The organism is Streptomyces sp. NPDC055013, from assembly GCF_053608645.1.
Map to the genome: position 1 here is coordinate 1 of NZ_JBSGVW010000050.1, position 57,203 is coordinate 57,203.

General features: G+C 71.7%; 45 protein-coding genes. 24 read left to right on the top strand and 21 right to left on the bottom strand.

The features are described 5' to 3' along the window. Nucleotides 1-61: 61 nt before the first annotated feature. Complete coding sequence (locus ACWGDB_RS38200; protein ID WP_453826661.1) at nt 62-544, bottom strand: ATP-binding protein; 483 nt, start codon at nt 542-544, stop codon at nt 62-64. A 591-nt stretch (nt 545-1,135) separates the two neighbouring features. Further along, nucleotides 1,136-1,753, bottom strand: a complete 618-nt coding sequence (locus tag ACWGDB_RS38205; RefSeq protein WP_453826662.1) for a hypothetical protein — start codon at nt 1,751-1,753, stop codon at nt 1,136-1,138. A gap of 237 nt (nt 1,754-1,990) precedes the next feature. Here ACWGDB_RS38205 and ACWGDB_RS38210 point away from each other — a divergent pair, with 237 nt between their 5' ends. Continuing rightward, on the top strand, nt 1,991-3,304 hold the full coding sequence (locus ACWGDB_RS38210; protein ID WP_453826663.1) for a helix-turn-helix domain-containing protein: 1,314 nt from the start codon (nt 1,991-1,993) through the stop codon (nt 3,302-3,304). A 12-nt stretch (nt 3,305-3,316) separates the two neighbouring features. On the opposite strand, the gene ACWGDB_RS38215 is transcribed toward ACWGDB_RS38210, so the two are convergent. Continuing rightward, nucleotides 3,317-4,621: a PP2C family serine/threonine-protein phosphatase gene (locus ACWGDB_RS38215; protein WP_453826664.1), complete on the bottom strand. Its 1,305-nt coding sequence runs from the start codon at nt 4,619-4,621 to the stop codon at nt 3,317-3,319. A gap of 221 nt (nt 4,622-4,842) precedes the next feature. Beyond that, on the bottom strand, nt 4,843-8,583 hold the full coding sequence (locus tag ACWGDB_RS38220; protein WP_453826665.1) for a S8 family serine peptidase: 3,741 nt from the start codon (nt 8,581-8,583) through the stop codon (nt 4,843-4,845). Between the two features lie 240 nt (nt 8,584-8,823). Between ACWGDB_RS38220 and ACWGDB_RS38225 the strand changes: the two genes are divergently transcribed. The 4 genes from ACWGDB_RS38225 (at nt 8,824) to ACWGDB_RS38240 (ending at nt 13,298) form a co-directional block, all read left to right on the top strand. Further along, nucleotides 8,824-9,813, top strand: coding sequence for a helix-turn-helix domain-containing protein (locus tag ACWGDB_RS38225; RefSeq protein WP_453826666.1), 990 nt, complete (start codon nt 8,824-8,826; stop codon nt 9,811-9,813). Nucleotides 9,814-9,931: 118 nt separating this feature from the next. Beyond that, nucleotides 9,932-10,414 (top strand): DUF456 domain-containing protein, encoded by a 483-nt coding sequence (locus ACWGDB_RS38230; RefSeq protein ID WP_453826667.1) that lies wholly within the window; start codon nt 9,932-9,934, stop codon nt 10,412-10,414. A gap of 114 nt (nt 10,415-10,528) precedes the next feature. Continuing rightward, nucleotides 10,529-12,844: a glycosyl hydrolase family 95 catalytic domain-containing protein gene (locus ACWGDB_RS38235; RefSeq protein WP_453826668.1), complete on the top strand. Its 2,316-nt coding sequence runs from the start codon at nt 10,529-10,531 to the stop codon at nt 12,842-12,844. 82 nt (nt 12,845-12,926) lie between these two features. Further along, the gene (locus tag ACWGDB_RS38240) at nt 12,927-13,298 is read left to right on the top strand and encodes a PPOX class F420-dependent oxidoreductase (RefSeq protein WP_453826669.1); all 372 of its coding nucleotides are present in this window, start codon (nt 12,927-12,929) and stop codon (nt 13,296-13,298) included. Here the strand turns inward: ACWGDB_RS38240 and ACWGDB_RS38245 are convergent. The 5 genes from ACWGDB_RS38245 to ACWGDB_RS38265 form a co-directional block, all read right to left on the bottom strand. Next, nucleotides 13,295-13,786 (bottom strand): methylated-DNA--[protein]-cysteine S-methyltransferase, encoded by a 492-nt coding sequence (locus ACWGDB_RS38245; RefSeq protein WP_453826670.1) that lies wholly within the window; start codon nt 13,784-13,786, stop codon nt 13,295-13,297. The genes ACWGDB_RS38240 and ACWGDB_RS38245 overlap by 4 nt on opposite strands. Nucleotides 13,787-13,788: 2 nt before the next feature. Beyond that, the gene (locus ACWGDB_RS38250) at nt 13,789-15,234 is read right to left on the bottom strand and encodes a DNA-3-methyladenine glycosylase 2 family protein (RefSeq protein WP_453826704.1); all 1,446 of its coding nucleotides are present in this window, start codon (nt 15,232-15,234) and stop codon (nt 13,789-13,791) included. A 181-nt stretch (nt 15,235-15,415) separates the two neighbouring features. Then, nucleotides 15,416-16,510, bottom strand: a complete 1,095-nt coding sequence (rsgA, locus tag ACWGDB_RS38255; protein ID WP_453826671.1) for a ribosome small subunit-dependent GTPase A — start codon at nt 16,508-16,510, stop codon at nt 15,416-15,418. Nucleotides 16,511-16,750: 240 nt separating this feature from the next. Continuing rightward, the gene (locus tag ACWGDB_RS38260; protein WP_453826672.1) at nt 16,751-18,244 is read right to left on the bottom strand and encodes a cellulose binding domain-containing protein; all 1,494 of its coding nucleotides are present in this window, start codon (nt 18,242-18,244) and stop codon (nt 16,751-16,753) included. Nucleotides 18,245-18,434: 190 nt separating this feature from the next. Further along, nucleotides 18,435-19,754 (bottom strand): radical SAM protein, encoded by a 1,320-nt coding sequence (locus ACWGDB_RS38265; RefSeq protein ID WP_453826673.1) that lies wholly within the window; start codon nt 19,752-19,754, stop codon nt 18,435-18,437. Nucleotides 19,755-19,899: 145 nt separating this feature from the next. On the opposite strand from ACWGDB_RS38265, the gene ACWGDB_RS38270 reads away from it, so the two are divergent. From ACWGDB_RS38270 to ACWGDB_RS38295, 6 genes are all read left to right on the top strand, one after another. After that, nucleotides 19,900-21,153 carry a D-arabinono-1,4-lactone oxidase gene (locus ACWGDB_RS38270; RefSeq protein ID WP_453826674.1) on the top strand — a complete coding sequence of 418 codons (1,254 nt, stop codon included), beginning with the start codon at nt 19,900-19,902 and terminating at the stop codon, nt 21,151-21,153. A gap of 117 nt (nt 21,154-21,270) precedes the next feature. Next, nucleotides 21,271-22,521 carry an ROK family transcriptional regulator gene (locus tag ACWGDB_RS38275; protein ID WP_453826675.1) on the top strand — a complete coding sequence of 417 codons (1,251 nt, stop codon included), beginning with the start codon at nt 21,271-21,273 and terminating at the stop codon, nt 22,519-22,521. Between the two features lie 212 nt (nt 22,522-22,733). Further along, nucleotides 22,734-23,999 (top strand): ABC transporter substrate-binding protein, encoded by a 1,266-nt coding sequence (locus tag ACWGDB_RS38280; protein ID WP_453826676.1) that lies wholly within the window; start codon nt 22,734-22,736, stop codon nt 23,997-23,999. A 20-nt stretch (nt 24,000-24,019) separates the two neighbouring features. Further along, nucleotides 24,020-24,985, top strand: coding sequence for a carbohydrate ABC transporter permease (locus ACWGDB_RS38285; protein WP_453826677.1), 966 nt, complete (start codon nt 24,020-24,022; stop codon nt 24,983-24,985). A gap of 8 nt (nt 24,986-24,993) precedes the next feature. Then, entirely contained in the window at nt 24,994-25,878 is an 885-nt protein-coding gene (locus ACWGDB_RS38290) for a carbohydrate ABC transporter permease (RefSeq protein ID WP_453826705.1), read from the top strand. Nucleotides 25,879-25,906: 28 nt separating this feature from the next. Beyond that, complete coding sequence (locus ACWGDB_RS38295; RefSeq protein WP_453826678.1) at nt 25,907-28,786, top strand: glycoside hydrolase family 2 TIM barrel-domain containing protein; 2,880 nt, start codon at nt 25,907-25,909, stop codon at nt 28,784-28,786. Nucleotides 28,787-28,795: 9 nt separating this feature from the next. On the opposite strand, the gene ACWGDB_RS38300 is transcribed toward ACWGDB_RS38295, so the two are convergent. After that, nucleotides 28,796-29,287, bottom strand: coding sequence for a hypothetical protein (locus tag ACWGDB_RS38300; protein WP_453826679.1), 492 nt, complete (start codon nt 29,285-29,287; stop codon nt 28,796-28,798). 17 nt (nt 29,288-29,304) lie between these two features. Beyond that, complete coding sequence (locus ACWGDB_RS38305) at nt 29,305-31,029, bottom strand: PHP domain-containing protein (RefSeq protein ID WP_453826680.1); 1,725 nt, start codon at nt 31,027-31,029, stop codon at nt 29,305-29,307. A gap of 234 nt (nt 31,030-31,263) precedes the next feature. On the opposite strand from ACWGDB_RS38305, the gene ACWGDB_RS38310 reads away from it, so the two are divergent. Both ACWGDB_RS38310 and ACWGDB_RS38315 read left to right on the top strand, forming a co-directional pair. Beyond that, the gene (locus ACWGDB_RS38310) at nt 31,264-32,583 is read left to right on the top strand and encodes a jacalin-like lectin (RefSeq protein ID WP_453826681.1); all 1,320 of its coding nucleotides are present in this window, start codon (nt 31,264-31,266) and stop codon (nt 32,581-32,583) included. An 84-nt stretch (nt 32,584-32,667) separates the two neighbouring features. After that, nucleotides 32,668-33,258 carry a GNAT family N-acetyltransferase gene (locus ACWGDB_RS38315; RefSeq protein ID WP_453826682.1) on the top strand — a complete coding sequence of 197 codons (591 nt, stop codon included), beginning with the start codon at nt 32,668-32,670 and terminating at the stop codon, nt 33,256-33,258. 48 nt (nt 33,259-33,306) lie between these two features. Here the strand turns inward: ACWGDB_RS38315 and ACWGDB_RS38320 are convergent, their stop codons facing one another. Further along, nucleotides 33,307-35,622: an ABC transporter permease gene (locus ACWGDB_RS38320; protein ID WP_453826683.1), complete on the bottom strand. Its 2,316-nt coding sequence runs from the start codon at nt 35,620-35,622 to the stop codon at nt 33,307-33,309. Continuing rightward, a complete protein-coding gene (locus ACWGDB_RS38325; RefSeq protein ID WP_453826684.1) occupies nt 35,619-36,326 on the bottom strand; it encodes an ABC transporter ATP-binding protein in 708 nt (235 codons plus the stop codon). The genes ACWGDB_RS38320 and ACWGDB_RS38325 overlap by 4 nt, the downstream gene beginning before the upstream one ends. Before the next feature lie 139 nt (nt 36,327-36,465). On the opposite strand from ACWGDB_RS38325, the gene ACWGDB_RS38330 reads away from it, so the two are divergent. The 5 genes from ACWGDB_RS38330 to ACWGDB_RS38350 are packed head-to-tail and all read left to right on the top strand — an operon-like array spanning nt 36,466 to nt 40,973. Further along, a complete protein-coding gene (locus ACWGDB_RS38330; RefSeq protein WP_453826685.1) occupies nt 36,466-37,362 on the top strand; it encodes a sensor histidine kinase in 897 nt (298 codons plus the stop codon). Continuing rightward, nucleotides 37,359-38,042: a response regulator gene (locus tag ACWGDB_RS38335; protein ID WP_453826686.1), complete on the top strand. Its 684-nt coding sequence runs from the start codon at nt 37,359-37,361 to the stop codon at nt 38,040-38,042. The genes ACWGDB_RS38330 and ACWGDB_RS38335 overlap by 4 nt, the downstream gene beginning before the upstream one ends. A 54-nt stretch (nt 38,043-38,096) precedes the next feature. Next, a complete protein-coding gene (locus ACWGDB_RS38340; protein WP_453826687.1) occupies nt 38,097-38,699 on the top strand; it encodes a TetR-like C-terminal domain-containing protein in 603 nt (200 codons plus the stop codon). 59 nt (nt 38,700-38,758) lie between these two features. Further along, nucleotides 38,759-40,192: a hypothetical protein gene (locus ACWGDB_RS38345; protein WP_453826688.1), complete on the top strand. Its 1,434-nt coding sequence runs from the start codon at nt 38,759-38,761 to the stop codon at nt 40,190-40,192. 52 nt (nt 40,193-40,244) lie between these two features. Further along, on the top strand, nt 40,245-40,973 hold the full coding sequence (locus tag ACWGDB_RS38350; RefSeq protein ID WP_453826689.1) for a hypothetical protein: 729 nt from the start codon (nt 40,245-40,247) through the stop codon (nt 40,971-40,973). On the opposite strand, the gene ACWGDB_RS38355 is transcribed toward ACWGDB_RS38350, so the two are convergent. The 3 genes from ACWGDB_RS38355 to ACWGDB_RS38365 all read right to left on the bottom strand — a co-directional run bounded on the left by ACWGDB_RS38355 (nt 40,960) and on the right by ACWGDB_RS38365 (nt 42,738). Beyond that, complete coding sequence (locus tag ACWGDB_RS38355; RefSeq protein WP_453826690.1) at nt 40,960-41,385, bottom strand: NUDIX hydrolase; 426 nt, start codon at nt 41,383-41,385, stop codon at nt 40,960-40,962. The two genes, ACWGDB_RS38350 and ACWGDB_RS38355, sit on opposite strands and share 14 nt — an antisense overlap. 116 nt (nt 41,386-41,501) lie before the next feature. Beyond that, complete coding sequence (locus ACWGDB_RS38360; RefSeq protein WP_453826691.1) at nt 41,502-42,254, bottom strand: isocitrate lyase/PEP mutase family protein; 753 nt, start codon at nt 42,252-42,254, stop codon at nt 41,502-41,504. Between the two features lie 25 nt (nt 42,255-42,279). Then, entirely contained in the window at nt 42,280-42,738 is a 459-nt protein-coding gene (locus ACWGDB_RS38365; RefSeq protein WP_453826692.1) for a hypothetical protein, read from the bottom strand. Nucleotides 42,739-42,855: 117 nt separating this feature from the next. Here ACWGDB_RS38365 and ACWGDB_RS38370 point away from each other — a divergent pair, with 117 nt between their 5' ends. Beyond that, entirely contained in the window at nt 42,856-43,518 is a 663-nt protein-coding gene (locus ACWGDB_RS38370) for a hypothetical protein (RefSeq protein ID WP_453826693.1), read from the top strand. Here ACWGDB_RS38370 and ACWGDB_RS38375 read toward each other — a convergent pair. The 4 genes from ACWGDB_RS38375 to ACWGDB_RS38390 all read right to left on the bottom strand — a co-directional run bounded on the left by ACWGDB_RS38375 (nt 43,508) and on the right by ACWGDB_RS38390 (nt 48,960). Next, nucleotides 43,508-45,202, bottom strand: coding sequence for a DUF2264 domain-containing protein (locus ACWGDB_RS38375; RefSeq protein WP_453826694.1), 1,695 nt, complete (start codon nt 45,200-45,202; stop codon nt 43,508-43,510). The two genes, ACWGDB_RS38370 and ACWGDB_RS38375, sit on opposite strands and share 11 nt — an antisense overlap. Nucleotides 45,203-45,271: 69 nt before the next feature. Then, nucleotides 45,272-46,300, bottom strand: a complete 1,029-nt coding sequence (locus ACWGDB_RS38380; protein ID WP_453826695.1) for a rhamnogalacturonan acetylesterase — start codon at nt 46,298-46,300, stop codon at nt 45,272-45,274. Nucleotides 46,301-46,427: 127 nt separating this feature from the next. Continuing rightward, nucleotides 46,428-47,840 carry an RICIN domain-containing protein gene (locus ACWGDB_RS38385; RefSeq protein ID WP_453826696.1) on the bottom strand — a complete coding sequence of 471 codons (1,413 nt, stop codon included), beginning with the start codon at nt 47,838-47,840 and terminating at the stop codon, nt 46,428-46,430. 1 nt (nt 47,841) lies between these two features. After that, nucleotides 47,842-48,960, bottom strand: a complete 1,119-nt coding sequence (locus ACWGDB_RS38390) for a glycoside hydrolase family 43 protein (protein ID WP_453826697.1) — start codon at nt 48,958-48,960, stop codon at nt 47,842-47,844. A gap of 576 nt (nt 48,961-49,536) precedes the next feature. Here ACWGDB_RS38390 and mmuM point away from each other — a divergent pair. Further along, entirely contained in the window at nt 49,537-50,460 is a 924-nt protein-coding gene (gene mmuM / locus ACWGDB_RS38395) for a homocysteine S-methyltransferase (RefSeq protein WP_453826698.1), read from the top strand. A 201-nt stretch (nt 50,461-50,661) separates the two neighbouring features. Here the strand turns inward: mmuM and ACWGDB_RS38400 are convergent, their stop codons facing one another. Then, nucleotides 50,662-52,242, bottom strand: coding sequence for a carboxylesterase/lipase family protein (locus ACWGDB_RS38400; RefSeq protein WP_453826699.1), 1,581 nt, complete (start codon nt 52,240-52,242; stop codon nt 50,662-50,664). 505 nt (nt 52,243-52,747) lie between these two features. Between ACWGDB_RS38400 and ACWGDB_RS38405 the strand changes: the two genes are divergently transcribed. The 4 genes from ACWGDB_RS38405 (at nt 52,748) to ACWGDB_RS38420 (ending at nt 57,150) form a co-directional block, all read left to right on the top strand. Further along, nucleotides 52,748-53,761 carry a hydroxyacid dehydrogenase gene (locus tag ACWGDB_RS38405; RefSeq protein WP_453826700.1) on the top strand — a complete coding sequence of 338 codons (1,014 nt, stop codon included), beginning with the start codon at nt 52,748-52,750 and terminating at the stop codon, nt 53,759-53,761. A gap of 397 nt (nt 53,762-54,158) precedes the next feature. Further along, nucleotides 54,159-55,211, top strand: a complete 1,053-nt coding sequence (locus tag ACWGDB_RS38410; RefSeq protein ID WP_453826701.1) for a LacI family DNA-binding transcriptional regulator — start codon at nt 54,159-54,161, stop codon at nt 55,209-55,211. A 118-nt stretch (nt 55,212-55,329) separates the two neighbouring features. Continuing rightward, the gene (locus ACWGDB_RS38415; RefSeq protein ID WP_453826702.1) at nt 55,330-55,794 is read left to right on the top strand and encodes an SRPBCC family protein; all 465 of its coding nucleotides are present in this window, start codon (nt 55,330-55,332) and stop codon (nt 55,792-55,794) included. Between the two features lie 198 nt (nt 55,795-55,992). Beyond that, nucleotides 55,993-57,150, top strand: a complete 1,158-nt coding sequence (locus tag ACWGDB_RS38420) for a ferritin-like domain-containing protein (protein WP_453826703.1) — start codon at nt 55,993-55,995, stop codon at nt 57,148-57,150. Nucleotides 57,151-57,203 lie beyond the last annotated feature (53 nt).

Consider the following 57,203-nt stretch of genomic DNA (forward strand, 5'->3'; position numbering starts at 1 on the left):
ACCCGGGACTCGGGTCGCGCCCCTTCCCGTCGTCGTACGGCATGCGTCGCGGCGGCACCCATCAGGCGGCATCCGCGTCGAGTTCGAACCACACCGCCTTCCCCACCCCGTGCGTCCGCACGCCCCAGTCGTCCGCGAGGGACTGGACCAGCACCAGGCCTCTGCCGTTCGTACAGTTGTCGGCGTTCGGTACACGCAGTCTGGGCCGGCGGGCCACGAAGTCCCTCACCTCCACCCTGAGTCCGTGCGGTCCGACGATCGCCGTCAGGACGGCGTCATGGTCGGTGTGGACGATTGCATTGGTGACGAGCTCGCTGGTGAGCAGTTCGGCTATGTCCGATCGTCCGGGCCTCCCCCAGTGCCGCAACAGCTCGCGCAGGGCCCTGCGTGCCTCCGGTACGGCCCGCAGGTCCGCCCGTCCGAGTCTGCGCCTGAGCTGAGGCGACTGCGTGTGTTCCCCGGCGCTCGCGGCCTTGTCCTCCACTGTCTGTGCCGAGGAGGCCCCGATGGTGATGGGACCGCCTCCTCGTGCCTGCCTTTTCATGACCCCCGCCCGCGTGCCGATGTCGGTTCCCCTCCTGCTCGAACACGTTCACGGGAACCATTTCCCAGTCGGACGGGCGGCAGTCATGTCGAATCGTCAACGACCAGGTGTTCGGCCACGGTTGCGGCAGGCCGTGCCGGTGGATGAAACCCGGAACGTCACCCATCGGCCGCCCGGAGGCCGCCGCGGAAGACGACCGGATCGAGTCGGCCACCGGCCACGGCCTCGGGCTGCGGGCCGCGGTTGTGATTCCGGCGAGGGGAGGCAAGGCGGTGCAATCCGCCCCGGCGGAGGCGGCCGACCAGGGCAGTCCTGCACGGCATCGTGCCGATGCCGTCGAGGGACTGCGGACCGCTGCGGATCGGACAGTTCGACGATCCCGCTCTGCGGATCCGGCCGTACACGACCCGGACGACCGGCGGGCGCGCCTCGACCTCGAGGCGCCGTCCGAGCCGATGCCCGAAGTCTGTGAATCTGGCCGGAATTCGCTACTGCAGCTGCCCTGGTGGCGCCGTGTGGTGGCGGGGCCGCCCGCCCGACCCCCGTCCGGGAGGGCGGCCCCGCTGGTGAGGTGGTCCTGTGGTGCGCCGGTCAGTAGAGCTTGTTGACCGCGGTGGTGGTGGTCTTCTTGAAGGCCTTCACCGGCGCGTCCGTGAAGTCGCCCATCTGCCCCCACTGCACGACGGTGACGGTGCCGCCGTCCCGGCCGACGGAGACGAGATGGATGTCCATGGCACCCCACGCGGCACGCGTCGCGAAGCCGTGGACGCGGGCGCCCTCCTCGACCGGCAGGCTGCCGTAGCCCTTGTGGTCGGCCTCGATCTCCGGGTCGGCGTCCATGCGCGTGACGCAGCGCTTGATCTCCTTGTCGAGGCGCGTGGCGAGGGCCTTGGCCTTGGCGTTGTCACCGACGACGACGTTGAGCTGTTCGGCACCGGTGTCGAGGTCGGTGCGGAAGGTGCGGTGGCGGGAGTCGTAGGCGAGCAGCGCCTCGCCGAAGCAGTACTGCATCTCCTCCGGCACCCCGTCGGCGACCGGCGCGGCGGTCCAGCCGGAGGAGGGGTGCGGCGGGAGTTCGGTCGCCGACAGGAACTTCGGCGCGGGCGCCTTCGTCGCGGCGCCGGCGGGTGCGGCGGTGAGTGCGGCGCCCGCGGCGAGGCCCGCGACGGCGAGTGCGGCGAGCGTGCCGGTGCGAGTGCGCTTGGACATGGGTGTCCCCCCGTGAATGACATGGCAGCGTGAACGATCGGAAGTGAGCCGGCACCGACGGCGGATGGTCCGTCCGGCCCTGGTCGGTGCGACACCAAGAGCATCAGCCGTCACAGCGGGCGACCGCAAGCGCCGACACCGGATCCGCAACGGTGGAACCATCCCAGCCCTTGTGACGTGCAGGTATATGGAGTGCCTGGGATGCCGTCCCGGGACGGCGGAGGACACGGGGGAACGGTGTCGGCAGCACAGGACGACGTCCAGGAGTTCGCGGCGTTGCTCAGACGCCTGAAGGACCGCACCGACCGCAGCTACGGTCAGCTGGCCCGCCGCCTGAACATGAACACCTCCACGCTGCACCGCTACTGCGCCGGAGACGCGGTCCCCGTCGACTTCGCCCCCGTGGAACGCTTCGCCGCGCTGTGCGAGGCGACGCCGCAGGAGCGACTGGAGCTGCACCGGCTGTGGATCCTGGCGGTGGCGGCACGGCAGCGGTCCCGTTCGGCGGCTTCCGCCACGGCGGACGGCAGCCCTTCCGCAGCGGACGGCTCCCCGGTGGACGCGGCCGAGGAGCCCACGGGACTCGTGACCGCGGACCCGACACCTGCCGGCACCCCTCCCCGCCACCCCTGGTACCGCCGTCGGCGCCTGCTGGTGTCGGCGGCCGTGGCGACGGCGCTGCTCGCCACGCTGGGCAGCCTCTCCGCCCTGCCGGACGACGACCGTCCCCGCGCGAGCGACTCCGTCCAGGGCTCCGATCCGACCCGTACGACGCCGACGAGCACTCCCCGCCCGACGTCGACGGGCTCGCCGAGCCCCTCCCCCACCACCCCGTCACCGTCGGCCGGCGCCTCGAAGAAGCCCTCGCCGAAGTCCGCTCCGTCAGGCGGCAGCCCCTCGAAGGAAGCCGGCCGACAGCAGCCCCCGGCCGGGGTGCCGCTCACCTGGAGCGCCAACTCCCATGTGTGGCAGGCCGGCTGCGGCCACAACTACGTCGTCGCCAGGCCGCCCGGCCAGGTACCGCCGCCTCCCCCGCCGCAGGACGCCGAGGCGTGGGCGGGCTCGCAGAGCGCGGTGCACGGGAAGCAGACGCTGATCGAGATCTCCGTGCAGGGCAAGACCTCCACGGCCGTCGTCCTGAAGGCCCTGAGGGTGCGCGTCGTCGGCCGCTCGGCGCCTTCCAAGGGCACCGTCTACACCATGGACCAGGGCTGCGGCGGAGCGCTGACGCCTCGCTACTTCGACGTCGACCTGGACAAGGACCGCCCCATCGCCCGCCCGGCCGACGGCAACGACTCGGGCGTCACGATCCCGGCCATGCGCCTGCCGTACCGCGTGTCCGCCGAGGACCCGGAGGTGCTGCTGGTCGACGCGCGGACGGAGAGCTGCGACTGCAGCTGGTACCTGGAGCTGGACTGGTCCTCCCAGGGCCGCACCGGCACGGTCCGCGTCGACGACCACGGCCGCCCCTTCCGCACGACCGGCATCAAGGGGCTGCCCATGTACGTGTACGACACCTCGGCCCGCTCGTGGGTGACGTACCGGCCGTAGCCGAAGCCGCCGTCAGGCCTCCCAGACGGCGGCCGCCGTACGGTCGTCCGCGTACCCCTTCACCCGCACCTGGGTGTCGGCGAGGAACTCGGCGAGGCCGGGCGGTTCGGGAGCGGACCACCGTCCGGTGAGGTGGGCGGCGAGTTCGGGCTCGCCGCGCAGCGGGTCGGCGAGGCCGCCGGTGCACATGAGGAGGGTGTCGCCGGGGCGGGCCACGGACGCGCGGAAGCGGAAGGGTTCGCGGGGCGGCTCGGGGGCGGGGTCGTAGGGGCTCGGGGGTGTGGGGATGCCGAGGTCCATGGTGAGGCGGTCGCCCTCGGGGGTCTCGGCGGGGAGCGAGCCGAAGCCGACGACGGGTTCGCCGGTGATGTCCGTGACGCGGGGTTCGATGTCCTGCCATTCGCCGCCCCGCAGACGGAACAGTCCGCCCGCGCCGACTCCGAAGAAGACCCGGGTCCGGCACTCGGGGTCGGCGGGGAGAAGGAGGCAGCGCAGGGTCGCCGCGTACTCCTCGGGTTCGATGCCCTGTTCGGCGGCGCTGGCGCGGAGCTTGCCGAGGCTGCGGTCGGTGAGGCGGTGCAGGCCGGACTTGAGGTCGCCGCGCCTGGCGGCCCTTATGTCGTCCGCGAGCCGCCCGTGACTTCGGCCGACGGCCCGGCCGATCCAGTGGCATGCCTCGGCGGCGGCGCGGTGCGCGCCCGGGGTGGCTCGGGCGCCGGTGGCCATCGCCACCAGGATCAGGGCGTTCTCTCCGGTGCCGAAGCGGGCGGTGAGAAGGGAGTCGCGGCGGGGTTCGCCCCGGTAGCGGGCTGAGTCGCCGCGCAGGGACACGGCCCGCAGGGTGGAGGCGCCGTAGCGGGCGCCGTCGAGGACGGTGTCGGCGACCAGATCGTCGAGGTCGTCGGGGTCCGCGGGTGGCAGGGCGGTGGGTTCGGGGGCGTAGGTGGGAGGGCCGTCGCCCACGTAGTCGAGGGGTGTCGGGGGGTGGGTGGTGAGGTCCACCTGGGTAGCTGTGCGGGGCTCGTCGTCGGTCGCCGGCGCCGCCCGCCCCCGGGGCTCCTCCACGGTGAATCCCGGCGGTTTCGGCAAGCCCGCGGGGAAGGTCGACGGACCGGGACCCGGACCCGCCACGGCCTCCGTGCCGGCCCGCGAAGCCGGAACCGGGGCGCCGGTTCCTGACACCCCCGCCGCCGAGGCGAAGCGGTCGTCCAGTGTGTCGGGCGCCTTGGTCGGGCCCGTGTCATCGGTGAAGTCACCGTACAGCTGCCCCCACCAGTCGTCCTCGTGACCGGTGGCCTTTCCCCCCTGCTGGCTCATGCCCCCAATTGTCCACCGCACGGCCCGTATGAAAACGGGGCATCCGGAAAATCCGACCCGGGGAAGCACCTCGAAAGGCATGGTCGAGTGAGGTGGTGAACAGTCGTGCGAGGCAAGTGACGGAACAGGACGTGAAACAGGTCGCCGGGAGGCCCCACCCCCCACGGGAGGACCGCCCGGCGACTGTCGGGTGACCCGGGCCCGGATCCCCTTCGCGCGCCTCAGCGCACGTCGTAGGCCCGGGTCACGATCTGGGTGACCGAGGTGCCGTTCGCGTCGGTCAGGACGGTTCTGAGTGTGACCTGCTTTCCTGTCGCTCCGCTGTGGTGCACCTTCGCGGTCCAGGTCCCGTCGTCCTGCTGTGCCGTTTGTGCCTCGGTCCAGGTACCGCCTTCGTCGTAGGAGTAGGCGAGTTGGGCCTGTGTCAGCTCACCTGGCCGGTAGCCCGCGTGGCCGGTCGCCGTGAGTGTGATCTCCTGTCCGTCGTCGGCGGGGAGCGTCTTCAGGCCGTCCTCCGGCAGCGCGTACCGCGGGAAGAGCATCGGTATGCCTTGCGAGTAGGCGTCCTCGTCCAGTGCCGAGCGGAAGGCCCACGTCGTCGTCGTGCTCGTGGAGCGTTTCCAGGCCGCGGCCGGAGGGCCGATCTTCGCGGTGTTCAGGGTGAGTTCGTACCCCGACTCGGTGGCTGGGACGGTGAACACCCCGAACGGGTAGGGACTTTCCCCGATCGTCTCGCCGTCCCGCCGCAGCGTCATGCCGCCGATGTCGCCGAAGCTGCCCTGCACGCCCTGGTGGTGGCCGTCGCCCCAGAAGCCGGGTGCCACGCCGATCAGGTTGCCCTGCCGTTCGGCGGCGAGGGCGGGCCGGCCGCTGTCGTCGAGCGGGGTGGCGGGGGCGAGGACACCGCCGTACCACTCCTCGGTTCGCCGCTCCCCCTTCCGGTACGTGCGCATGGGGTCGATCATGAACTCGCCCCACGGGAAGCTGCTGGACACCTCGTGCTCCCAGCCGGTCGTGCCCGGCGAGTGGTACTCGGTGCGGGTGAACGGCGCGGGGACCGTCTCCAACCCGGCGAAGTAGCCGCTCAGTCCGTTCGGGCGGGTCATGGCCGTCAGGTCGACGTGGTCGGTGGTGGCGGACGCCATCGAGTTGTACGCCGCCGTCGTCGCCGCCAGGTCCCGGTCCCGGACGCGGTAGGTGCGGTCGCCACCGATCGGGCCCTGCTCCGGGAAGGCGAGGTTGTAGACGTACGGGCTCTTGGCGGTGGCCTGCCAGCGCAGGGTCACGTCCCCCGCCGCGAGCAGCGCCTTCGCCTCCTCGGCCGGGACGGCGAGGACCGGCAGCGCGCCGCCGGTGAAGCCTGCCGACGGGTACCAGCGGCCGGGGGCGTCACGGTGGACGAGGACCGCCACCGCACCGGCCTCCTTCGCGCGCCTCGCGACCTCGTAGGCGCTCCCGCCGTCCGGGACTCCGACGAGCGCGATCTTTCCCGCCGCTCCCGAAAGCTCCTCCTGCGTACCGGACCTGGCATCGAAGAGCGGCGCCCGGCCCGTGCCGTCGAGGTTGGCCGAGTTGAACGACGCGGTCGTCGGATGCAGCGACCGGCCGCCCACCACGGCGAGTTCGGTGATCTGCGGGGCCGCCGCGCGCCAGAAGCTGTCGAACTCGAAGTCCCCGTCGGCCGCCCTGCCCGTGACGGAGGCGTAGTAGCCGCGCAGTTCGCGCCCACCGGCCGCCGTGCCCGCGTGCAGCCAGGTGTCGTCCCAACTGCGCGCGAACCCCAGTGTGGCGCCGCGGAGTTCGGTCGGCCCGTCGGTCCTGATGTTCAGCCGGTGGGCCTTGCGGGCGTCGAGGACGACGGTCGTGTCGTCGCGGATCTCCAGCTGCGGACGGCCGAGGTAGGTGAGGGAGTCGAGGAGCGTGCCCCCGGTCTCGGGGGTCGTGACGAAACCGGAGAGGAAGTAGGCGCCCGGACGGATCCGGTACGTCTGGTCCGCGGCGCCCTCGTTGAAGCGGCGCTCGCCGGCCGCGTCGTCGGTGCCGACCAGGTCGACGGAGGAGGCGCCGTCGGCGGGCTTGCCGAGGCGGTCTATCAGCTTGACGCGCAGGGTGACGGTCTCCGGCTGGACGTGCAGCGCGAAGGGGGTCGAGACCGTGCGGCCGTCCTTGGCCGTGGCGAGGACGCGGCCCGTGACGTCGCCGTACTGGGCCCGATGGAGCGTCGCCGCCGGGTCGATCCGCAGTGGGACCTCGACCGTCCCGCCCGCCGGAACGGTGACCGAGCGGGCGTCGAGGCGGGCGATCGACGAGCGGACGGTGGAGCCGTCGTTGCCGGTTACGGCGGGCACCGACAGCTTCAGCTCCACCGCCCTGTCCGTGGTGTTGGTGTAGGGCACGGCGACCGTCGTACGGTCGCTCGCGTCCTGGGGCCAGTTGAACGTGCCGGCCTGCAGCGCGGGTGCGCCCAGCACCTGCTGCCCGATCGCGGCGCGGACGTCGAGGCGTCCACCGCCCGTCGCACGGGTGTCGCCGGGGATGTCCGTGTCGGCGGAGGAGACGAGCGCCGCCTTGATCTGCCGGGCACTCCACTGCGGGTGGCGTTGCTTGACGATGGCGGCCGCGCCCGCGACGTGCGGGGTCGCCATCGACGTACCGCTCATGGCCTGGTAGGCGTACACGCCACGCCCGCCGGCCTGCGCGGCGGAGATGCCGACGCCCGGGGCGGCGATCTCCGGCTTGAGGGTGTGCGAGCCGTACACCGGGCCGCGGCTGGAGAAGGAGGCCGTGGAGTCGTCACGGTCGACGGCGCCGACGGTGAGGACGCTCGGGGCGCAACCCGGGGACGAGACCGTGTTGTTGCCGGGCCCGGTGTTGCCCGCGGCGACGACGAACAGGGTGTTCCCGCTCGACCGCGCGAGCTCCTCCGTCGCCTGGGCCATCGGGTCGGTGCAGTCGGTGCGGGCCGGATTGCCGAGGCTCATCGAGACGACGTCGGCGCCCTGGTCGACGGCCCACTGCATGCCGGCGATGATCCACGAGGTCTCGCCCTGGCCGTAGTCGTTGAGGACCTTGCCGTGGAGGAGGCCGGCGCCGGGCGCGACACCCTTGTTCCTGCCGTCGCTCGCGGCGCCGGTGCCGCCGACGGTGGAGGTGGTGTGGGTGCCGTGGCCGTCGTGGTCGTCGGCGTCCGGGGAGTCGGTGAAGTTCTTCGAGGCGGTGATACGGCCCTTGAGGTCGGGGTGTTCCGCATCGGCACCGGTGTCCAGGACGGCGACCTTGGTGCCCTTGCCGTCGTAACCGGCGGCCCAGGCCTCGGGGGCGTGCACCTGGCGGGTCGAACGGTCCAGGGTGGCCCGGACCTTGGCGTCGAGCCACAGCTTCTTCAGGTCGCCGGACGCGCGGGAGCGGGGGCTCGTGACGTCGGCCCAGAAGTCGGCGGCCTTCTTCTTGTCGGCCTCCAGCGCCACACCGTCGATCGCGTCGAGGACGAGACCGCGTTCGGCTCCGCGCGGGGCGGGCGGGACGGCTCGGGCGACGGAGCGGTCGTACGTGGCGATCAGCGGGAGCGTCCTGCGGTGGGCGTCGTCGTAGCCCTGGCGGATCAGGCCCGTGACGTTGAAGAGCTCCTCGTCGACGCGGCCGGCGGCGATCGCCTCGACCGCGCCCGCGGGGTAGACGTACAGATCGTCGCCGGAGCGGCGGGTCTGCGTGAAGGACGTCGTGCCGTCCTCGCCGGGCAGCGCGACGGCCCCGTCGCGGGTGACGAGGACGCGGTCGCCGGTGACGAGGGTGACGACGGAGCCGGCGCCGGGGGTGGCCCGGTCGCCGGTCAGCCGCCTCGGGCCGTCGGTCGCCGGGTGCGCGGTCACGGCGGTGGCCGCATGCGTGGGTACGGCTGTCGTCACGGCCAGGATCGCGGCGGTCGCCGCACCCGCGGCCGTACGCGATATCGCTCTCCCCAAGATCGCCCTCTTCCCTTGCTGCCGCCTGCCGACGGGCGCGAATGCGCAGGCCAGGAAGACCCAAGTCGGGCAAAGCGGGCGGTGGTTGATGCTGCGGTGGCGTCACCTTGGCAGAGTGGCGGGTGGTACGGCGATGATGTGCGGAGGCGGTTTTGCGCCGTGGCCGTTTTCCGCCACGGCCCGAACGCCGGTGTTCTTTTTGCGGATGTGCGGATGTTCTTTCGGGGAGGGCGCGGCCCGATGCTGGGAGCGATAGGTCTCGACGAGACACACGAGTCGGCGTACCGCGCCCTGGTGTCCGTGGGCGCCGCCGACGTACCCGATCTCGCGCGCCGGCTGACGCTCGGGGAGCACGACACCGAGCGCGCCCTGCGCCGCCTGGAGCGGCACGGTCTCGCGGCGCAGTCCTCGGCCCGGCCCGGCCGCTGGGTCGCCGCGCCACCCGGGGTGGCGCTGGGCGCGCTGCTCACCCAGCAGCGGCACGAGCTGGAGAAGGCGGAGCTGGCGGCCGCGTTACTGGCCGAGGAGTACCGGGCGGGGGTCGCCGAACCGGCCGTGCACGACCTGGTCGAGGTGGTGATCGGTGCGGCCGCGGTGTCGCAGCGCTTCCTTCAGCTCCAGCTCGGGGCGAGCGAGGAGGTGTGCGCGCTGGTCACCGGCAACCCCGTCGCCGTCACCGGCATCGAGAACGAGGCGGAGGAGCAGGCCGCCCAGCGCGGCGTCCGCTACCGGGTGGTCCTGGAGCGCTCGGTCCTCGACCAGCCGCACGGCGTCACCGAGCTGTCCGCCGCGCTCGGCCGTGAGGAGCAGGTACGGGTCGTGGACCAGGTGCCGACCAAGCTGGTGATCGCCGACCGCACGCTCGCCCTGGTGCCGCTGACCTCGCACACCGCGGAGCCGGCCGCGCTGGTCGTCCACGCGAGCGGGCTGCTGGAGCTGCTCTCCGGGCTGTTCGAGTCGGTGTGGCGGGAGGCGCTGCCGGTACGCCTCGGCACGTCCGGCGTCACCGAGCAGCAGCCGGACGGCCCCGACGACACCGACCTGGAGGTGCTCTCCCTGCTGCTGGCCGGCCTGACCGACGCGAGCGTGGCCAAGCAACTGGACCTGGGGCTGCGGACCGTGCAGCGCCGGGTGAAGCGGCTGATGGAGCTGACCGGGGTGACGACGCGACTGCAGCTGGGGTGGCACGCGTACGAGCGGGGGTGGGTGGCACGGGAGCGGCAGGGGTGACGTGCGCCCGAGCACGGGCAGGCATGACGGGCTCCCGGGTACGGGCAGGGTGACGGTGGCGCACCCACGCCGGCCAGGCTGATCTGCGCTTTCTCCCCGGCTCCGGCAGTCTGGTCAGATGGGAGTGTGGGACCTTGTGCTGGTCGGCCTGGTCCTCCTGCTCGGCCTCTGCGGAGTGCTGGTACCCGGCGTGCCGGGGTCGTGGCTGGTGTGGGCCGCGGTCTTGTGGTGGGCGCTGAAGGACCCCCAGCCGGTCGCGTGGTGGGTGCTCGTCGGGGCCACTGTCGCCCTGGTCCTCTCCCAGGTGGTGCGCTGGGCGCTCCCGCCCCGTCGGCTGCGCCCGAACTGGGCCGCCCCTCGCATCGTGGCCTACGCCGGAGCGGGATCGTTCCTGGGCTTCTTCCTGATCCCCGTGCTCGGTTCGATCCCCGGCTTCATGGCCGGCATCTACCTGGGGGAACGGCTCCGGCTGGGCCGCCACGGCGAGGCGAGGGCCGCGCTGCGGACGGCGATGCGCGCGGGCGGTTCGAGCGTGCTGGCGGAGCTGTTCACCTGCCAGCTGATCGCGGGGGCGTGGCTGGGCGCGGTGATCTGGGGCTGATACATCGGGTCTCTTCCGCCATGTTGACGACTAGGCACCCCTTCTCTACGTTGCGTCGCGGGATAGCTCCGATGAATCGGGGCTCTGACGTATCGCCGTACAGATGGAGGCGTAATGCCCAGCCCGTCCAGACGTACCGTGCTCGCCACCGGGTCCGCCCTCGGCGGGACCCTCCTCGCAGGCGGCCTGCCCGCACAGGCGAGCGCAGCCGACGCCGCGGCCCCCTCCGACCCCTGGCGCACCGTCCTCGACGACGCCGACCTCGTCTGGCAGCGGATGCCGACGGCCTGGTACGAGGGCCCCTTCCTCGGCAACGGCTTCCTCGGCTCCGGCATCTACGCCGAGCCGGGTGCCGGGGCGAACGGCGGTACCCGCGCCGTGCGCTTCAACGTCCAGCACTCCGAGGTGCAGGACCACCGCCCCGAGTTCGGCTCGCTGTTCGGGCTGGCCCGCCTTCCGATCGGCCACTTCACGCTGGAGCCGGTGGGCACGATCACCGGCCTGGACTGGCGGCTCGGCCTGCGCGACGCCGAGCTGACCGGCACGCTCACCACGGACAAGGGCACGCTCACCCTACGGGCCCTCGTGCACACCGACCACTCGGTGCTGGCCGTCGAGGTCACCCCGAGCGCGGGTGAGCGCGACTTCCGGTGGGCGTTCCACCCGGCGGACGCGATCAGCCCCCGTGCGGCCTTCAAACCGCTCCCCGAGGGCTACCGGGGCAATCCGCCCGCCGAGGTCGCCGAGCACGCCGGCGTGTGGGCGGCCGAACAGCCCCTCCTGGCGGGCGGGCAGCACGTGACGGCGTGGCGGGAGCGGAGCACGGGCAGGGCACGGACGCTGTACGTCCATGTCGCGCACTCCCACCCCGGGACGACGGCGCTGGGCCGGGCGCTGAAGACCGTACGCCGCACGAGCGCGCTGCCCTACTCCGCGCTGGCGCTGACGCACCGGGCCTGGTGGCATGCCTTCTACCGCAAGAGCTTCCTCTCCCTCCCCGACGCGCGGATGCAGCGCTTCTACTGGATCCAGCTCTACAAGACCGCCTCCGCCGCCCGCCGCGACGCCCCCGTCATGGCGACGAGCGGCCCCTGGCTGGAGCCCACCCCGTGGCCCAACACCTGGTGGAACCTCAACGCCCAGCTGGAGTACTGGCTGATCCATGGCTCCAACCACCTCGAACTCGACGCGATCACCCGGTCGCTGAGCGAGTTCCGGGACAACCTGGCCAAGGAGACGGCGGCCCCGTACCGTGCCGACTCCCTGGGCATCCCGCGCACCACGGACCCTCATCTGATCAACGGCGCCGACGGCCCCCTCACCGGCTACGGCGTCGGCATCCCCGGCCAGGAGCCGCCGACGCCGGAGGTCGGCAACCTCACCTGGGCGCTGCACAACGTGTGGCTCAGCTACCGCCACACGATGGACGAGTCGATCCTCAGGGACGTCCTGTACCCCCTGCTCCGCAAGGCGATCAACTACTACCTGCACTTCCTGGAGCCGGGCCCGGACGGCAGACTGCACCTGCCGGCCACGTTCTCCCCGGAGTACGGCGGCAACTCACGGGACTGCACCTACGACCTGATGCTGCTGACCTGGGGCTGCCGCACCCTTCTCGACGCGGTCGAAGTCCTGGGCGTCGAGGACGAGTTGGCCCCGCGCTGGCGTGATGTGCTGGCCCGGCGGGCGCCGTACCCGACCGACGCGAACGGCTTCATGATCGGCGCGGACATCCCCTTCGCGAAGTCCCACCGCCACTACTCGCATCTGCTCGCGGTGTACCCGCTGTACGAGCTGACCGGCTGCACGCCCGGCGAACGGGCTCTGATCGAGCGGTCGTTGGCGCACTGGGTCGGCTTCGAGGGCGCCTTGCAGGGCTACACGTTCACCGGCGCCGCGTCGATGTCCGCACTGCTGGGCAAGGGCGAGGACGCGCTGACGTACCTGGGCGAGCTGATGTCCCGCTTCGTCCAGCCCAACACCATGTACAAGGAGTCGGGCCCGGTCATCGAGACACCGCTGTCGGCGGCGCAGTCCCTGCACGACATGCTCTGCCAGTCCTGGGGCGGTGTGATCCGGGTCTTCCCCGCACTGCCGGACGCCTGGGCCGACCTGACCGTGCACGAGTTCCGCACGCAGGGCGCGTTCCTGCTCTCGGCGGTCCGCGAGGGCGGGGCCACCCGCTGGGTGCGGCTGGTCAGCGAGGCGGGCGCACCGTGCGTCGTCCGGCACGGCATCACCGGGCCGGTGGAGGTACGGGACGGACGCGGCCGCCCGCTGCGGTGGTCCGCCGCCGGGGAGGGCGCGATCCGCATCGCCCTGCGAAAGGGCGACTCGGCGCTGATCACGGCGCGCGGCGACCGGCCGGACCTGACGATCGCGCCGGTGCGACCGAACGAGGACGCCCCGCGCTGGGGGCTTCCCGCGTAGCGGCCGGTGCGGTCGGCGTAGGCCCCTGGCCCTAGGGCGAGCAGCCGATGCGCCGGTGAGGCGTGAGTGTTTCGCTGGCGGTATGACCGAATTCAGCGAGGCGGAACGGGCGTATCTGAGGTCGCAGCGGCTGGGGCGGCTGGCCACCGTCGACCCGGCGGGCCGGCCGCAGGCGAACCCGGTCGGCTTCTTCCCGCAGGACGACGGGACGATCCTGATCGGCGGCCTCGCGATGGGCACCACCAAGAAGTGGCGCAATCTGCGCAACAACCCGAAGCTGGCCCTGGTCGTCGACGATCTCGTCAGCGTACGGCCGTGGCGAGTGCGCGGGATCGAGATCCGCGGGGACGCGGAACTCCTGACGGGCCCGCACGAACTGGGCCCGCACTTCAGCGAGGAGGTCATCCGCATCCACCCGCGGTGGGTCCACAGCCGGGGGATGGAGGCGGACTAGAGCCTGCCCTCCAGCGTGAGCAGCCGCATCTTGCGCTCGAGGCCGCCCGCGTACCCGGTCAGCGACCCGTCGGCCCCGATCACCCGGTGGCACGGGCGGACGATCAGCAGCGGGTTGGCGCCGATCGCGCCGCCGACGGCCCGTACGGCGGCACGGGAGGCACCGATCCGCGCGGCGATCTCGCCGTACGTCGTGGTGGCGCCGCAGGGAACGGAGTCGAGAGCCGCCCAGACCTTCTCCCGGAACTCACTGCCGGCCGTCCGCAACTCCAGCCGGAACTCCTTGAGTTCACCGGCGAAGTAGGCCGCGAGCTGTTCCTCGGCCGCACGGAAGAGCGCGGGGTCGCGCCGCCAGCCGTCCTGGACGGTACGGCCGCCCTTCTGGCCCGGCACGGAGAGGGAGGTCAGGGCGCCGGTGGCCGGGTCGGCGGTGAGGAGGAGGGGGCCGACGGGGCTGTCGACCTCGGTCCAGTGGGTCGGGGTGCTCATGATTACTCCAACTCCCCTGCTGCACGCAGGTGTTGCAAGGCATAGGAGCGCCAGGGGCGCCAGCTGTCGGGGGTGTCGGTGCCGGGCGGGGCGACGTCCGGATCGCCGAGGGCACGGGTGCGGATGACGGCGACGGTACGGGCATCCAGGCCGGGCAGGTCGAGCAGCGCGCGGTGTGCCTCGTCCCGGTCGGCGCCCGGGTCCAGCCGCAGGGCGCCGTCGGCGAGGGCGGCGGTGAGCGCGCCCAGTGGCCCGTGGGGCTCGGCCTCGGCGAGCACGGCCGCCTCGGGAAACAGATGGGTGAGGCTGCCGCAGGGCGCGTCCAGTGCCTTGCCGTACCGCCGCACCAGCCGCTCGGCCTCCACCGGCCCGACCACTGCCCGCACGGCCAGTTCCTCCGCGTCGGCGGCCCCGGGTGACCGCAGTCCCGGCCGCGCCGCGACCAGGGGACCGAGCCGGGAATCGTCGCCGAGCCGCTCGTCGACGGCGTACGGATCGGCGTCGAGGTCGAACAGGCGCCGTAGCCGCTGCACGGCGGTCGTCAGGTCGCGCGGGTCGGTGAGGTGCAGGCGGGCGTCGAGCCAGCCGCCGGGGTGGGTCGCCGAGGCAGGTGTGGCGCGCAGGCGGGAAGCGGGGGCGTCCGCGGGGGCCCGCTTGCGCACGCCGCCCATCCGCTCCTGCACGGCCACGATGCCGGTGCCGTGCGGCAGCCGCAGGGTGCGACGGTACGTACGGCGCCCGGCCGGCCCGCCGACGTCCTCGACGCCGGGCACGGCCTCGCGCTCCAGCAGGTCGAGGACGAGGCCCGCCTGGTACGGCCCCCGGTACGCGAGCCGCAGCGGGATCCCGGCCGACGGAGTGCCCATACGCCGGTCGCCACGGACGCCCTTCGGTGCGGCGGCGACCCGCAGCTCGCTCGGGGTCGACGCGTACACCTCCCGGATCGTGTCGTTGAACTGCCGCACGCTGGCGAACCCGGCGGCGAAGCCGATCTCCGTGATCGCCAGCTCGGTGGTCTGCAGGAGCACACGCGCGGTGTGCGCCCGCTGCGCCCTGGCCAGCGCGACCGGCCCGGCGCCCAGCTCGGTGGTGAGCTGCCGCTGCACCTGCCGGGCGCTGTAGCCGAGCCGCGCAGCAAGCCCGGCGACGCCTTCCCGGTCGACGATCCCGTCGCCGATCAGCCGCATCGCCCGCCCGACGACATCGGCCCGCACGTTCCACTCGGCGGACCCCGGCACGGCGTCCGGCCGGCACCGCCGGCAGGCCCGGAAACCCGAGCCCTGCGCGGCGGCGGCCGTCGCGAAGAACCGCACGTTACGCCGCTTCGGCGTGACTGCGGGGCAGCTGGGACGGCAGTAGATCCCGGTCGTCTCGACAGCGAAGAAGAACTCGCCGTCGAACCGGGCGTCCCGGCTGCGCACCGCCTCGTACCTGGTGTCTTCGTCCATCACGGTGTCCAGTCTCCGCTGTGGCAGGAGCCGGTGCTAGCGGAAATCGGACACGAGCCTCACTTCGCGGCGCCGGTCGGGCATTCCAGCCCGTCCGGCGTTTGAGGACGAGGCCGTTCAGGCCGAAGCGGGGGTCTGGGGGCGGCAGCCCCCAGCCACGGCCAGGAGGACACCGGCACCGTCACCGCCAACGTCCACCCCGCTTGGCCTCCATCGCCGCGCGCCCCTCCGCCCCCTTCCGCTTCCAGTCCTTCTTGATCTCGGCCCGCAGCCGAGCATCGGTCTTGGCAACGATCCACTGGTTCTCGCGCATCAGTTTCCGGTAGCTCTCCAGCCGCCGCACGGGCAGCTCACCGGCGTCCACAGCGGAGCGCACCGCGCACCCCGGCTCGCTCTCGTGGGCACAGTCCTGGAAGCGGCACCGCCCGGCCAGTTCCTCGATCTCCGAGAAGACCTGGCCGACCCCGGTCCCGGCGTCCCACAGCCCGACGCCCCGCAGCCCGGGGGTGTCGATGAGGACCCCACCGCCCGGCAGGGCGAGCAGGTTGCGCGTGGTGGTCGTGTGGCGGCCCTTGCCGTCGACGTCGCGCGCGGCCTGGACCTCCATCACGTCCTCGCCGAGCAGCGCGTTCGCGAGCGTCGACTTGCCCGCGCCGGACTGCCCGAGCAGCACGGACGTACCGCCGGAGACGACCGCGACGAGGACTTCGAGTCCGTCCCCGTCCACCGCGCTGACCGGCAGCACCGGCACACCCGGCGCGGTCGTCTCCACGTCCTGGACGAGATGCGAGAGCGTCACCGCGTCCGGCACGAGGTCGGCCTTGGTGAGCACCACGACCGGCTGTGCGCCCGACTCCCACGCCAGCGCGAGGAACCGCTCGATGCGGCCGAGGTCGAGCTCGAGGGCCAGCGACACAGCGACGATGGCGTGGTCGACGTTGGCGGCGAGGATCTGCCCCTCGGACCGCTTGGAGGAGGTGGAGCGTACGAAGGCGGTACGGCGTGGCAGATACGTCCGTACGTAACGCGGACTGCCCGCGGGTTCGACGGCGACCCAGTCGCCCGTGCACACGACCCGCATCGGATCGTGCGGGGTGACGAACGCCGTGTCGGCCCGTACGACACCGTCGGCGGTGACGACGTCGCACTGCCCGCGGTCGACCCGCAGGACGCGCCCGGGCAGCAGCCCTTCCGCGTCGTGCGGGGTGAACGCGTCGGCCCAGGCCGAGTCCCAGCCGTAGGGAGCCAACGCGGAGAAAACAGAGGTGGAAGTCAACGGGTGACCCTTCACAAGGGTGGCCCCGGCAGCCGCGTACATCGGACGCGGAGAGGTGGGTGAGATCAGCCGGCGGCCACGGAGGTGGACTTGATGAACTGGATGCGGGCAGCGCTCGTCGCAAAGACAGCCATCGGTCGACACCTCCTCACTCATGTCCGCTCGACGGCGGCGGCCACCGGCCACCGCCCTGATCTTCCGTCACTCTAGCCCGGCCCCACGAAGGTCCGTCAACCGGTTTTACGCGCAGTCGCGCCCGTTCAGTGTGAAGTCGTGCGCCGGGGAGTTCTCGCCCTCCCAGGAGGCGAGGAAGCCGAAGGCGAGCTTGCCGCCCTCGGGGACGGTCCTGTTGTAGTCCGCGGCGGTGGCGGTGACGCGGGAGCCGTCCTGGCCGAAGCTCGCGTCCCACATCTGACCGACCTCCTGGCCGTCCCGGAAGGACCAGGCGACGCGCCAGTTGTCCAGGGCACGTTCGGTGGTGACGGTGACGGTGGCCTGGAAGCCGTCGGGCCATTCGTTGACCAGGTGGTAGTCGACACTGCAGGTCACCGGTTCGCTGGTGGCCGGGTCCGGGTCGTCCTCGCCGGCCGTGGTGGAGGTCGTGCCCTGCGGGCCGGGGCGGGGGTTCTTCGGCTTTGACGGCTCGGGCGAGTCGTCACCGCCGCCGGTGGCGCTCTCGGAGAGGGCCGGGGAGTCCGAGGAGGGCTGCGTGGCCGCCGTGACCGGCAAGGTGAAGCCGGGGTCGGCGACCGGCTGCCGGTCGGACTGGTCGCCGCCCGCCGTGGCGCCGTCGCCGGTGGAGCCGCCCGGCATCATCGACACCGCGAGGGCGAGCGCGGAGACGAGGACGGCGGCGACGAGGAGGCCGCTGCGCACGACACGCGCCTTGTGCGCGCCGGGGTCGGTCGGGCCCCCGTCCGCGTCGGCCGGGTCCGGCCGCCCACTGAGGCGTACCTCGGCGGCCCGGCGGCGGCGCTCCAGGTAGGCGAGGCCGCCCCAGCCGATCACCCCGCCCGCGAGGGCACCGGGCAGTCCGCCGCCGTGCAGCCGCAGACAGGCGGCGGCCTCGGCGCACTCCACGCAGGTGGCGAGGTGGCGGGAGAGGTCGTTCGGGGTGTCGGCGCCGGTCGAGCGGGTGACGGCGTCGAGGAGACGGGCGTAGCTGCGGCACCGCGCGGCCATCGGCGTGTCGAGGTGGTTGCGCTGGCAGCGATCCCTGAACAGGCCCCGGACCTGGGAGAGTTCGTCGGACACGGTCGCCGGGTCGAGGCCGAGCCGGCGGGCGACCACCTGCAGCGGCAGCGCCTCCACCTCGGCCAGCCACAGCAGGACCGCGTCCGGTTCCTGCATGTCGCGCAGTCCGCGCAGCGCGAGCGGGCGCTGCAGCGGGGGGCCGGTGTAGCGGGCGGCCTTGTCGGAGTTGAGCCACAGGCGCAGGTCGGGGTCGAGCCTGTGGCCCTGCCCGCGCTCCTCCCAGGCGGCCGCCGTGGTGCGTACGGCGGTCAGCAGCAGGGGGATGCGGGGCAGTTTGGCCGGGCGGCGGCCCGCGCTCCTGAGGTTCCCGGCCTCAACGTCGCGGGCCTCGCGTATACCGGTCGAAAACGCCTCGGTGGCCAGTTGGTTGGCCGCGTCGGAACCGGCCGTGCACAGGTCGGCGTACGACAGCACGGCGTCCCAGCACTCGGAGAACAGCGCGGCCTCGGTGGCGCCCTGGGGAGTCGGCAGGTCGGGCATGGGTCTCCTGCATCCACATGCGAGGTCAACTCGCCATATTGGCTGGCGAGTTGGGGGGAACCTCGCGGCAGGACGTGAGCCTTTCACGTATTCAACACAACTGACAAGCGCTGTGTTCACTTGCCATGACGGACCGTCGCGCCCCCACCACTGCAGCCACTTGTACGGGCGCGGGCCCCGTCCGTCTCAACTACACCGTGGTGGAATTCTCCGCGGGCAGGCTGTCCATGAAGGAGCTCACCGAGAACACCGCGTTGCCGGGGCCGGGCGGGCCGTAGCCGGGCGGGGACGACAGGCCGAAGTCCTCCATGGTCGCGCGGTACGCCTCCAGCAGACGGATGTGGTACTCCAGCGGCGCACCCTGCGGGTTGGCCTTGCCGAGCGGGGTCGTCGGTTCGGGGCACCAGGTGGTGAAGCGGGGCGTGATGCCGTTCGACATGAAGAAGCGCAGGCCCTCGGTCGTCGAGGCGATCGCCTCGTCCACCGTCGTGAAGCCGAACGGCTCCGCCATCTCCACGCCGGCCACGAAGTTGGGGATGACGTTGCGGGCGCCGAAGATGTCCGCCGAGTCGAGGATCCGCTTGTGCCACTCGTCGCGGCCGACGTAGCGCTCCTTGCCCGGGCAGTACATCTTGAACAGGTACTCGTCCCACACCTCGTAGTTGGGGTGGTAGATCTGCACGCCGTAGTCCTTGAACCGCTGCACGTCGTCGCGCGGCAGCGCCTGGGCGACGACCTTGCCGATCCAGCGGCCGGGGAAGCGCTCCTCGATGGCCTTGGCGTAGTGGCCGTAGAAGTCGGCCTCGTCACGGCCGGAGACGGTCTTGGTGATCGCGCCGCCGGTGAGCGTGTAGGCGGTGGACGCCTTGGCCGTGTCGTACCGGTCGATGATCTCCAGGGCCTCGAGGACCTCCTCGACGTCCTTCACGCCCGTGTACGGCCGGCCCGCCGCCTTGTGCTGGCGCCAGTTGTGGTTGATGTCGCAGTACTGGCACTCCTCCTTGGCGCCGAAGTACTGGCAGACCCGGAAGACGGTGAGGTAGATCAGGTAGCCCCACTGGATGGTCGGGGCGACCTCCATCACCGACTTCCCGTTGGCGAGGGTGTGCCGGTAGTACTCCGGCATCGGCGGCACACCGACGTCGGCGATCCGCTTGCCGTCGAGGTAGAGGCCGAGCACACCCTCGTCGTCGGCCGCCACGCGGTACGGCGACGACGGGTTCACGCGCACCGAGACGACGGTGCGGCGCAGGTCGTACGGGCCGCCGGTGAGGATGATCTCCTCCGGCGGGCGGCGCAGCGCGGCCTCGCCCAGCTCCGGCAGGGTGCCGTGGTCGAAGGAGAAGATGAAGTACGACTTCGGCTTGACCTCGCCGTCCTCGTTGTCGCTGAGGGCAGAGGGGTCGAAGGCCACCCCGCCCCGGAGCAGATCCTCCTTGAAAACGGCTTCCCGCGGAACGTGCGGGAATCGCTCCATCAGATCCTCGACCAGTGCGGTGCGGCTGCCCATCCGTGTCTCCTCCCGGCTCAGGCGTACGACTCCTCACGTTATGCCCCCGCGCGGTCCCGGGTGGGGGCGGGGGCCTCATGTTGCCCGTCGAGGTAGTTTCCACCTGGGAATTTCTGGTTGACGTTGTCCTCGGGAGGGCGATCACATGGCCGAAACCGTGACCAACTGGGCGGGCAACATCACCTACGCCGCCAAGGAGCTGCACCGGCCGTCCTCGCTCGACGCGATCGGCGCCCTGGTGGCCGGGAGCGCGAAGGTACGGGTGCTGGGCAGCGGGCACTCCTTCAACGAGATCGCCGAGCCGGGCTCCGCGGGCACGCTGCTGTCGATCGCCGATCTGCCGCCGGTGATCGACGTGGACCGTACGGCCCGCACCGTCCGGGTCTCGGGCGGCGTACGGTACGCCGAGCTCGCCCGGGCGGTGTACGCGGAGGGGCTCGCGCTGCCGAACATGGCGTCCCTGCCGCACATCTCGGTGGCCGGCTCGGTCGCCACCGGCACGCACGGGTCGGGGGTCGGCAACGGCTCGCTGGCCACGTCCGTGCGGGAGGTGGAGCTGGTCACGGCGGACGGGGCGGTGCTGACCGTCGGGCGGGGCGACGAGCGGTTCGGCGGCGCCGTCACCTCGCTGGGTGCCCTCGGTGTCGTCACGGCACTCACCCTCGACCTGGAGCCGACCTTCGACGTCGAGCAGCACGTCTTCACCGAACTGCCGCTGGAGGGGTTGGACTCGGCGGCGTTCGAGGTGGTGATGGCGTCGGCGTACAGCGTGAGCCTGTTCACCGACTGGCGCGAGCCCGGCTTCCGGCAGGTGTGGCTCAAGCGGCGCACCGACCAGCCGCTGCCCGTCTTCCCGTGGGCGGCACCCGCCGTCGAGAAGATGCATCCGGTGCCGGGGATGCCGGCGGTCAACTGCACGGAGCAGTTCGGGGTGCCGGGGCCGTGGCATCAGCGACTGCCGCACTTCCGGGCGGAGTTCACACCGAGCAGCGGGGCCGAGCTGCAGTCGGAGTATCTGCTGCCGCGCCGGTACGCGGTGGACGCGCTGCACGCGATCGACGCGATCCGGGCGACGGTCTCCCCCGTCCTGCAGACCTGCGAGGTCCGCACGGTCGCCGCCGACGACCAGTGGCTGAGCCCCTCCTACGGCCGGGACACGGTGGCTCTGCACTTCACGTGGGTCGAGGACACCGCGGCCGTGCTGCCCGTGGTGCGGCGGCTGGAGGAGGCGCTGGAGGCCTTCGAGCCGCGGCCGCACTGGGGGAAGGTGTTCACGACGTCGGCCGAGGTGCTGCGCGGGCGCTATCCGCGGCTGGCCGACTTCCGGGCACTGGCGCGCGAGCTGGACCCCGGTCGGACGTTCACCAACGCCTTCGTGCAGGACATACTGGGTGACTGAACGCCCGGGGGACTTCGTAAACCCCCTTTCCTAACCCCTTGTCGAATATTCCCGCACGCCATAGCCTTGCGCCGCGCCGGTGCCGACCACGAACCGGCATGCCGTGAGGGGAGTTCGATGAAGCGCGGCACATCACGCGACATCCGCACCGCGAACCGCTACGAGGTGCTGCGCCAGATCATCGCCGCGTCACCCACCTCCCGGCAGGAGCTGGCGGCCGCCACCGGGCTCAGTCTCGCCACGGTCGCCACGCTCGTCGGCGAGCTGCTCGACCTTCGTATGATCACGGAGGTCGGGTTCGAGGACTCGGCCGGCGGCCGCCCCCGGGGGCTCGTCGCCGTCAACGCCTCCGGCGGCGCCCTGATCGGCGTCGACATCGCGGAGACGTACGTCCACGTCGAGCTGTTCGACCTCGCGCTGAATGTGCTGGCCCGTGCCGAGGAGGACGTCCGCCCCGGCGAGAGTCTCCCCGAGCAGGTGGTCGCCCATGTCGCCGCCGCCGTCGGCTCGGTGGTCACGCAGGCGGGCGTGGAGGGCGCGCGCGTGCTCGGCGTCGGGGTGAGCGTGCCGGGGCAGGTGGACCGTGCGACCGGCTTCTCGGAGTACGCACCCAACTGGGACTGGCACGACGTGCCGCTGCTCGACCTGCTCACCGAGCACATCGCCTACCCGCTGTACCTGGACAACCCGCTGCGTGCCTCCGCGGTGGCCGAGCTGTGGTTCGGGGCCGCACGGGGGCGCGGGGACGCCGTGGTGGTCAACCTCGGCACCGGCGTCGGCGCCGGGCTGGTGCTGGGCGGCGGGCTGCACCGGGGCGTGAGCAACAGCGCCGGCGAGTGGGGTCACACCACGATCGTGCTGGAAGGCAGGCTGTGCCGGTGCGGCAGGCACGGCTGCGTGGAGGCGTATGTCGGCGCGTCCGGAATCATGCTGACCCTGCGGGAGTTGAGCGGCGACAGCCCGCTGCTGCACGCGGAGGACCAGACGGCCACCGTCGACGCGCTCGCCCGGGGGCTGCGGGAAGGCGACCCGGTGGCACTCGAGGTGGTTCGCGACACCGTGCGCTACCTCGGGGCCGGCATCGCCGACCTGGTGAACCTGTTCAACCCCGAGGTGGTCGTGCTCAGCAGCTGGGTCGCCGCCGCCCTCGGTGAACCCCTGGTCGACGAGGTCCGCGAGGCCGTCGCCCGGCACGCGCTGCCGCGCCCGATGGCGGCCACCGAGATCGTCCTCTCCCCCATCCCCACCGATCCTGTGTGCCTGGGCGCGGCGACGTTCGCGCTCGAAGGTGCCCTGCAGTCGGTGGGCCAGCGGACGCCCGCCAAGCGCGCCACGCCCGCGAGGAGCCGTACCGCACCGCCTGCGTAACCGCTCGGGGCCGCGTCGAGGGACACCCTGACGGCCCGTCACGTCCGGTATCCCGAACGCCGCGCAACGCTTCGCACAGACTTCGTCCAACCCCTTGCCGAAGCCTTAGCCGAAGGTTAACGTCCGGCACCGCACCCCCCTTTGAGCCATCTGGCGCTGAGCCGCTCCAGCCAGGCACAGGGCCGAGCCGTACTCGAGACAAGGACGTCAGCATGTCGGCATCGAGCAACAGCAACTGGGACCGCCGAACCGTTCTGCGGGCCGCGATGGGTCTGGCCGCCGCGGGCGGGCTTGCCGCGTGCGGCGGCAACAACGGACGTGGGGGCGGGTCCGGTTCGGGCACCAGCCTCGTGCAGATGTTCCACGCGTACGGCGAGGCGGGCACCGAGCAGGCCATCAAGCGGTACGCGAAGGCGTACAAGGAAGCCAACGTGACCACGCAGTGGATCACCAGCGCGGACTTCGAGAGCAAGCTCTTCTCGGCCCTGCTCACCGACAACGCGCCGGACCTCTTCGAGTTCCACCCGCAGATCCAAATGGTCAAGAGCGGCCAGGTGGCGGACCTGACCGACATCATCGACCCGGTCAAGGACGACTTCAACCCGGCCGACATCAAGTCGCACACGGTCGACGGGAAGATATACGGCGTCCGGATGATCGACGACCCGCAGTTCTTCTTCTACCGCAAGTCGATGCTGGAGAAGGCCGGGGTCGAGGTGCCGACCACGCTCGACGAGCTGATGGAGGCCGCGGCCAAGCTGACCACCGGCAAGGTCAAGGGTCTGTACATGGGCAACGACCTGCACAGCGTCAACGACACGTTGATCTGGTCGGCCGGCGCCGAGCACCTCACCGAGAAGAACGAGATCGCCTATCACACGGACGGCGTCGTCGAGGGCCTGAAGAAGATGCGCCGGCTGTTCACCAGCGGCGACCTTCTCCTCGGCGCCCCGACCGAGTCCTGGGATCCCTCCTCGCTCAACCAGGGCCTGTGTGCCATCCAGTTCTGCGGAATGTGGGCGATGCCGCAGATCCAGGACGCGCTCGGCGACGACTGGGGCGTCTTCCCCTTCCCGAAGGTCACGGACAACGGCAAGCAGTCGGTATACAACGGCGGCTGGTCGATGTTCGTCAACGCCAAGGGCAAGAACGTCGACGCGGCCAAGGAGTACGTGAAGTGGCTGTGGCTCGACCAGAAGGAGTACCAGGAGGACTGGGCCACCTCCTACGGCTTCCACATCCCGCCGCGCACCTCGCTCGCCAAGGAGGCCACCAAGCTCAAGTCGGGCAACGCCGCTGAGGGGGTCCGGCTCTTCAACGAGTTCGGCCACTTCGACAACATCGGCTGGACCCAGGCCATGCGCACCGCGTTCGAGGACGTCTTCGCCAACTGTGTCCGCAAGGACATGGACCCGGAGGCCGCCCTCGACAAGTGCGACGCGGCCGTCAACCGCGAGCTCAAGAAGCTGTTCGGATAGGCCGCGGGACGGACCACGACATGTCGACGACCACCGAGCTCGACCTCGCGAGCTCCGCCCCGGCGAAGGCCTCCCCGGCCAAGCCGCGGCGGGGTCTGCGGGGCAGCCCCACGTTCGCCTTCTGGCTCTTCACCGGGCCGTTCCTGATCGGTCTGGCGATCTTCGTCTACGCGCCGATCCTCTGGAGCCTCTGGCTGAGCTTCTTCGAGGCCCGCTTCACCGTCACGCCGGACAAGTTCGTCGGATTCGACAACTACACGTACATGCTGACGAACGACGACTTCGTCGGCTCGCTCGGCACCTTCACCGTCTTCGCCGCGTTCATCGTGCCCACCACCTGGGCGCTCTCGCTGGGTCTGGCCCTGCTGGTGAACCGGATGCGCTTCATGCGGGCGTTCTTCCGCTCGGTCTTCTTCCTGCCGACCGCGGTCAGCTATGTCGCCGCGGCCCTCATCTGGAAGATGTCCATCTTCAGCGGCGTCCGCTTCGGCCTGATGAACACGTTCCTCGGCTGGTTCGGGATCGAGAACATCGCCTGGCTGATCGACCCCAACCCGCCCTGGTACTGGCTGGTCATCGTGACCGCCCGGCTGTGGCTGCAGTCCGGCTTCTACATGATCCTGTTCATCGCCGCGCTCCAGAACATCCCGGAGGAACTGTACGAGGCCGCCGCCATCGACGGCGCCAAGTCGGGCTGGCAGACCTTCCGGTACATCACCCTGCCCCAGCTGCGCGCCACGTCCACCGCGGTGATCCTGCTGCTGCTCATCGCCGCCTATCAGGCCTTCGACGAGTTCTACAACCTGCTGTCGAAGACCACCTGGGGCCGTCCGCCGCTCGTCGAGCTGTACTACAAGGCCCTGGGCGAGAGCCAGGACTACGGTGCCGGCAGCGCGGGCGCGCTGATCCTGACCGTGCTGATCTGTGCCGTGACCCTGCTCCAGGGCAAGATCATGGGCTTCGGAAGGGGGGACGAGTCCAAGTGACCACCACCATGCCCAAGGCGCGGGGCTCCGCGTCGAAGCCGGACACGCCCGGCCCGGTCAGGCGCGGTGGCGGCGTGATGAGCTCCACCGGCCTCTACATCGCCACGGCCGTCGCTGCCTTCCTCTTCCTGATCCCCTTCTACATCCTCGTCCGCAACGCCCTCTCCACCGACGCCGAGATCACCGGAGAGAACTGGAAGTTCTTCCCGACGGACATCCAGTGGGGCAACATCAGCGAGCTCTTCAGCGACGGGACGGTCCCGTTCGCCCAGTCCCTGTGGAACTCGGCGGTCGTGGCCACCCTGCACACCGTCGGCGTCCTGCTGGTGTGCTCCCTCGCGGGCTACGGCCTGGCCCGCATCCCGTACAAGCACGCCAACAAGGTGTTCTACGCCGTCCTGGGCACCCTGATGGTGCCGACCGCGGTCACCTTCGTGCCGAGCTTCGTGCTGGTCTCCTCGCTCGGCTGGGTGGACACCTACCGGGGTCTCATCATTCCGGGATTGTTCAGTGGTTTTACCTGCTTCCTCTTTCGGCAGTACTTCCTGGGGTTCCCCAAGGAACTGGAGGAGGCGGCACGCATGGACGGCCTGGGCTACTGGGGCGCGTACTGGCGTGTCGTCGTACCCAACTCGCTGAACTTCTTCGCGGCGATGGCGACCATCACCTTCATCAACGGCTGGAACGCCTTCCTGTGGCCGCTGGTCATCGGGCAGGATCCGAGTGCCTGGACCGTTCAGGTCGCACTCTCCAGCTATATGACCAACCAGACCGTGGTCTTCCATCTGATCTTCATGGCCACGGCCGTTTCCATCCTGCCCCTGGTGTTCGTCTTCCTCTTCCTTCAGCGCTGGCTGGTGCAGGGGATCGCGCAGACGGGCATCAAGGGCTGACGCCTTCATTCCCAAGAGCTGGAGACCGATGTCTTTCCGCACCACGCCCTCCGTCGACTACGTCGAGGACGTCTCCCCGGGCCGGGGGGCCCTCCCGCCCCGCGCCTGGTACGCCTCCTCGGACGCGAAGTCGCTTTCTCTGAACGGCAGTTGGCGCTTCCGTCTGTCGGCGACCGCCGACGCCGAGGACGACTCGTTCGCCGGGGAGGGATACGACGCCGGGGGCTGGGCCGAGGTCACGGTCCCGGGCCACTGGGTCCTGCAGGGCGACGGCGCCTTCGGTTCGCCGATCTACACCAACCACCTCTACCCGTTCCCCGTGGACCCGCCGCACGTGCCGACCGAGAACCCGACCGGCGACCACCTGCGCGTCTTCGACCTGCCGGACGGCTGGCCCGCCCCGGACGACGGCGGCGCCGTGCTGCGCTTCGACGGCGTCGAGTCCTGCGCCCGCGTCTGGCTGAACGGCACGGAGCTCGGCGAGTTCAAGGGCTCCCGCCTGCCGCACGAGTTCGCGGTCGGGCCGCTGCTGAAGCCGGCCGGCAACGTGCTCGCCGTCCGTGTGCACCAGTGGTCGGCCGGCTCGTACCTGGAGGACCAGGACCAGTGGTGGCTGCCCGGCATCTTCCGTGACGTCACCCTGCTGCACCGCCCGGCGGGCGCGGCGGGCGACTTCTTCGTGCACGCCTCGTACGACCACACCACGGGTGAGGGCACCCTGCGCGTCGACTCCGACGTCGAAGGGCGGGTGTCCGTGCCCGGCCTCGACATCGATGTCGAGGCCGGCGAGCCGGTGACGGTCCCGGTCGAGCCGTGGTCGGCGGAGGCTCCGAAGCTGTACGACGGCGAGCTGGTCACGGCCGGCGAGCGCGTACCGCTGCGCATCGGCTTCCGTACGGTCGCCCTCGAGGACGGCCTGATCAAGGTCAACGGGAAGGCGATCCTCTTCAAGGGCGTCAACCGGCACGAGTGGCACCCCGAGCGGGGCCGCGCCCTCGACGTGCAGACCATGCGGGAGGACGTGCTGCTGATGAAGCGACACAACCTCAACGCGGTGCGCACCTCGCACTACCCGCCGCACCCGGCCTTCCTCGACCTGTGCGACGAGTACGGCCTGTGGGTCATCGACGAGTGCGACCTGGAGACCCACGGATTCACCGAGCAGGGCTGGCGCGACAACCCCGTCGACGACGACCGCTGGACCCCGGCCCTCCTGGACCGGGCGGCCCGCATGGTCGAGCGCGACAAGAACCACCCGTCGGTCGTCTTCTGGTCCCTCGGCAACGAGGCCGGCACCGGGCGCGGCCTCACCGCGATGGCCGAGTGGATCCACGGCCGGGACGCCTCGCGGCTCGTGCACTACGAGGGCGACTGGAACTGCCGGGACACGGACGTGTACTCACGGATGTACGCCGCCCACGAGGAGGTCGAGCGCATCGGGCGGGGCCTGGACGGGGGTGCGGGGAAGAGGCGTGAACTCCCCTTCATCCAGTGCGAGTACGGGCACGCGATGGGCAACGGTCCGGGCGGCATCGCCGACTACCAGCGGATCTTCGAGGCGCACGACCGGCTCCAGGGCGGCTTCATCTGGGAGTGGATCGACCACGGCATCAGGCACCCCGAGCTGGGCTACGCCTACGGTGGCGACTTCGGCGAGGAACTGCACGACGGCAACTTCGTCTGCGACGGTCTGGTCTTCCCGGACCGGACCCCCTCCCCGGGGCTCGTCGAGTACAAGAAGGTCATCGAGCCGGTCCGCATCGAGGGCGACGGCGCCGACGGCACCGTACGCGTGACGAACGCGTACGACTTCGGCGATCTGTCGCACCTGGAGTTCGAGTTCTCCCACCAGGTGGACGGATTCCCCACGGGCGCGCACACGCTCACCGTGCCGCCGCTCGCGCCGGGTGAGTCGGCGGAGGTCAAGCTGCCGGCTGCCGCGCCCGACGGCAACGGCGACGACGTCCAGTGGACGGTCCGCGCGCTGCTGGCCGAGGACACGCCGTGGGGGCCCAAGGGCCACGAGGTGGCGTGGGGCCAGGAGACCGTCACCCCCCGCACGCCCGTCACCGTCGCAGCCTCGCAGCGGCCCGTGCCCGGCGAGCGGCTGATCACCCTGGGCCCGGCGGCCTTCGACGCCCGCTCGGGGCGTCCGACGACGATCTGCGGACTCGACGTGACCGGGCTGCGCCTGGACGTGTGGCGGGCGACGACCGACAACGACGACGGCGCGTCCTGGCAGGACGACACGCGCTACGGCGTGCTGTGGCGCAAGCTCGGCCTGCACCGCATGCAGCACCGACTGGACGCCGTGGAGCCGGCCGACGACGCGTTGACCGTCCGCACCCGGGTGGCACCCGCCGCCGCCGACCTGGGCCTGCGCACTGTGTACCGCTGGACGTCCGACGGCGCCCTGCTGAAGCTGACGGTGTCCGTGACTCCGGAGGGCCACTGGACGGTTCCGCTCCCCCGCCTCGGCGTCCGTTTCGGCCTGCCGGCCGACGCCGCGCAGGAGGTCCTGTACTTCGGTGGCGGCGGCGAGGCATACCCCGACACCCGTGCCGCCTCACGGCTCGGTCAGTGGCTGCCGGGCATCGACGCCCTGCACACCCCGTACGTACGGCCCCAGGAGAACGGCGCCCGCGCCGACGTCCGCTGGGCCGAACTCGGCGGACTGAGGATCGAGGGTGACCCGGAGTTCTGGTTCAGCGCCCGCCGCTGGACCAACGAGCAGCTGGACGCGGCCCGTCATCCGACCGACCTCACGCCGGGTGACACGCTCTGGATCAACCTCGACCATGGCCAGCACGGCATCGGCACACAGTCCTGCGGTCCGGGCCCGCTGCCGCAGTACTTCCTGAACGCGGAGCCGACGGAGTTCTCGTTCGTGTTCTCGGCCGCTGAGTGACGGACCCCGTCAGTGATCCGCACAGCACGGCGTGGGATCCGCCACCTCGAAGGGCACCAGCGTGCCGCCCACCGCCGGCATGGTGGTCAGAACGAGTTCGTCGTTCTGCCACTGCGGGCGTACGTGGTCGCCGGTGATCAGCCGGGTGGCCGGGGACGGTTGGCCCGGTGTGCCCAGGACCGTCACCCGGTCGATCGCCGAACGGGACAGCAGCTCGGCGATCGTCAGGGTGCCGGTGAGGCCGGGGGCGCCCGGGTAGAGGACCGCCCGGCCCACCGTGTCGGGTGGGCCGGGTGACACCTCGTATCCGCCGGTCGTGAGCCGCTCCTGGGCGGTACGCAGGAGCGGCTCCGACGGCAGGGTGAGGGAGACGACGACCCTCGGGCGGTCTCCCCGTACCAGATGGGTGCAGCCGAACGTGCCCTCGGGGAGGGTGAGTTCCGCCGCCAGGGAGTGGAGCAGGTGGTCGGCGCCGCGGAGGTCCCTGACACCCGCGTCCACAGTCAGAACGTACGGTGTCACGAGGGCAGGACCCACACCGGATTGGTGTAGAACCACAGGTCGCGCCACGGGTCGGCATCGCCGACGACGTCGATGGCCGGGCCGGCCGGGTCGACGGCCGCGCCCATCGCGCCGACGGCGCCGCGGTTGCCGTCGGTGCCGCGCAGGCGGACGTAGACGGGGCGGTCGACCTTGCCGAGGTCGTACGTGAGGCTGACGACGCCGGCCGACTTGTTCACCTCGTACGACTTGACCACCTTCGCCGTCGGCGCGGTGAAGGTGTCCCGGTCCGCGACCGGGCCGGTCACATCGCCCTCGATGACGTCCACGCGGGCCAACTCGGGGACGAAACCGGCCCAGTTGGGGCCGCCCGCCATCGCCACGTCGACGGTCAGGGTGACGCTCGTGCCCTTCCGGACGTGCAGGGCGCCGCCGAGCGTGGCCCAGCGGCGGCCGCCCGTCACACGGACGTCGAGGCCGCTGAGCAGCCGGCCGTGGTCGACCCAGATGCGGCCCGCGCGGATGCCGTCCATGACGGCGGCGTAGGAGAAGCCGTCGGCGCCGACGTGCGTACGGCTGTACTGGCCGGGCCAGTAGTCGCCCTGGGTGATGTCGATCTGGCCGGCGTAGACCGGGTCGTCGTAGCGCCCGTTGGCGTTGAAGTCACCGCCCCCGCGCGCGGCCGTGTCCCCGTACACCTGGTGGGAGTCGGAGTTGGCGGTGATCCACCACGGCTTGCCCTCGGCGAGGAGGCTGTCCCACAGGCCGCCGACGGTCGCGGTCATCCAGTCGAAGCCGCCCCAGGTGCGGTAGCTCTCCAGGGGGTAGCCGGCGAAGGAGTTGGCGCCGGGGTTGTTGTCGTAGATGCCGCGGGCGCGGGCCATGCCGAGGGGTGCGGGCAGGCCGGCCGCCTGGTGGCCGGGGGCGCCCTCGAAGCCGATGGCGATCTGCCGGGTACGGCCCGCGTCCCGCCAGCCGCGGATCTCGTGCGGGGAGTCGACACCGCGCCGCGCCGGGTGGTTGGCGAGCATCAGCGCGTCCTTGACCTTGCGCCGTTCCACCTGCTCGGCAAGGAAGTTGAGCCCGGCGACGGCGAGCGCCTCGTTGGCGGGCGTCGAGTCGCCGGCGTTCTTCACGCCGCCGTCGTAGTCGTTCTCGAACTGCTTGAGGACGGAGACCTCGTTCTTGCCGGGGTGGACGAAGACGGTGCCGTGTTCGGCGGCCGGGATGTTCCACTCCAGGCCCTGGAAGACGAGGGTGTCCTCGTACGCGGACCGGGCCGCCCGGATGTCCGGGTTGACCTTCTCGACGCCGATCTTGGCGTGGGTGGTGCTGCCGTGGTCGGTGATGACCAGCCAGTCCATGCCGTGCTTGGCGCCCTGACGGACCTGGTCGACGACGCGGTACTTGCCGTCGCTGCTGTACTGGGTGTGGATGTGGTGGTCACCGGCCAGCCACAGGAAGCCGTTCGGTCTACGGCCGCCCGAGGCCGAGGACGCGGAGGCGGCGGGCGTGGCGGCGGCCGTGGCCGGGGCGACGACGCTGCCGGCGGCCAGCCCGGCGCCCAGCAGACCCGCCCGGCGCAGCAGCGTGCGGCGCGACTGCTGCTCGGGGGTCAGGGCCTCGTCCGGCACGGCGGTGTCGAAGGCGGCGGGCAGGGCGGATGCCGCCGCGTCGTGCGAGTGGTCGTGGTCATGGCCGTGTCCGTGATGGTGATGACCGTGCGCGTGCCCGTGTCCCATGAAAGGCCTCCTGGATGGCGCTGCCTTCGACGGCGCTGCTGCGCCGTGTGTGGAGGATCAAGGCGAAACATGAACGTTGAACGAGCGGCGCGTGGCGGCCGGGTGCCCCTGACGCGGCGGAACGCCACGTCCCTCACTGTTTCCCCAACGGCCCTTGTACGTCACCCTCGTTGACACGGAATCTGAACAGCGCTCACCTTCCTGGCCCCCGTCACCCCCGGAGACTCCCCCACCATGAGAAGACTCATCGGCACCCTCGCGGCCGCCGCACTGGCCCTCACCGGCCTCGCCACGACCGCGGCCACGCCCGCGACGGCCGCCGACTCCGGCACCTTCAACGTCCTGACGTACAACGTCGCGGGTCTCCCGCTCGGCCTCGGCGACAGCGACCCCGAGACGAACACCCCGCTCATCGGGCAGCGGCTGGCCCCGTACGACATCGTGAACGTCCAGGAGGACTTCAACTACCACGCCTCGCTGTACGCCAACGACACCCACCCGCACCGCACGGCGACCAGCGGTGGCGCGGGCATCGGCGACGGTCTCAACACCCTCTCGGACCACTCCTTCGAGGACTTCGAGCGGGTGAGGTGGAACAACTGCACCGGCACGAACTGCCTGACCCCGAAGGGCTTCACGCTGGCCCGGGTGCGCCTCGCCGAGGGCGTGTTCGTGGACCTCTACAACGTCCACACCAACGCCGACTCCGACGACGCCGCCCTCGCCGCGCGCCGCGCCAACGTCGAGCAGCTGTCGGACTTCATCCGGGCCAACTCGTCCGGCAACGCCGTCGTCGTCATGGGCGACACCAACACCCGCTACACCCGCGTCGGCGACAACATCCGCACACTGGTCGCCGAGAACGGCCTGACCGACGCCTGGGTGCAGCTGGTCAAGGGCGGCACTCCCCCGGCGGCGGGCAGCGACGCCCTGCTGTGCGACGCGACCGCACCGGCCGATGACTGCGAGGTCGTCGACAAGGTCCTCTACCGCGGCAGCAAGCTGCTGGGCCTGACCGCCACCCGCTACAACAACGACTGGGCGAAGTTCCTCCGCTCGGACGGCAAGCACCTCTCCGACCACTTTCCGCACACGGTCGACTTCTCCTACACCCTCAACCCGGCCCTGAAGGCGAGCGACTTCTTCGGCGGCCCGCACGGCACGGCTTTCAACGACGCGGACGACCTGCCGGTGGCCGTGTCCCCGCGCACCCTCACCCTGCGTGGCGGCAGCCGCCTGGACGCGGTGTCCCTCACGCACGACGGCGGCACGGCGCTCACCCATGGCGGCGCGGGTGGCACGGCGACGTCCCTGACCCTGGCCGGTGGCGAGCACCTCACCGCCGTAAAGCTGTCGCAGGGCCAGAAGGACGGTCGTACGCGGATCTTCTCGGCCGTCTTCACCACGGACCGGGGCCGCACCCTCTCCGCCGGTACGGCCACCTCGGCAGCCACGACCTTCACGGCGCCGTCCGGCTGGCAGATCGTCGGGTTCACGGGCCGGTCGGGGGACGAGCTCGACAAGCTCGGTGTGCTGTACGCGCCGATCAGCTGACCCCGCCCGCAGGGACGCCCCCGCCCGGACGGTCTTGTGCACCCCTGTCCGGGCGGGAGCTCCACGTCCGCGTACGGTCGTGGCATGGAGACGACTGGGGACGATGCGACGGTGCTCGGCGACGTGGGGACCATCCTCTACCGGCCGGCGCGGCCCGAGGACGGGACGGCCCTCGCGGAACTCGACGGGTCTTTCACGACGGACTCCGTGTTCGAGGTGGCCGCGACCGACGACGGATTCAGCATCCGCCAGGCTTCCGTGCACCCTCCCCTCCACAAGGTCTTCCCCGCCGAGGACGGCAGCGAGGACGACGACGGCCCTCCCGGACTCGAGCGGACGGTGGTCGCCCTCGACGGGGACCGGCTGTGCGGCGTGGTGGAGACCTCTTTCGCCCCATGGAACGCCCGCCTGACCATCCGCGACATCGAGGTCGCTCCGGCGTGGCGGGGCAAGGGGATCGGGCGGACGCTGATGAACCACGCCTTCGACTTCGCGCGGGAGTGCGGGGCGGGCCATGTCTGGCTCGAGGTCAGCAACATCAACGCTCCCGCGATTCGCGCCTACCTCCGCATGGGCTTCTCCTTCTGCGGGCTGGACACCTCGCTGTACGACGGCACGGAGTCGGCCGGTGAACAGGCGCTCTTCATGGCTCGCCGGGTGCCTGACGAGTCATGAGAGCGCCTGCGCGGTGTCATGCGGTCCGAGCGGCCCGCCCGGGGGAAGTCACTCGCTCCGCAGTACCTGGGCGATCGTCAGCCGCCCCGCCCTGCGCGCCGGGACGAACGCTCCCAGCACCGCGATCACCACGCCCGCAAGAGCCAGTCCGGCCAGGGCCGGTGCCCGCCAGACGTCCGTCATGTACGGGGGCAGGGTGATGTCGACGGCGTCCACCATCCGGGGGATCACCAGCTCGTAGCCCGCCACGCCCAGCGGGATGCCGAGCAGGGAGCCGAGGGCGCCGAGGACCGCCATCGACGTCACCGTCATCACCGTGACCTGCCGCGGGGTCATGCCGATCGACTTCAGCATGCCCAAGTCACGCCTGCGATCACGGGTGTTGAGGGCGACGGTGTTGAAGACGCCGAGAGAGGCGACGACGGTGAGCATCACCGTGAGCGCGGTGGCCGAGCCGATGACGGTCTGCGTGACGGAGTTCGCGCCCCTCACATCGGGTGTGATCCCGTGGTCGGCGGCTCGGGCAGCGCGGGCGTAGGCCTTCGGGTCGGTGCCGTCGCGGAGGCCTACGTGGTAGGCGATGGGCCGCTCGTCCGGGGCCAGCGCCGTCAGCGTCGTCCAGCCGCCGACCACGATCCGGGCATTGCTCTCCATGAACTCCCCGACGACCAGTACCTTTTCGGTCCGGCCGCCCTTCTCCAGGCTGACCCGGTCGCCGACCCGTACGCCGTTCTGGCGCAGAAAGGCCGATCCGGCCACGACCTCGCCGTCGCCCCGCGTCCATCGGCCCGCCGTGAGCACGCTGTCCAGCTGGGTCCGATCGCCACGACGCCCTTCGAGCATCACCGGGTGCGCGGACCCCGCGAGGCGTACGTCGACGTTCGCCCGGGCGGTGACCGCGGTGGCGCCGGGCAACTCGCCCAGGAGCGTGTGGAGTTCGCGGTCACCGTGCTCCGGCAGAAGCTCCTTGCCGTTCTTGACGTTGGAGGCGTACACGGTGACCTGGTACGTGTCGCGTCCGGCCTCGCCGAACCGGGTCATCGTCGTCGCCAGACCGGTCGCGAAGGTCACCGTGGTCACACCGAGGACCACGGCGGCCAGCGTCAGGGCGCTGCGGCCGGGCCGGGCGAACGGCAGGCCCATCCCCAGGCTGACCGAGCGCGGCAGCCCGCTGCCGGCCAGTCGGCGCTGGATCCCGAGCGCACGGCCGGGGCGTGGGGCGCTGCCCGCGCTGATGGCCCGCGCCGCCGGCATCCGGTGGGCGCGCAGCGCGGGGCCGAGCGCGGCAAGGATGCAGACGGCGGGCATGCCGAGCAGGGTGAGGGCGTTGATCCAGGGCGCGACCGTGACGGTGTCGTGGAACACCCCGGCGTCCGGGCCCGTGAACACGAACCCGAAGAAGGGGCGTGCCAGCAGGTTGCCCACCGCGGTGCCGAACGCGCAGCCGAGCACCGCGGGTACGGAGATCATCGTGAGGTAGACGGCGACGACCTGACCCGGGGTGAACCCCAGAGCCTTCAGCACGCCGATGTGCCGGAAGCCGGAGATCACGGCACCGCTGACGACGTTGGCGACGATGAGGATCGCGACCGCGATGCCCAGGATGCCGAAGGCCATGAGATAGGGCGTGAACGCCCGGGCCGAGCTGCTCACCTGGTGCTTGAGGGTGAGATACGACCGGGAGGCGGCGAGCGCGTCCGCCGGGAGCTGTTCGGTCACCGTGGCGAGCTGCGCGCGCAGCGCGTCGTCCGTGGCGGCGTCGGGGAAGCGGAACAGCATCTGGGTGACCGTCGGATGCAGGGCGTCGATCTGCTCGGGCGCGACCCAGGCGTCCGCGGTGCGGCTCAGGTCGAAGGCGAACCCCACGACGGTGAGGTCCGGGCCGCCCGAGGGCATCGGGAGCCGCTTGCCGAGGTCGTCCGCGGTCCAGTCGGACTGCCGGTTCAGGACGACCTCGCCGGGCCGGGTGGCCCAGCGGCCGGCCCACAGGTCCAGCCGGTCCACGGGGCCGTCGGGGTCGGCGCGGCCGACGACCGTGATCTCGTTGCCGAGCCCGAAGTGCATGCTGCCGTCCGGGAGTTCGACCGTGGCCTGGGCGTAGGGGCCCGCGGCGGTCTCGACGCCGGGCTGCCCAGCGGCCTGCGTCAGCTGTGTGTCGGAGACCTCGGCGGGGTCGAAGGCGGCGACGACGTGCGGGCCGCGCTGTTCGGCGAAGGCCTTGTCGAAGGGGGCGGAGGCCGCGTCGACCAGGCCGAGGGCCACCACCATGGCCGCCGTCGAGGTCAGCGTGACCAGCGCGATGACGAGCGTCTGGAGTCTGCGCCGCCGTACCGCCGCCCGGGCGGCGCGCCACACGGCGCTCATACGGACGGCTCCAGGGTGTGCTCGCCGGTCACCCGGCCGTCGGCGAACCGGATCAGACGGCTGGCGCAGCGCCGGGCGAGATGCTCGTCGTGGGTCACCAGGATCAGCGTCTGGCCGATCTGGTTGAGGTCGAGCAGCAGGTCCATCACCTGCTCGCCGGAGCGGCTGTCCAGGGCGCCGGTCGGCTCGTCGGCCAGCAGCAGGGCGGGGCGGTTCATCAACGCCCTGGCGACGGCGACGCGTTGGCGCTCGCCTCCGCTGAGCACGGCGGGATAGGCGTTGCGCCGGTCGGCGATGCCGAGTTCGTCGAACAGCTCCAGGGCACGACGGCGGGCCTGCCGGGCCGGGGTGCCGGTCAACTGGGCCGCCAGCGCCACGTTGTCGAGGGCCGACAGGTCGTCGATCAGGTTGAAGAACTGGAAGATCATGCCGATCCGGCGCCGCCGGTACAGCGCGAGCCCCTTCTCGCTCAGCTCCCCCACGTTCTCCCCGTGTACGACGACCGTGCCGCCCGTCGGCCGGTCCAGTCCGGCGATCATGTTGAGGAACGTGGACTTCCCGCACCCGGAGGGGCCCATCACGGCCACGGCTTCCCCGGCCCGGATCTCCAACGAGACGCCGGCCAGGGCGTTCGTCTCGCCGTACTCCTTGCGCACGCCGTCGAGCCGTACGACGGCCTCTGCCCTGCTGTCTTCACTGCTCATGGACATGACGCTACGAGGCAGGGCGACGCCCTGACATCCCTCCCCGGATGGCATGTCGCCGGTCACCTCATCCTCGGGATGCAGGGCCTGCATCTCCGGGCCGATGCGTTCGCGGTGATCGTCTGTCAGGGTGAGCCCCATGGGGGACTGGGAACCTGGCTGGGTCACGGCGGCGGTGGCGGGTGCGGCCGTACTCGTGCTGAGCGTCGCGCTGCTGCGGACGCGGCGCCGCCGACTGCAGGCCGTCGGAGAGCTCGGCTGGCTGCTGGAGCGTGAGCGGGAGGGCGCGGCCCGCGCGGCGGTGACGGCCGAACGGGACCGTATCGCCCGCGAGTTGCACGACATCGTCAGCCACAACGTCAGCCTCATGGTCGTCCAGGCAGGCGCCGCCCGCGAGGTGCTGGGCACCATGCCTGACGAGGCCTCGGCGGCGCTGCGCGCGGTGGAGGACGCCGGGCGGGGCGCGATGACGGATCTACGGCATCTGCTCGGGCTGCTGGCGCCGTCACCCAGCGGCGAGGACGACGACTCGGACGAGGGCCGGGACGCGTGCGGCACCACCGCCGCCGTCGACCTCACCCCGCAGCCCGGTCTGGACCGGCTCGGCCAACTCGTCGACCGCGTCTCGTTCGCGGGGCTGCCCGTCGAGGTCCGGATCTCCGGCGAACCCCGCCCCCTTCCGGAAGGCATCGACGTGACGGCGTACCGCATCGTCCAGGAGGCGCTCACGAACGCGCTCAAGCACGGCGACGGCGGAAAGGCCGAGGTCACCGTGCGCTACGCGGACCGCGCGCTGCGCGTGGAGGTGCTGAACACCGGCCCCAGCGTGCTGACCGGCGGCGCGCCGCCGGCGCAGCCCCGCCGGGCCCTCCAGCGGCACCGGGAGGGAACGGGGCGCGGCCTGCTGGGCCTGCGGGAGCGGGTCGCGGTGTACGGCGGCGATCTGGACGCCCGTCGGCGCCTGGGCGGCGGCTTCCGGGTCCGGGCGCGCATCCCGCTGGACCGTCCCGTGGACCGCTCCCAGGACCTGTCATGACGGCACCGGTGACCGAGCCGACTCCCCGCGTGCTCATCGTCGACGATCAGACGCTGATCCGGACCGGCTTCCGGCTGATCCTGACCGTGCGCGGCATCGAGGTGGTCGGCGAGGCGGCGGACGGCCTGGAGGCGGTGTCGCTGGCACGCGAACTGCGCCCGGACGTCGTGCTGATGGACATCCGCATGCCCACCATGGACGGCCTGGACGCCACTCGCCGGATCCTCGAAGAGGCGCCGGGCTGCCGGGTGCTGATGCTGACGACGTTCGACCTGGACCGCTACGTCTACACGGCCCTGTCGATCGGCGCGAGCGGCTTCCTCCTCAAGGACGTCACGCCCGAGCACCTCGCGGCGGCCGTACGGCTGGTCGGCACGGGTGACGCCCTGCTGGCGCCCACCATCACCCGTCGGCTGGTCGAGCGCTTCGCCGCCACCCCCGCCGCTCACGCCCCCGCCGTCCACGCCGACCTGGCCGCCCTGACGCCCCGCGAGCTGGAGGTCCTGACGCTCCTGGGCCGGGGCCTGTCCAACACGGAGCTCGCCGCCTACCTGACGCTGAGCGAGGCCACGGTGAAGTCCCACGTGGCCCGCATCTTCGCCAAGCTGTATCTGCGGGACCGCGCTCAGGCCGTGGTCCTTGCGTATGAGACGGGGCTGGTCCGGCCCGGCACTCACTAGGATGGTCCCTAGGGGCCCCAGGCCAGTCTCATATATCCGGAGGTCACCGACCCCATGGCCCGCGCTGGACTCACCGCCGACCGGCTCGCCGCGGCCGCCGCCGAACTCGCCGACGAGGTCGGGTTCGAGAACGTCAGCCTGTCCGCGCTGGCCCGGCACTTCGGGGTGAAGGACGCGAGTCTGTACTCGCACGTCCGCAATCTCCAGGATCTGCGGACCCGGGTCGCCCTGCTGGCGGGCGGCGAGATGATCGACCGGATCGCCGCCGCCGTCGCCGGGCGGGCCGGCAAGGACGCGCTGGCCGCGTTCGCGGACGCATACCGGGAATACGCCCTGCAGCACCCGGGCCGGTACGCGGCGACCCGGATCCGCGTCGACCAGGCCCTCGTCGCCGACTCCCCCGCCATGCGCCGCACCGCAGAGATCACCTACGGGATGCTCCGCGCGTACGGCCTGGAGGAACCCGACCTCACCGACGCCGTCCGCCTGCTGCGCAGTACCTTCCACGGCTACTGCGCCCTGGAGTCCACCGGCGCCTTCGGCGCTCCCCGCGACGTACGGGAGTCCTGGGAGCGTGCCGTCGACGCCCTGCACGTGGCGCTCGCGAACTGGCCGCGGAACGAGCACGGCGGGCAGCCACCCCAGGCGCCACGCTGACCACTTAGACTGGAAGCTTCGCGGAGGTCACACGCCGCCACCACGGGGGAGGGTGCGTCTTGTCCCAACAGCAGCTCGGACGCGGCCCCTTGAGGGCCCGTCAGCCTCGCCCCGACCCTCCCGCGCCCGACGAGGACCCCTCGGACACCTCGCCCCCGGCGCGCTTCGTCGGCTGGCTCGGCGGCCTCGGGGCGGCGGCCGCCGGGTACGGCGTGTTCCAGTTCCTGTTCAGTGTGCTGCCCGACTCCCTCGACGGTTCGGCCGCGCGCTATGTGATCTCCGGGGTCAGCGGGCTCGCCACCTTCGTCGCGGCCTGGCTGGCGGCGGCGCTGCTGCGGGCCCGGGCGGCAGCGGCGGCCGCCGCCGACCCCGCAGGTGCCGCTGCCGTAGGGCCTGCCGCCATGGCCCCGGGGGCGCCCGGCCCGCTCCCGAAGGTCTTCGCCTCCGCCTACGGCACCCTCGTCGACCAGGTGTCGGTCGTGGCGGACCCGGAGCGCGGGCGCCTCACCGGCTGGCCGCACTCCCTCGGCGAGAACACGCCCTCATGGCCGACGCCCGTCGGTACGGCGTACGGCCTGCACATCATGCTCGACCTGGGCGTGCCCGACGGAGGGCTGAGCACCGGCGACCTGGTGGACACCCTGTGGCGGCTGCGGCTCCCGGACGGCGGCTGGTCGGCGCGGTCGCAGGGCTCCGAGGCCCGCCCGGAGGTCACCGCCCTGGTGCTGGGCGCACTGGCCCGGGCCGGCACGTCCGCCGAGCGGCTGGCAGCCGAGGTGGACCGCTGCACCGGCGCCTTCACCCGGCAACTCGACCGCGCCGGACTGGAGTCGACCCACGTCGTGACCACCGTGCTGCGCGGGCTGCTGCGCGCCGCACCCCGCTCCGAGATCCTTCCCGCGCTGCGCGAGGTCCTCGCGGACGGCGCGATCAGCGACCCTCGCCGCGAGCATCTGCGCTGCTGGGGCTACCGGTTGCAGCCGCCGTACGGCAGACCGTCCCCGCTGCACACCGCGCAGGCCGTCGTCGCGCTGGACCGGGCCGCCCGGGTCCTGGGCGAGGACACGGACGCGCGTGGCGCCCGGGCCCGGACCGCCCGTGAGGACGGCGTCCGCTGGCTGCTGTCCTGTCCGGACGCACCGCACGACACCTGCCCGGACCTGGAGAACCTGCACGAGGAGGTTCGCCGGCCGCGTACGGACGACCCGTCCCGCCACGAGGTGCTGAACGTACGGCACTTCACCGCCTCCTGGCTGGTTCGCGCCCTGCTCTCGCCGGGCGCGCTGGAGATCGCCCGCGCCGACGGGCTGGAGGACGAGTGGCGGGTACGGCTGGACGGGGCCGTCGCCGCGGTGTGGGCCGGGCAGACGGACGGCATCTGGTCCTGGGGCCGGGGCGGCAGCACCGAGCTGCGGCGGCCCATGTGGATGACCTATCAAGGTCTTTCGGCGCTGCGCGCGCATGCCGTATGGATGTACCAGCCGGATGGCTGAACCCGGATGTGACGAGCGGGGTTGGAGCGAGCGGGCGTTGGAGGATGAGCGCGTGGGCGGTCGGCAGGTCCTGGGGGCACGGAGGCTGCTGGCCGAATCGCTGGACGGTGAACTGCCCGAGCACGAGCGGGTGGCCGCGGCGCGCCGCGTCGTCGCCGAACTCGGCTCACCCGACCGCCTGTTGGAGCTGATCGCCGAACTCGCCGCCGGCGAGGGCGACCCGGAGGGCTGCGCACGGCTGTCGTACCGTCATGTCCTCGGCTTCGACAAGCTGCTGCTGATCGACGGCGGTCCGCGTCAGATGCTCCGCGCGCACGTGTGGCATCCCGGCGCCGGCGCGATCGGCGAGGAGGACATCCACAACCACCGCTCGCCGCTGGCCTCCTATGTCGTACGGGGCCGACTGGCCATGGAGCTGTACGAGGTCGGCGACAGCGTCGGCGACCTGGTGGCGGCCCGCTACGAGGAGTCGCTCGCGGAGCGCTCGGCCGACTGGGTCCTGAGGCCGGCCGGTCCGGCGCGGCTGCGGCTGACGCACGTGGGACAGTACGCGGCGGGCAGCTCGTACGCCCTGCCCGCGCACACCCTGCACCGGGCCTGGTGCGACACGGACGTGCCCACGGTGACGCTGTTCCTGGAGACGGGCGCCGAACGGCGGGACCACACCGATGTGTTCACGGCGGCGGGCCCGCACCCGGGCGCGGTGGCGAAGGTGCCCCTGCCGGTCGGGGACTATCTGGATGCGCTGCGGGACCTGGCGGAACGGCTCAGGGCCCGGTGAACGCCTGTTGCACGATGTCGAGGTTGTACTCGTCGATCTCGACCGACGTCAGCTCGGCCCGGTCGAGCCAGGCGGCGGCCTGGTCGGGCTCGGGCAGGGTGACCGCCGTGGACAAGGGCCTGACCAGGAAGTTCTCCTGCCAGTTCTTGATCTCGTGACCCCGGTAGTCGCTGAGGAACGAGGACTCGCCGACCTTGCGGACGATCTCGCCGAGCAGTCCGGTCTCTTCCTTCAGCTCACGCAGGGCCCCGTCCTCGGGACTCTCGCCGGGCTCCAGCTTTCCGCAGGGGACACCCCACACCCGTGGCAGGAACCGTTCCCTCTCGCTGCGGCGCACCAGAAGCACCCGCTGCTGGTCGTCCATCACGACGGCGGCCGCCAGTCGCCTGTCGCCGGGGATGTCCATGGTCATGGTTCCTCGGTCCCTCGCCGGTGATGAGTCCAAAGGGTCTGATACCCGGGAAAGGGTCAAGCCTAACAGGGCGCGCCTCACCGTCGCTGTGAGTCAGATCGCCCCGACGGGCTCCCCTACCCCCGGCGGGCGAGGGCGTCCACGGCGCCGTAGGAGGGGGCCGCCGCGCCCGGCGCCCGGCCCTCCCTGATCGCCTCGGCCGCTTCCAACGCCGCGCCCAGCGCCCGGCGGTAGAGCAGCGAGCCGAGACTGACGCGGCGAACGCCGAGGTCGGCCAGGTGGGGGACGGTGGGGCCGGTCGGTGCGTAGAGGATGTTGAGCGGAACGTCGAGGTGCCTCACCAGGGCGGCGATCTCCCGGGGTTCGCTGAGCCCCGGCACGAACACGCAGTCGGCACCTGCTTGTTGATAGGCATCGAGGCGGTCGATCGTCCCCGTGCCGTCCCCCGTCCAATACGTGTCGCTGCGGGCGTTGACGAAGAGGCCCGGTGCCGCCGACTTGACCGCGGTGATCTTCGCGGCGTGCAGCGCGGTGGAGCCGAGACGGTCCTCCAGGTTGATACCGACGGCTCCGACGGCCGTGAGGTGCCGCGCGAACTCCCCCACCTCGTCGGGATCCTCGCTGTAGCCGTCCTCCGCGTCGACGGAGAGCAGGTACGGATCCGAGCCGAGGGCCAGGGCGAGCCGCAGTGTCTCGTCACGGGTCTCCGACGCCCCGTCGGGCAGACCGGCGGCGGCCGCGACGCCGAGGCTCGTCGTGCCGATCGCGCGGAATCCCCGCTCCGCCAGTGCTCGCGCCGAGGCGTGGTCCCAGGCGGTGGGGAGCAGCAGGGGCTCGTCGCGGTGGTGGAGTTCGGCGAACGTCGTCATGAGGGGGCCTCGGGTGGTCGGGCGGTCAGGACAGGTCTCCGACGGCATCGGCGTAGTACGTCGATCCCTCCAGGTGGCGGGCGATTTCGCGGAAGCTCCAGCCGTGGCCGGGCGAGTCGTCGAGCTGGTCGTCGCTCAAGGCGTCGAGCCGGTTGGCCCAGACGCGGGCGAGCCGGGTCAGCCGGCTGCGGGCCTCGTCGAGGTCCTGCGGGGTGAAGGGCGCGAGGTCCGCCTCGATGGTGATGGCGGAGGCGTGCCAGTGGTCGGGCCGGGGCTCCTCGCCCGCCAGCCGGGCCTCCAGTTCGGCCAGGTGGTCGATCAGATGGTCGGCGACGCGGCGGATCGCCTTGTGCGGGGTGTAGACGCGGTCGTCGACATGGGCGAGCGTGCCGTCCCAGTTCGGCCAGGTCGCGGCCAGGGCGAGGACGTGGTCGACCATGGCGGTGACGGCGTCGGCGGGGGTGAGCCGGGCGGTTTCGGTCATGCCCCGAACGCTAGGCGCCGGTCGTTTCGGTGCCGGCCGAAGTGACCCGGCGGTCGTCGGCGCCCCCGTCGTACTGTTGCGGCGATCACCATCGCGACGAGAACACACGGGGCACGCATGACCGTTCACCGACCGGGACTCCCGCAGGACCTGCCGCCGGGAGAGGTGCTGTGGGCACGGTGGGCGCTGCTCGCCGCCGTCAAGGCGACCACCGAGCAGGAGGAGCGCCCGAGCGTGCACCGGATCGGGCACTGGATCGACGAGGTGGGCCTGCACCGGGACGACTGCGGCTGCACCTGGTGGATCATGTCCAGGATGGGCGAGGGCCGGTTCGTGCTCTACGGCGAGGACGAGTCGAGCGGCGTCAAGTGGCACGAGCCGCCGATCGACATGCTGGCGGGCGGCCCCGACTGGCTGCCCTACGCGGAGCTGCGCGACCGGCTGGAAGGGTACGAACTCGGCTGCGTCTACTGGTACGAGAACGGCGCGTGGAACCGGGCGCCCTACCCCGACGGCCTCAAGGACGACGGCCTGGACTGCGGCATGAGCGACTTCGTCGACCGCGGCAGCCTGCTTAGGGAGCTGGAGCTCCACTTCGCCGGCACGACCGCCGGTCCGGGCGCGGACGGCCTCCTGGCCGACGCCGAGGCATACGGGCTGGACGCGCGGTTGCTGCTGGAGCACGTGCGCGCCCACCCCGACGGTGACCCGGTGGACCCGCCCGCCGTGGCCAGAGCACTCGACCGGGCCGGCATCACGGCCCAGGGGGTCAGGCGCTGACCCGCACGCGGACACCTTCGCCGTCCGCCAACCGCACGTGGACCGCACGGCCGTCGGTCCAGCGGACATGGATCCCGCCGTCGTCGTCCACGCGCACGGTCACCAGCTCGTCCAGCGGGGCGGGTTCCGGTTCGGCCGTGAGCCGGGCGAGGGCGACGAAAAGGGTGGGTCCGGCGTCGGTGACGCCGGTGAGGTCGTCGTCGAGCCGGGCGGCAGGGCGGAGTTCGGCGCGGACCCCGTCCCGTGCGGCCCAGCCCGTGATCCGAACCGGCGTTCCTGCCGCCGCACCTGCCACCAGGTGGGCCCGCACCTCCACGGCCCCCTGCGCGAGCACCACGCTCGTCACCCGCGTTCCGTCACCGCCCGAGTGCCGTGAGGCCGCCCAGCCCTCCCCCGCACCGAGCGGCAGGATGTCCGTACGGCTCGGATCGTCGCCGACGATCACGCTGTTGTCGTACGACGGTGCGGGCGTCGTCGCCGTCGAGTAGGCGAGCCGCGTGTAGTACGGGTCGTAGCGGACGTCCTCGCTGCCGTGGTTGTGGAGGCGGACCAGGCCGTCCGAACTCGTGGACTGCACAAGCCAGTTGGGGGCGGTGATGGCGGTGATCGCATCCTCGCGCTCGGCGGGCCCCGGTTCCTCCTGCGCCGTCCACACGGCGTGGTCCGCCGGCAGGAGCAGACCGAGGAAGCCCTTGCTCGCCCAGTACGGGGACGCCGGGCCCGAATAGCCCTGGAGGATCGCCTCGTCGGGGCCGTGCCAGCCGAGGGTCAGCAGCCCGTTCGCGTCCACGGCGCCCCGCTCCAGGAAGTACTTGAGCGCGCCGGAGGAGATCCTCCGGGTCTCCCCTGCCGCGAGCGGTGTGCGGCCCGTGAGGGCGCCCAGCCACAGGGGGGCGGTAGTGGCGAAACGGTAGGTCAGGGAGCGGCCCTGGTGCAGGGGGCCGCCGTCACCGCCGAACAGGCGGGCGTAGTCGTCCAGATGCCGGGAGAGCCGGCCGCCGTACAGGTCGAGGAGCTTTTCGTCCTGCGCGAGCCAGGCGTGCAGCACGGGGTACAGGTGCATGGCCCAGCCGTTGTAGTAGTCGAACTTGCGGCCGTCGCCGTCGGTGTACCAGCCGCCGCCGACGTACCACTTCTCGATGCGCTCCAGCCCCCGGTCGATCGCCTTGCGGGACTCCTCGGCCTCATGTCCGATCTCCTGGAGGAAGCCGCCCACGGTGACCGGGAACAGCTCCCAGTTGCAGGGCCAGGCCTCGGCGGTCACCGCGTCGCCCAGCCAGGCCGCCGCCCGCTGCCGCACCGGGTCGTCCAGCCGGTCCCACAGCAACGGCCGCGTCAGCCGCAGCGCGAGCGCGATCGAGGCCGCCTCGACCAGGGGCTGGCTGCGGTCCTCGACGCGGGGCCAGACGCCGCGGACGCCGGCCGCGAGGCCGTCGGCATAGCGCTCCAACACCGTCTCGTCCCGGCGGAACGCCGCCAGCAGCAGCGTACGGGCGTAGCCCTCGAGACCGTCGGAGAGGCGACCCGACCAGCTCTCGTGGTCGCCGGGGAGATGGTAGAGGGCGCGGTCCTCGGTGGCGTACGGCTCCACCGCGGCGAGCAGGGCGTCGGCGGCCGCCTCCCAGTGGGCGCGGGTGTAGCCGGTGCGCGGGCTGCGGGTGCGGTCTTCGGGAGGCAGGTGCATCGGGTCTCTTTCTCGCCGGCTCGGTCCGGACCTGGGACGCCCCGGTTCCGGTCGGAGCGCCCCAGGGGTTCATCCCACCCGCATCAGGCGCTCCGGCACCAGACGCCGGGCGACGAGTTCGTCGCGGACCAGGCCCGCGTACGTCGTGGCGCCGTGCACGGAGGTGTGGGTGTTGTCCCGCTTCTCGTTGTAGAGGTAGAGCGCCTTGGACGCCTCGACGCCGAGGGACTCCACCAGCGCCTTCGTCTTCGCCGTGAGGTCGATCAGGGGGACGTCGTGGGCGGCGGCGACGGAGCGGACGACGGCGGGGTGGTCCACGCCCAGGCCGTTCACGAGCAGGGCCGTGTCGTTGTTCAGCGTGCCGTCGGAGTTGAACCATCGGCGCACGACGGGCGTCACCAGGACCGGCTCCCCGCCCTTCTCCCGCACGCCCGCCACCAGGGTCTCCAGATTCACCCGGTACGTCGCCTCGTCGGTCGTCTTGTCGTTGTGGGCGAGCTGGATCAGGACCAGGTCGCCGCGCCGGATCTGCGGCCGGACGGTGGCCCACAGGCGCGCGTCGGCGAGGTAGCTGACCGTGCTCTCGCCGGAGTCGGCGTAGTTGGCGACGGACAGGCCCTTGCGCAGGTACTGCGGAAGCTGCTGGCCCCAGCCGGAGTACGGGTCGCCGGGCTGGTCGCAGACCGTGGAGTCGCCGACGAGGAAGATCTGGCGGGCGTGCCGGGCCGGGGTCACCTCGATGTCGGCCAGGGCGGGGGCCGAGCCGCCGAGTTGCAGGTCGAGGCCGGGCGTTCCGGCGGGGCCGGTGGGCTCGCCCTCGGGGGTGCGGACGTTCACGGTGAAGCTGCGGGCGACGCGTTCGCCTGCCTCGGCGGCCGTCTCGGGGAGCAGGGAGCGGCGGGTCTCCCCGCTGACACTCGTGCTCGACGCGGCCTCGCCGCCGAGGAGGACCTTCACGTCGTACGTTCCGGGCGGGACGTCGAAGTGGCAGGCGGTGGCGGTGCAGTGGGCATGGGCGGCCCGGGCCGGTACCGCCGTCAGCAAGGGCACGGCACTCAAGGTGGCGGCCAGCAGTACGACGGAGTTGAAACGCCTCATGCGTGACTCCTCCCTCGGGTGGACGCGGCGTGCGCCTGGACCGTACCCGTTTGGACAAGCGCTTTCTAGATACTGACGAGAATTCGACATCACCCCCAGTCAAGACCAGCGCAAGCACTTTCAGGAGTCAGGTTCCGCGTGTCCACTGCTGGTTCGTCGCCCCGTTGCACGCGTATGTGATGACAGCGGCGGAGTTGGCGATGGACGCGCCGTTCACGTCCAGGCACTCCCCGGTCGCGCGGGACTTGACGGTCACGTAGGAGCCGGTCGTGGTGACCGACCACTGCTGGCCGGCCGAGGAGGCGTTGCAGTTCTCCTGGGTGACCGTGGTCGCGTTCTCCTGGACGCACAGGGAACTGTTCCTGACCATCAGCTGGTAATAGCCGCTGCCCGCCGACCTGAACCAGTACTTCTGGTTGCTGCCGCCGTTGCAGTCGTACTGCTTGATCTGTGCGCCCTGCCACAGCGACTGGCCGGTGACGTCGGCGCACTTGGAGGAGTGCCGTGCGATCAGCGTGTTGTACGTGGCGCTCGTCCCGCTGATCGATCCGGTGGCCGTGTCGACGGTGACCTCCGGGGACCAGGACATGGCCATCGAGGTCGAGGTGGGGAAGGTCAGCGGCAGCCAGACGTAGCGGGAGTCGTTGACGGTGCCACCGAAGGAGTTGCCCCAGCGGTCACCGAGGTAGAGGTAGGAGGTGGTCGAACTGCCCTGCACGGGCAGGACGTACGCCGTCTGTGAGCCGTACGTCGTGGAGTCGCCGACGTTCGTCATCGCCGTCCAGGGACCGGCGATGCTGGTGGCCGTGGCGTACTGCTGCTGGTTCGGGCTCCAGCCGGTCGCGCCCGAGGTCAGCATGAAGTAGACGCCGTTTCGCTTGAACAGGGCGGGGGCCTCGCGGTGGCCGCCGTGCCAGGGGTCGGCGACGAGGCTCGCGATGCCGGTGTAGTCGTCGGTCAGGCGGTAGATCTGCAGGTCGTAGTTCTCGCGGGCGGCGGAGATCATGTATCCGGCGCCGTCGGTGTCCACGAAGACCGTGATGTCGCGGGACATGTGCCCGCCGAGCGGGCGGAAGCTGCCCTGCCAGGTGTAGGTGCCGTCGACCGTGTCGGACACGGCGACGGCGGCGCGGGCCTCGCTGTAGTCGACGCCGTTCTCCTTGTGCATCCACATGACGAACTTGCCGGTGGAGGCGTTGTACATGACCTTCGGGCGCTCGATGTTGGCGGTGCCGAGCTCCGGGTCGGAGGCCTGGGTCAGGACGTGGTTCCTGAACTCCCAGTTCTTCAGGTCGGTCGAGCGGTAGGCGTCCACGTACCGGAAGGTGTTGTCGGCGTTGCGGTTCTCGCCGAACCAGTAGTAGTACGAGCCGACCTTGATGACACCGCCGCCGTGGGCGTGCACCGGATTCCCCGAGGTGTCGGTGAACCGGGTGCCGTTGGTGATGGTCCGGGGTGCGGCCTGGGCGGGCCCCGCGGTGGCCAGGGCGCCGGCGAGGGCCAGACAGAGGGCCAGCAGAGCGGCGTAGGCACGTCTCATCTCACGCACTCTCCTCGACAGTTGCGGCGGTCGCGGCGGCCGTGTCCGCCACGGGTATGCCGAAGTTCGGGGTGCCGTCCGGGTTCCAGCCGAGCTTCTGGACGCGGGTGTGACGGTTGGGGTCGTTCAGCGGGTCACCGACGATCTCCTTGTACTGGCGGGCGTGGTAGACGAGGACATCGCTGCGGCCGTCCTCGGCGACGGTGAAGCAGTTGTGGCCGGGGCCGTACTGCTTGGTGGTGTCGTTGCCGGTGAAGACCGGGGTCGGGGACTTCGACCAGTTGGCCGGGTCCATCAGGTCGGCCTCGGCGTCGACGGTCAGCATGCCGACGCAGTAGTGGTGGTCGGTCGCGGAGGCCGAGTAGGTCAGGAAGATCCGGCCGTTGCGCTTGAGGGCGTACGGGCCCTCGTTGACCTTGAAGCCGACGCACTCCCAGTCCAACTCGGGTGTGGACAAGCGCACTTGGGGCCCGGTCAGGGTCCACGGGTTCGCCATCTCGGACAGGAAGAGACCGGTGTTGTTGTCCAGCCCCGGCTCGTGCTGCGCCCAGCAGAGGTAGCGGGAGCCGCGGTGGGTGAAGGTGGTGGCATCGAGGGAGAAGGTCTCCCAGGCGGTCCTGACCTGCCCCTTCTCCACCCAGGTGCCCTTGAAGGGGTTGGGGTGGGAGTTCTCCAGGACCCAGATGCGGATCTGCCACACGTCCTCGGCGGGCGCGGCGGCGAAGTAGATGTACCACTTGCCGCCGATGCGGTGCAGCTCCGGTGCCCAGATGTGCGCGCCCATGTCGCCGGTGGGGTGGGCCCGCCAGATGACCGATTCGGCGGCCGTGGACAGGCCGTTGAGGGTGCGGGAGCGGCGCAGGACGATGCGGTCGTACTCGGGGGCGGTGGCCGTGAAGTAGTAGAAGCCGTCGGTGTGGCGGTTGATGTGGGGGTCGGCGCGCTGTCGGACGAGGGGGTTCACGTGGGAGGCCGCCTTCGGGGGTGCGGCGTGGGCGACACCGGGGAGGGCAGAGGCGGCGGTCAGGGCTCCGGCGGCTGCGGCGCCCTTCAACAGCAGTCGGCGGCTGGTGACTTGGTGAGAAGGGGGCTTTTGGGGCAGATCGCGATCGCGGCTCATGCGGGGGGTGCCTCTCGGGGAATGTGTGGGGACGTTCGAGATAACGAACAGAATCTGTCATTACGAACGACTGAAAGGTAAGGGTGAGTCACCAGGAGGTCAACGAGTCCGGCGAGACAAAGCGAAGCGCCAAGTTTCTGTTATCGGCGCCCGGCTCCGCCCGTCTCCGATCAGGTCGACGACACCCTGCGGCTGCCGCTCCTCGACCACGGGGGCGCACGAAGAAGACCGGCGCCTTCAGCGGCTTCAAGAGAGCGAGAAGCTCCAGTTGGACGACACCACCCATCGGATCAACTACCGGAGCGGCGACGGCAACGACGTAGTCCTCACCGCCGTCATCGCGAGCCTCTCCCCCCGTCCCCCGCAGCACGAGTGCCGCCGCCAATGGCCTCGGCAGGTGGCCGTACGTCCTGACCGCGGGGCTGCACGTCGGGCCGGCGGTACCGGCGACGAGGTTCGGGCGCGGCCGCGGACGCCGGCCGGGTGGGCGCACACGGCGTAGGGAGCGGCAGCCCGGGGCGCTCAGGGTCGTCCCACCTGCTGATACCCCGCCCCGCCTCGACTACCGTCGTCATCATGACCAGCACCATCACCCTCGCCGAAGCCCTCGCCGCCGGGACCGTCGTACTCGACGGCGGGATGTCCAACCAGCTCGAGGCCACCGGGCACGACCTGAGCGACGAGCTGTGGTCGGCGCGACTGCTCGCGGAGCGTCCGGAGGCGATCACCGAGGCGCATCTCGCCTACTTCGAGGCGGGGGCGGACGTGGCGATCACGTCGAGCTACCAGGCGACCTTCGAGGGATTCGCGAGGCGCGGGATCCCGGAGGGCCGGGCGGCCGAACTGCTCGCCCTGAGCGTGGAGTTGGCCCGGGAAGCGGCCCGCCAGGCGCGGGGCAGGGGTGTTACCCGGCCGCTGTGGGTGGCCGCGTCGGTCGGGCCGTACGGGGCGATGCTGGCGGACGGCTCCGAGTACCGGGGGCGGTACGGGCTGAGCGTCGACGAGCTGGAACGCTTCCACCGGCCCCGCCTCGAGGTGCTGGCCGGTGCGCGGCCCGACGTACTGGCGCTGGAGACGGTCCCGGACGCCGACGAGGCGGAGGCGCTGCTGCGAGCGGTGCGTGGGCTCGGCGTGCCGGCCTGGCTGTCGTACTCCGTCGCCGGGGAGCGCACCCGCGCCGGGCAGCCGCTGGAGGAGGCCTTCGCCCTGGCCGCCGAAGCCGACGAGGTGATCGCGGTGGGCGTGAACTGCTGCGCGCCGCAGGACGTCGAGGGCGCCGTCGAGATCGCCGCCCGCGTCACGGGCAAGCCGGTCGTGGTCTACCCGAACAGCGGCGAGGCCTGGGACGCGGAGGCCCGGGCCTGGTCCGGCGAGGCCGGCTTCGTCTCCGAGCAGGTCGAGGCGTGGCGGGCGTCAGGGGCTCGGCTGATCGGCGGGTGCTGCCGGGTCGGCCCGGAGGCGATCGGCTCCATCGCCCGGACTCTGACGGCGGCGCGGTAGCCGGCAGAAGCGCACCCGGCTCGGGCCCGCGCGGCGGCATCCAAGGTCGGGGGCGCCGACCGACGGGCACGGATCGTTTACACACGTCCCGACGCTTGAGGCGGGGACGCCGAGGCCCCCGACGCGGGGACGCCAACGCCCGACGCCGCATGCCCCGAAGGGGCAGCGGGCGGGAGGAGGCGCGTCGGCGTGGTCGTCGTGTCAGTGGCGGCGGACCGCGCCGGGCAGGCGAAGCCGTCGTACGACCGATCGCATCTCCGTGCCGCGCGGGGGCGGCGCATCGTCGGCAAGGGCCGACGTGGGCATGGCTTCTGGCGGGGCGGCCGTGGCCCACAGGGCGAGTTCGGGGTCGCGGGGGCCGAGCGCGGTGCGGGTCTCGCCGTCGCCGAAGATCCGCACCGGGTGCGAGTCGTCCCAGGGCTGCCACCCCGGGTCGCCCTGCACCGCGAACCGCACCCATGTGCGGTGCATCTCGTGGGCCAGCTCCTGCGGCGCTCCCTCGCCGGCCAGCTTGCGGGACTCGGGAACGTCCCCGGTGTCGAAGACGAAACCGAGCTCCAGGGCGTGGCAGGCGCCGAGGTCGGGGAGGGTGGAGGGCCAGGCGAACTCGTACACGTACGACGATCCGGGGCGGGCGTCGGCCAGGCGGTGCAGGGGCCCGCGCAGCAGGTGGTCGGTGACCATCTGGCCGACTGTCTCGGCGGTGCCGGCCTCGGGGTGCAGGGCGCGGTAGCCGCGGGGCACGTCGGCGCCGGCACGGCAGCGGGCCATGGCGCCGGCCAGGGCGACCGCGCCGAGCCGGTCGACGCGTTCCAGGAGCCCGCCGGGCACCAGCCACAGCCGGTACTCGTCGCGGGTCCAGCCCATCATCAGGTCGACGCCTGAGGCGGCGTCACCCTCCGTGAGCGCCTCCAGGGGGTCGCGGGGCACGATGTCGCCGTCGACGACGATCCCGAAGGCCGGCCCGCCCACGACGGGGCTGCTGAGCCGGCCCACTTCGGCCTGGGTGCGCAGGAGCAGCTCCCGGTCGACGTCGGCGAAGGCCGCGGCGGTGGCCGGGATCTTGAGCCGGGTGGCCATGCGGCGCACCATCCGCCGTACTTTGTCCCGCTCGGCGGTCTCGGGCGGCCCGCTCTGCAGGATCGCCCGCCGGACCAGGCCCTGGGCCTGCGGGGCGGCGAGCAGCGCGCCGATGCTGATCGCGCCGGCGGACTGGCCGAACAGGGTGACGCGGCCGGGGTCGCCGCCGAACGCCGCGATCGAGGCGTGCACCCACTCCAGGGCGGCCAGTTGGTCGCGCAGGCCGGGGTTGGCGGGGGCGTCCGGGAAGTAGCCGTAGCCCTCGACGCCCAGCCGGTAGTTGACGGACACGAGGACGACGCCGTCACGGGCGAAGGGCCGGCCGTCGTACACGGGTACGCCCGAGGAGCCGCGGGTCAGGGCGCCGCCGTGCAGCCACACCATGACGGGCAGCCGGGCGGCGGGGCCGGGCTCGGGGGTCCAGACGTTGAGGTTGAGACAGTCGTCGCCGGGCACAACGGGGTCGGACAGGTACTGCGCGAACGCCTCGGAATACGGCGGCTTGGGCGGCGTCGGCCCGAAGTCCGCGGCCTCGCGCACACCGTCCCAGGGCTCGGGCGGCACGGGCGGCCGGAACCGGTGCGGGCCGAACGGCGGCGCCGCGTAGGGAATGCCCCGGAACACCGCGACGCCGTCTTCGTACCGGCCCCGCACGGCACCGTAGGGCGTGCTCACCACGGGGTCTGCCTGGACTGCCGTCATACGTCCACCAGCCTCCTCACCGCGCTCGTGCACCGTGAAGATCAGAGCAACTCATTGTGGCCCGATAATCCGGCGCACGGGCGGTTGTGAGGGCTATTCGGCTTACCCGGCTACTTGGCGTACATCAGGATTCCGAAGCCGAGCTGGTCGAAGCCGCCGCTGTCGGAGCCGTAGTCACCGCCGCCGCCGTCGAGGGCGACCCAGAAGCACATCGTGCATCTCCGATCCGCAAGGGGGACCAGCTGCCGGTGGTGCCCGCCTCGTCGAACTCGGGCCTGCAACGTGCCAGTTGGTTGCGCGAGCAGACCACCAGGCCCACGGAGAACGGGCCCCCTGGCACCGGTCGCCGGTCCAGGGCAAGGGCTTCGCTCCTCATCTCACCGATTGACCGGTCCAACGACCGGATCTACGGTAGAAGGCGCTTTCTGAACGTGTTCCGTTCAGCGTCGCCAGTGTCTCGACTCAGTGCTCAACTCAGTGCTCACCTCGGCGCCTCAGGAGAGTCATGCCCAGCCCGCACCCCTTGAGGGCCGTGTTCGCGATGGATCCGGTGCACCTCCCCCATCTGTTCCCGCCACCGCTCATGGCCCGACTGCGGCAGGCGGCCGAGCTCGACCCCACGCTCGTCGTACGAGACTTCACCGACCCGGCCGTAGCCGGGGTCCTCGCCCGGACCGAAGTGCTCATCACCGGCTGGGGCTGCCCCCACCTCGACACCGGCGTCCTCACCGCCGCGCCCGGACTGCGCGCGGTACTGCACGCCGCCGGCTCGGTACGCTCGCTGGTCGGCGACGCGCTGTGGAAGGCCGGCGTCACCGTCTCCAGCGCGGTGGCCGGCAACGCGCTGCCGGTCGCGGAGTACACGCTGGCGATGATCCTGCTCGCCGGGAAGGACGCCTTCGGCCATCGGGAGCGATTTCGCACCACCCACGCCTACCCGACGCATCGCGAGACCGCCGCGACCGGCAACGTCGGCCGCCGGGTCGGCGTCATCGGGGCGTCGCGGGTCGGCAGACGCCTGCTGGAGTTGCTGCGGCCGTTCGACTTCACGGTGCTGCTGCACGATCCGTACGTCAGCGCCGCCGAGGCCGCCGAACTGGGCGCCGAATCGCTGTCGCTGGACGACCTGCTGCGGCGCAGCGACATCGTCAGCCTGCACGCGCCGGACATCCCCGAGACGTACCGGATGCTCGACGGGGAGCGACTGGGGCTGATCCGGGACGGGGGCGTACTGATCAACACCTCGCGGGGGGCGTTGGTCGACCCCGTGGCGCTCACGGACGAACTTGTCTCCGGGCGGCTGCACGCGGTGCTCGACGTGACCGAGCCGGAGCCTTTGCCTGCGGGGTCGCCGCTGTATCACCTGCCCAATGTCTTCCTGACCCCTCATATCGCCGGGTCGCTCGGGAACGAGTTGGAGCGGCTCGGGCGGATCGTGGTGGAGGAGTTGGAGCGGGTGGCGGGGGGCGGGGGGTTGGTGCATGAGGTTCGGGAGGGTGATTTGGGGCGGGTGGCGTGAGGGTGGGGCGTTGCGGCGGCCTGGCCCTGCAGCCGAGGTGCCGAATGTCTGGCTCGGTCGCCTACGGGCGCCTCAGCCGGTGTCGTCGGCCCGGTGAGGTCGGTGGGCACTTGTTCGGCGCTGGGTGAGTGCCCACCAACCTGAATGTGCCCGGCGTTGGGCCCGCATCCGGTGGATCTCGTCGACTCGGCGTTCACGGCCGACTTCAAGGGATTCCGTCCCACCTGCTGGTGACGGTGGGCGCGTTCGAAGTTTCGAAAGCCGCGGTCCGTGCAGTCCTTGGAACTCCTGGCTCTTCCGGACTCATCGCGGCGAACCTAGGGTAGGAAGCGCTTACTGTTTCCGCGCTGGTCGAAACTTTTCAGGGCCCTCGGGCGGGCCGGAGAGGTGGTTCCCGATGGTCCGTACGGGCGGTGCGAGCGTGGCGGCCGGTCCTACCCTGGCGGTCGTGGCCCGTGAGGCCGGGGTGTCCGTGCCGACCGCGTCCAAGGTGGTCAACGGCCGCGAGGACGTGGCCCCCGAGACCCGCCGCCGGGTCACCGAGGCACTGGACCGGCTCGGCTATGTCCGCAGACCACGCTTCGACGCGGCGAAGACACCCGGGCTGGTCGACCTCGTCGTGCACTCCCTGGACAGCTCCTGGTCGGGCGCGGTGCTGCACGGGGTGGAGGCGGCGGCCCACGACGCGGGCCTGGAGGTGGTCGTCTCGGCCGGGCTGACCCGGACGCGGGGCGGCCGTCCGGAGCGTGGCTGGCTGGACAAGCTCATCGCGCGCGGCTCGTCGGGGGTGCTGTTCAACCTGGCCGAGCTGACGGTCTCGCAGTACGCGTGGCTGGAGCAGCACCGCGTCCCGTTCGTGATGATCGACCCGGTGCTGGATCCGCCGCCGGGCGTGGTGTCGGTGGGCGCGGCGAACTGGCACGGCGGTGTCCTCGCCACCGAGCATCTGCTGGCGCTGGGCCATGAGCGGATCGCCGTGATCGCCGGTCACCAGCGCAAGATGTGCAGCACCGCCCGGGTGGCCGGCTTCCGCTCGGCGCTCGCCTCTGCCGGGGTGCGGCACCGTCCCGAGTACGTCCGGCACGCAGGCTTCGACGAAGGTCTCGCCCGCCGCCGCATGCTGGAGCTCCTCGACCTGCCCGAGCGGCCGACGGCCGTCTTCGTCTGCTCGGACCGGATGGCCCTCGGTGTGTACGAGGCGCTGGCGGAACGCGGGGTGAGCGTGCCCGACGACATGAGCGTCGTCGGTTTCGACGATCTGCCGGAGGCCCGCTGGATCGCCCCGGCCCTCACGACGATCCGCCAGCCGCTGTCGGAGATGGCCGCGACGGCGTTGCACCTGCTGGTGCGGATGATGGACGGGGAACGGCCGGAGAGCACCCGGACGGAGCTGTCGACACGGCTGGTGGAGCGGGCGAGCACGGCGGGGCCGCCCGGGCTGTCCCGCTGAGCCCTTCACCTGGTTGGCCGGGGCGGGCCCCCACTACGGGTGCTGGGGGTGCCCGGGGCCGCTAGCGTCGAAGGGCAGGTCGAGCAGCTCGGGATCTTCCAGAGGGAGCGTGGTCGGTGTGGCCCGGAACCGCCGTCTGATCCTGAGCTCCCCGTCGAAGGTCTGGAGCCTGCTGTCCGACGGCCGCCGCTACGGGGAGTGGGTGTCGGGAACACAGCAGGTCCGCGCCGCCGATGCGCACTGGCCCGCCGTGGGCGCCCGTCTGCAGGTCCGGGTCGGCGTCGGCCCCGCGGTCCTGGACGACACGTGCGTCGTGCGGATCTGCGAACCGGAACGCCGTCTGGAGCTGGAGGCGAAGGCCGACCCCTTCGGAGCGGCACGCATCGCCATGCAGTTGATCCCGTGGGGCGAGAACACGCTCTTCATCCTCGACTGGCACGCCCTGCGCGGCCCCGGCGTGCGCATGCACGGGCTCCCCGTCGACTATCTCGTCCGGATCCGCAACGGCATGATGCTGACGAAACTCGCCCGGATCGCGGTGCGGGAGGCCGACGACAGGACCGTTGACGCCCACATGCACTGAGCCGATGCCCGACGCCGTGCTGTCATGCCGACCTTGATCGCGTTGGACCGACAGGGTGGTTGATGCGCCGCCCGGCCCGTCCGCCCTGGTGGCGACCTTGATCGTTGCTAGCTTCGCGAGCTGTCCGAGGGTCCCGAGGGCCTCGAGCCGAGGTGGGGCCATGGCGATGAGCTGAGGCGAGAGGCGAGAGTGACGGGTATGAGCGAAGAGCCGGACAGGCAGACAGTTGCCCCGTTCAGGCGCAGGAGTTTCCTGGCGTCGGCCGCGCTGGCGAGCGGCACCCCGGCCGCGGTGGCGGCCGCCGGTCCCGCGCAGGCTGCCGCACTGCCGGCCGGCGGTGTGCTTGCGGCGCCCGCCCTCGGGTCCGTGGCGCGGCTGCTGGCCGTTCCCCAGGAAGGCCGCGGAGTCGACTGGATCAGGTCGGCCCTTCAGGTCGCCGTCGCCCTGGAACTCGCCACCATCCCGCCCTACTTCTGCGGCTTGTGGTCCGTCAAGGACCGCCGCAGCGAGGTCGCGCGGCTGATCCAGCGCATCGTCGGCGACGAGATGTACCACCTCGGCATCACCTGCAACCTGCTCGTGGCCGTGGGCGGGACACCGCAGATCAAGGCCGCCGCGCCCGTCTACCCGGGCCCGCTGCCCGGCGGTGTCCGTGCCGGAGTGAACGTCTACCTGTCGGGCCTCACCAAGGCCTTCGTCCGCGATGTGATGATGGCGATCGAGGCCCCCGAGGAATCGCTCGTCCGGAGCGTGCGGACCTCACCCACCGTCGGCGAGTTCTACGAGGGGCTGCTGAACGCGTTCCGGACGGTGCGGCCGGAACTGTCGGTGCGGGGGCAGCTGTCCCAGTACGTCTTCTCCGACGACCTGTCTCCGGTCGAGAACCTCGACCACGTCGAGCAGGCGATCCGGATCATCATGGAGCAGGGCGAGGGCACCACCAGCTCACCGTCCGCTTCCTTCGAGGACGACCACCCCGCGCACTACTACGCCTTCGGCGAGATCTACCACGGCCGGGAGCTGCGCCGGACCGACGACGGCTGGCAGTACGTCGGCGGGCCCGTGCCCTTCCCGGACGTGCGCCCCATGGCCCCGATCCCGGTCGGCGGCTGGCCCAACCCGCCCGCCCACGTCCGCCAGCTCCTGCACCGGTTCGACGCCACCTACAGCACCGTGCTGGACACCCTCGACGCGGCCTGGGCCGGCGGCGGCCACCGCACCCTGGGCGCGGCCATCCACGCCATGCGCGGCCTGGAGGGGCCCGCCGTGGAACTGATGGAGACCCGCAACCCCTACGTCGCCGGCACCTACGGCCCCCAGTTCCGGGCGCTGCGCAGGCGGCTCCCGGCCTCGTGACCCCCGTAAACGGCAGCCGTGCTCGGCGGGCCCCGGCGCGAGACGAACGCGCC

Bases quoted from the DNA above. Each gene is read 5' to 3' on its own strand.
- ACWGDB_RS38295 (WP_453826678.1), top strand. From the start codon at position 25,907: ATGTCTTTCCGCACCACGCCCTCCGTCGACTACGTCGAGGACGTCTCC.
- ACWGDB_RS38335 (WP_453826686.1), top strand. From the start codon at position 37,359: ATGACGGCACCGGTGACCGAGCCGACTCCCCGCGTGCTCATCGTCGAC.
- ACWGDB_RS38325 (WP_453826684.1), bottom strand. From the start codon at position 36,326: ATGAGCAGTGAAGACAGCAGGGCAGAGGCCGTCGTACGGCTCGACGGC.
- ACWGDB_RS38370 (WP_453826693.1), top strand. From the start codon at position 42,856: ATGACCGTTCACCGACCGGGACTCCCGCAGGACCTGCCGCCGGGAGAG.
- ACWGDB_RS38305 (WP_453826680.1), bottom strand. From the start codon at position 31,029: ATGGGACACGGGCACGCGCACGGTCATCACCATCACGGACACGGCCAT.
- ACWGDB_RS38265 (WP_453826673.1), bottom strand. From the start codon at position 19,754: ATGGGCAGCCGCACCGCACTGGTCGAGGATCTGATGGAGCGATTCCCG.
- ACWGDB_RS38235 (WP_453826668.1), top strand. From the start codon at position 10,529: ATGCCCAGCCCGTCCAGACGTACCGTGCTCGCCACCGGGTCCGCCCTC.
- ACWGDB_RS38385 (WP_453826696.1), bottom strand. From the start codon at position 47,840: ATGAGACGTGCCTACGCCGCTCTGCTGGCCCTCTGTCTGGCCCTCGCC.
- ACWGDB_RS38420 (WP_453826703.1), top strand. From the start codon at position 55,993: ATGAGCGAAGAGCCGGACAGGCAGACAGTTGCCCCGTTCAGGCGCAGG.
- ACWGDB_RS38205 (WP_453826662.1), bottom strand. From the start codon at position 1,753: ATGTCCAAGCGCACTCGCACCGGCACGCTCGCCGCACTCGCCGTCGCG.
- ACWGDB_RS38315 (WP_453826682.1), top strand. From the start codon at position 32,668: ATGGAGACGACTGGGGACGATGCGACGGTGCTCGGCGACGTGGGGACC.
- mmuM (WP_453826698.1), top strand. From the start codon at position 49,537: ATGACCAGCACCATCACCCTCGCCGAAGCCCTCGCCGCCGGGACCGTC.
- ACWGDB_RS38375 (WP_453826694.1), bottom strand. From the start codon at position 45,202: ATGCACCTGCCTCCCGAAGACCGCACCCGCAGCCCGCGCACCGGCTAC.
- ACWGDB_RS38260 (WP_453826672.1), bottom strand. From the start codon at position 18,244: ATGCCCGACCTGCCGACTCCCCAGGGCGCCACCGAGGCCGCGCTGTTC.
- ACWGDB_RS38355 (WP_453826690.1), bottom strand. From the start codon at position 41,385: ATGACCATGGACATCCCCGGCGACAGGCGACTGGCGGCCGCCGTCGTG.
- ACWGDB_RS38280 (WP_453826676.1), top strand. From the start codon at position 22,734: ATGTCGGCATCGAGCAACAGCAACTGGGACCGCCGAACCGTTCTGCGG.
- ACWGDB_RS38380 (WP_453826695.1), bottom strand. From the start codon at position 46,300: ATGAGGCGTTTCAACTCCGTCGTACTGCTGGCCGCCACCTTGAGTGCC.
- ACWGDB_RS38290 (WP_453826705.1), top strand. From the start codon at position 24,994: ATGCCCAAGGCGCGGGGCTCCGCGTCGAAGCCGGACACGCCCGGCCCG.
- ACWGDB_RS38340 (WP_453826687.1), top strand. From the start codon at position 38,097: ATGGCCCGCGCTGGACTCACCGCCGACCGGCTCGCCGCGGCCGCCGCC.
- ACWGDB_RS38270 (WP_453826674.1), top strand. From the start codon at position 19,900: ATGGCCGAAACCGTGACCAACTGGGCGGGCAACATCACCTACGCCGCC.
- ACWGDB_RS38240 (WP_453826669.1), top strand. From the start codon at position 12,927: ATGACCGAATTCAGCGAGGCGGAACGGGCGTATCTGAGGTCGCAGCGG.
- ACWGDB_RS38320 (WP_453826683.1), bottom strand. From the start codon at position 35,622: ATGAGCGCCGTGTGGCGCGCCGCCCGGGCGGCGGTACGGCGGCGCAGA.
- ACWGDB_RS38245 (WP_453826670.1), bottom strand. From the start codon at position 13,786: ATGAGCACCCCGACCCACTGGACCGAGGTCGACAGCCCCGTCGGCCCC.
- ACWGDB_RS38400 (WP_453826699.1), bottom strand. From the start codon at position 52,242: ATGACGGCAGTCCAGGCAGACCCCGTGGTGAGCACGCCCTACGGTGCC.
- ACWGDB_RS38365 (WP_453826692.1), bottom strand. From the start codon at position 42,738: ATGACCGAAACCGCCCGGCTCACCCCCGCCGACGCCGTCACCGCCATG.
- ACWGDB_RS38275 (WP_453826675.1), top strand. From the start codon at position 21,271: ATGAAGCGCGGCACATCACGCGACATCCGCACCGCGAACCGCTACGAG.
- ACWGDB_RS38230 (WP_453826667.1), top strand. From the start codon at position 9,932: ATGGGAGTGTGGGACCTTGTGCTGGTCGGCCTGGTCCTCCTGCTCGGC.
- ACWGDB_RS38330 (WP_453826685.1), top strand. From the start codon at position 36,466: ATGGGGGACTGGGAACCTGGCTGGGTCACGGCGGCGGTGGCGGGTGCG.
- ACWGDB_RS38225 (WP_453826666.1), top strand. From the start codon at position 8,824: ATGCTGGGAGCGATAGGTCTCGACGAGACACACGAGTCGGCGTACCGC.
- ACWGDB_RS38285 (WP_453826677.1), top strand. From the start codon at position 24,020: ATGTCGACGACCACCGAGCTCGACCTCGCGAGCTCCGCCCCGGCGAAG.
- ACWGDB_RS38200 (WP_453826661.1), bottom strand. From the start codon at position 544: ATGAAAAGGCAGGCACGAGGAGGCGGTCCCATCACCATCGGGGCCTCC.
- ACWGDB_RS38390 (WP_453826697.1), bottom strand. From the start codon at position 48,960: ATGAGCCGCGATCGCGATCTGCCCCAAAAGCCCCCTTCTCACCAAGTC.
- ACWGDB_RS38250 (WP_453826704.1), bottom strand. From the start codon at position 15,234: ATGGACGAAGACACCAGGTACGAGGCGGTGCGCAGCCGGGACGCCCGG.
- ACWGDB_RS38410 (WP_453826701.1), top strand. From the start codon at position 54,159: ATGGTCCGTACGGGCGGTGCGAGCGTGGCGGCCGGTCCTACCCTGGCG.
- ACWGDB_RS38310 (WP_453826681.1), top strand. From the start codon at position 31,264: ATGAGAAGACTCATCGGCACCCTCGCGGCCGCCGCACTGGCCCTCACC.
- ACWGDB_RS38215 (WP_453826664.1), bottom strand. From the start codon at position 4,621: ATGAGCCAGCAGGGGGGAAAGGCCACCGGTCACGAGGACGACTGGTGG.
- ACWGDB_RS38360 (WP_453826691.1), bottom strand. From the start codon at position 42,254: ATGACGACGTTCGCCGAACTCCACCACCGCGACGAGCCCCTGCTGCTC.
- ACWGDB_RS38405 (WP_453826700.1), top strand. From the start codon at position 52,748: ATGCCCAGCCCGCACCCCTTGAGGGCCGTGTTCGCGATGGATCCGGTG.